Raw genomic sequence first — 55,646 nt, 5'->3', positions numbered from 1 at the left:
GCGCGGCGAAGCCGACGCTCGTGAACGTCGCTGCCCTGCTGCAGACGATCTGCGAGCAATTCTCCGATTGCGGTCACGTCGTGCGCTACCAGGGCCCGACCAGGGCTTCGCTCCTGATCCGCCCGAGCGAGATCAGCCGCACCGTGACCAATTTGGTGGAGAACGCCCTGCGCTTCGGTAGCGAAGTCGAGATCAAGCTGACCGCGTCAGCCGATCAGGCCATCATCGACGTCTCGGACGACGGTCCGGGGATTCCGGAGCATCGCCGGGCCGAAATGCTGAAGCCATTCGTCCGGGGCGACGAGGCCCGCACCATGGACGAGAAAAGCGGCTTCGGACTTGGCCTTTCGATCGCTCAGGCCATGGTGTGCGGGCATCGCGGCGAGCTGTCCCTTCACGACAACGCGCCGCACGGCCTTCTCGTCCGCATCAAATTGCCGGGGCCCGTGCACCTCGGATCGGATCGAAGCGGGGCGAGCGCGTCTCGCCCCCCAGTTCCTGAGTTCGTTGGCTAGGGAAGGTTCAGGATCAGGTTCAGAATCGCTTGCCCCTGCCGCCCGGCCGCTTTTGATCGGACCCGGACTGCTTCAGTTCGTCCGGCGTGACGCGGCAGTCACCGTTCTTGTCGAATTGCAGGATGAACTCGTTCGGCTTGTCGACGAACTCCCCGCGCGTGACCTTGCCGTCCCGCTTCTCGTCGAAATAGCCGAAATCCGCATCGGCGAGCGCGCTGCCGGCGCGGCGAACCGCTTCGAACTCGGCGGGCGTGAGTCGCCCGTCGTGATTGCGGTCGGCGCGATCGAACAGCCGGCCGAGATAGGCCTTCCATTCGTCGCAGGTGTAGACGCCGTCGTGATTGTCGTCCCAGATCTCGGCCGCGCTCGCCAGTGAGCGGTCTCCGCCGGATTGCGGATGCGGCCCTTGATCAGATGGAGCCGGCTGCGCCGCCGCGAATGGAAATGGCGCGGAAAGCCCGCTCATCACGGCAATCATCCCGCAGATGGACAGCAACTGTCTGCGCAAATCGATCTCTCCCCCGCGTCATCCCCAAGCGGCGCAGAGTTGTCGATCGCGCCGTGGCGAAAATGCGGAAGGGCGTGGCGCGGATACAGCGCGTTACAATTTGGCCCGCAGGATCAGCCCTTCTTCGGATCGGCGCGCGTGTTGCGCAGCAGATTGTCGCGCAGCCTCGCAACGGTCTTCTGCACGACGGGAAATTCGTCGCCGAGCCCGGTGGCTTCGACCAGGGACACATTGATATCCTTGTCGAGCAGGCGTCGGCCGGCCGGCGTCAGGCTCACGCGAACCTGCCGCTCATCGGCGGGATCGCGCACGCGGCTGATATAGCCACTCTGCTCCAGCTTCTTGAGGATCGGCGTCAGCGTGTTGGATTCCAGAAACAGCTTTTCGCCGAGCGCGCTGACGGTCTGCTCGTCCGCCTCCGACAGCGCCACCATGGCGATGTACTGGGTGTAGGTCAGGCCGACCGCGTCCAGGATCGGCTTGTAGGCGCGGCCGAAGGCCAGATTGGCCGAATAGACCGCAAAGCACAGAAAATTCGAGAGTTTTCGGCCCTTGGTCTCGGCCTTGGAGGAGCGGGTCACGGACGTCTCCGGAGTTTGTGATGTCGCGGTCCATATAAATCGTATCCGATTAAATCGGAAGTGCTTGACACGATCAAGCCCGGGGTCTATTTCGACGCGTACACGATTAGATCGGATACGATCTATATTCATCCCAAAGGAGCTCGCCATGACCGCCAATGCAAAGGTTCTCGTCACCGGAAAGACCCACGTCACCGCCGGCCCGAACGGCGCCGCCCGCTCGCGCGACGGCTTCCTCGACGTCAAGCTGCCGCAGCCGCACCCCGCCGCGGAAAACCTGTTCGCGGCCGCCTGGTCGGCCTGCTACATCGGCGCGATCCAGCTCGCCGCCGGTCAGCGCAAGGTCAAGCTCGCGAGCGAGCCCGAGGTCGACGCCGAGATCGATCTGAACCAGGCCGGCAGCGCCTTCTTCCTGAGCGCACGCCTCAACGTCCACGTCCCCGGCGTCGAGCGCGAGGTTGCGCAGGAGCTGATCGAAGCCGCGCACGGCATCTGCCCCTACTCCAAGGCGGTTCACGGCAACATCGATGTCACGACCACCCTGGCCTGAGACCAGCACATGACGATCTCCGACGCGGGCCGGCCGCTTGCCGGCTCGCGATCGGACAGGGACGCAAGCAAATCCTGGAGTTCAAGATGACCAGCAAGCTGATGAAGGCAACGCGCCTTCTCGCAAGGACGGCCTTGTTCACCGCCAGCCTCCTGACCATACCGAGCGCACAGGCGCAGCAAGCGGCGGGCTTCACGCGAACCGACCTGCAGCGCCACGACCTCAGCGCCTCCGGGCGTGAAGCCGTGCAGGTGCGGGTCGACATCGCACCGGGCAAGGCATTCGGCCGCCATACGCATCCGGGCGAAGAAATCATCTATGTGCTCGCCGGCACGCTCGAATACGACGTCGACGGCAGGCCGCCGGCGAGGCTGAAGGCCGGCGACGTGCTGTTCATTCCCACCGGCACGGTCCATGCCGCGAGGAATGTCGGCGACGTCACCGCCAGCGAGCTTGCGACCTATATTGTCGAGAAGGACAAGCCGCTGCTGACCCTCGTGAAGTGACCGATACCGCCTGCCCGCCCCTGCGTCTGGGCAGGCACGGCGACATCGTGTTCACTTCGTGCCGTGAGCCTCGGCCTGCCGCACCGGCCGCGCGTTGAAGATCAGGACGCTGAGCGCGGTCATGATCCACACCCCGATGCCGCCATAGAGCATCACCCAGCCGAAGCCGCTCGCCAGTGCCTGATGCACGACCGGGCCGGTCAGCTCCGGCGCGGATGCGATGTCGCCGGCGGCGATCCGCTCGGCGATTGCCCGAAGTTGCGCGCCGTCCAGCGCCGGCAGCACCGCCTTCAGATGCGCCAGCACGCCGCTCGCCAGGATAAAGCCCATCAGCGCGATGTTGACTGAAAGCGAAACCATTCGCGCGCTCATGTCGATGCCCGAGGCCATGCCGGCGCGGTCGCTTGAGACCGAGCCGGTCGTCGTGTTGGTGACCGGCGTGTTGGTGATGCCGAGACCGATGCCGGCGAGCAGGCAGCCCGGCAGCATCGTCAACCAGTCCGGCTGCGCGGCGGCGCTGCCCAACTTCATCAGCATGAATCCGGCGCCGATGGTGAACAGCCCCACCGGGATGATCAGGCCCGGCTGATAGCGCAGCGACAAGCGTTCGGCGAAGGGCGGCATCACCAGTGTCGGCAGCGTATAGGCAAGCAGCGCAAGACCCGCGGACACGCTGTCATAGCCGAGGCCGGCGTGAAACCAGATCGGCAAATAGATCATGAACGGCCAGTAGCTGAGGTTCATCGCCGCCGAGCCGACGATCGAACCGGAGAACGCAGGAATCCGGAACACCGAAAAGTCGAACATCGGCCGCCGGCTGATCTTCTCGGCAACCAGGAACGCGATGAAGCTCACGGCGGAGACGCCGAGAATCGCAAGCCCCTTCGGACTGACGAAGCCGAGATCCGGCCCCTGCGTGATGTAGAAGGCGAGGCAGAACACGGCGAGCGACATCGTCACGATACCGGCGACGTCGAGGCTGCTCGCCTTCGGATCCTTCGATTCATGCACGCCGCCGATCGTGAGCACGAACGCCACGGCTGCGAACAGCACGTGGACGAGGAACACCCACTCCCAGCTCAGCACCGCGACGACGGCGCCGCCGATGATCGGCCCGAAGCCGAGACCGATGCCGAAGATGACGCCCCACCAGCCCCAGGCAACGGCGCGCACCCGGCCGCCCTGGAATTCGTGCGAGAGCACGGCGATCTGGCAGATCAGGAGCGCGCCGCCGCTCAGGCCCTGCAGGAACCGGGCGACAATCAGCATTTCGACGCTCGAGGCGACGCCGCAGATCAGCGAGGTGATGCCGAACGCCGCGATCGCGACCAGGAAGATGCGCTTGCGACCGTAGCGGTCCGCCACCGTCCCGATCGCCATCAGCACCGTGGTGACCGCGATCGTGTAGGCGTTCATGATCCATTGCAGCGCCTTGAAGTCGGCATGCAGCACCCGCTCCAGCGTCGGCAGGATCGCGGGGATGCTGGAAATCTCCAATCCAAACATCAGGCAGGCAAGGCATACGGCGGACAGCACGACAGCGCCGCGGCGGCTCAGTTCAGTAGACATGATCAGGCCTTTTGTTGTGGCAAGCCAACGGCATACCGCACGCTGTTGCCAGGGTGCTGGCAGCAGCGTCGGTCGATCGACTCACGATGTATTGAGGCAGCAGCGGCAGGAATCGGGTGGCCGCAGCGCTTCACAGCGCAAAGCTAGTCACGGCTTGAGCATTGGTGAATTGGATGACTAGATATTTCAGAGACAACAAATCCGGATGACTGACATGACCACGCTCGACGTCGACGCCGTGAAGACATTCGTGACCATCGCCGATCTCAAGAGCTTTACGCGCGCCGCCGAAACGCTCGGCACCACGCAGGGCGCGATCAGCGTCAAGTTGAAGCGGCTGGAAGGCCAGCTCGGCCACAGGCTGATCGAACGGACACCGCGCCTGGTGCGCCTGTCGGCGCAGGGTGCGGCTTTCCTCGGCCCCGCGCAGGAATTGCTTGCCGCACATGATCGCGCTATCGCGGCGTTGTCGCCCGTGCGCCCGCGTCGCTTCTCGATCGGCGTCGCCACCCATGTCGGTGGCGCGGAGGTCCCGACCTTGCTGGCGCGGCTGCATGCGTACGACCCGACGCTCACCATCGAAGTCCGGCTGGAGGACTCCCGCGACCTGCTGAGCGCCTTCGATCGCGGCGAGATCGACGCCGCCATTATCCGCCGCGAGGACGACCGCCGCGACGGCGAGATGCTGGCGACGGATCACTATGGCTGGTTCGCCACGCCGGACTTCGTCCATCGTGCGGGCGAGCCGCTGCGGCTCGCCGCCTCCTCGCCGTCCTGCGGCGTGCTCAACATCGCGACGCGCGCGCTGGCGGCGGCGGGCATCCCGTGGACGGAAAGCTTCCTTGGCTGCGGATCCTTTGCCGTCGCCGACGCGGTCGCCGCAGGCCTCGCGACTTCGGTGTTCTCATGCCGGCTCGCCCCGGCCGGGACGATCGAGGTCAGCCGGCGGCTCGGCCTGCCTGCCCTTCCGCCGTCCGAGATCATGCTGCTGTCGGCGCTGTCAGATGCAAAATCCCGCGCGGTCCTGAAGACGATCGTTGGTGCCTTTCGCGAGCATCATCGGATGCCCGCGAACCGCGCGGCAGAGGAAATCCATACCGTCACGGAAGTTGTCGGCCCCTGAACGATCTGCGCGCCGGCCGACTAACGGCGCGCGCCTCCGGCGCGCTTTCCCTCGAACAGCGCACGCTCCGAGGCGAGCGCCCTGGCGAGAAAATCGAGCGTCGCGCGGATGCGCGCGGTGCGCTTGAGATCGTCATGGGTCAATAGCCACAGCGCCGAGCGCGGCTCTGCGAGTGCTTTCGGCGTCAGGCGGCGCAGCGTGGGCGCAAGATCGCCGACATAGCAGGGCAGCAGGGCAAGCCCCAGGCCCGCTGTCGCGGCATCGCGCAGCGCCGGAAGCGCGTCGACCCGACAGGTGGTCCGCGCCGAACGCAGGTTCTCGCGCATCCAGCCGGCGATGACGGTCCCCGCCAGCGCATCGTCGAGCCCGATCCAGTCGTGCACCGACAGATCCTTGTCACCGCGGCGGGCGAGATAGGCGCGCGATCCGTAGACCGCATGAGCAATATCGGCAACGCGTCGCCCGACCAGCAGCTCGGATGGTGCCGGCGTCGGCCGGATCGCGATCTCGGCCTCGCGGCGCGTCAGGTTCGCCATCGCATTCGAGATGATGATCTCCGGCTGGATCTCCGGATGCGCGGCGCGCATCGCCGGCAGATGCCGCATCAGCACCGCGCCGAGCGTGTCCGTCGTCGTGATCCGCACCGGCCCCGACGGCCTGAGGTCCCGTCCCGCCAGCTTGCGCTCGAGCGCAAGCACCTCGTCCTCGAGCCGGGCTGCCGACGCCGCCGCGATCTCGCCGGCCGGTGTCGGCGCGTAACCGTCGCGGAAACGCTCGAACAGGCGCGTTCCGATCGCTGCTTCGATCGTGCCGAGGCGGCGGAACACCGTCGAATGCGTGACGCCCAGTCTGCGCGCCGCCCCGGAGAGGCTGCCTTCCCGCGCAACCGCGAGGACAAGGCGAAGGTCATTCCAGTCAAGCGGGCTGTTCATTTTTGCAAACTCAATTAGCAGAGTTGGCGAATACCTTATCACGGACAAACAGGCCATCTTCCCGAAAAGTTCGGCCGACGGGCGCACCTCGTGTGCCGCGCCGGCAACGCAGAGGAGCGCTGGCAGGTGACAAGCGAGACCACCGAGACGTTGCAATTGCACGCCGCGCGGCCGGCGACGGTCGACCCGCGGCGATGGCTGGCGTTGCCGGTGCTGCTCACCGGCGCCTTCCTGCCGATCCTCGATTTCAATGTCGTCAACCTCGCGCTGCCGGCCATTCGCGACAATCTCGGCGCCAGCCCAAGCGAGGTGCAGTTCGTGATCTCGGCCTATGCCGCGACCTACGCCGTGTTCCTGATCACCGGCGGCCGGCTCGGTGACCTGCTCGGACGACGGCGCACGTTCCTGACCGGTGTCGCCGGCTTCACGATCGCATCCGTGCTGTGCGGCATCGCGTGGTCACCGGCCATGCTGGTCGCCGGACGGATCCTGCAGGGCCTCACCGCCAGCGTGATGGCCCCGCAGGTGCTCGCCTCGATCCGCGTGCTGTTTCCGGCGGCCGAACAGGGCCGCGCGCTCGGCTTCTATGGCGCGACCTTCGGACTTGCCAATATCTGCGGCCAGCTGCTGGGCGGCGTGCTCGTGTCGGCGCATCCGTTCGGACTGGCCTGGCAGGCCATCTTCCTGATCAACGTGCCGATTGGCCTCGCCGCCTTCGTCGGCGGCCTGCTGTACCTCGCCGACTCGCGCGCCGCGCACGCGCAGCGGCTCGACGTCGGCGGCGTCATCCTGCTGTCGCTCACGCTCGGCCTCCTGGTTTACCCGCTGATCGAGGGCCGGGAATCCGGCTGGCCTGTCTGGATCGTCGCGATGTTGCTGGCCTCGCCGCTGATGCTCGCCGGCTTCGTCCGCTTCGAGGCGCGGCTCGAAGCCCGTGGCGGCGACCCGCTGGTCGCGCTGCATCTGCTGCGCAACAGCGATTTCGTGATCGGATTGGTGATGGCGCTCGCCTTCTACATGCTGTCGTCGTTCTATTTGACCTTCGCGGTCTACCTGCAAAGTGGCCTGCACCAATCTCCGCTGGAAGCCGGCCTCGCCACCCTGCCCTTTGCCGCCGGCTTCTTCGTCAGCTCGCTGGTGTCGTCGCTGGTGATGCAGTGGCTCGGCCCGCGCACGCTGACACTGGGCTTTGCGCTCCAGGTCATCGGCTTCGGTGTCGTGATGTTGTCGGTCGGCGGCGCGCTGCCGCAAAGTCTGGAATTCGGCCTGATCTGCGGCGGGCTCGGCTTCGGCACCGTGATGCCGTCGGTGATCAAGGCCGTGATCGGCAGCATCGATCCGCGCCATGCCGGGTTGGCATCGGGGATGATGATCTCGACCTTCCAGATCGGCGCCGCACTCGGCGTCGCGGTGATCGGTGGTGTCTTCTATAGCCTGCTCGGGCCGCATCCGCGGGCCGACGATTACGCGCACGCCTTCACGATCGCGCTCGGCTGCAATGTCGCGCTGCTGGCGCTCGGCGGCTGGCTGTCGCTGTGGCTGCCGCGCGAGCCGGCAGCGGGTTGAGATCGACACCGCCGACACGGCTATTGCTTCGCGGCCGCGAGCGGTGGCGGAAACAGCAGCCTGAGCAGGATGGCGGCAAGCAGCGTCACCAGGGCGAGACCGGTGGAGAGATAGAGCGCGCTCGCATCGCCGAACCGGTCGATCACGATTGCATAGATCAGCGGCGCCGCCGCCGGCAGGATGAAGCTCGGGACAATGAGCCGGCCGACCAGCGTGCCATAGCTGCGATGATCGAACAGGATGAGCGGCAGCGTTCCCTTGGTGATGGTCAGAATGCCGTTGCAGGCGCCGTAGAGCAGCGCGAACGCGATCCCCATCTCCCGCGCTGATCCGCTGAACAGGCCGGCGATGAAGGAGAGCGGCATGATCAGGCAGGCCATCAGGTTGAGCCCGAGTGGATCGATCCGTCCGCCGAACAGGACTTCGCAGAGACGCGCGGCGGATTGCCCGATCCCCCGCAGCGTAGCGATCCACACCGCAATGGTGACGGTGAGTCCGAGGCCGGTGAGCACCGCGATCATGTGTGCGGACATGCCGGCGTTCAGGAAGTTCGCGCCGGTCATGATCACGGCATAGAGCCCGCTCGCCGCTGCAAGCTGCCGCCGCCCCACCGCGCGCGGTTGCCTCGATGCCACCGCGGAGCCCGGCACGCCGGCAAATCGCTGGTTCGGAATCAGCAGATGCAGCGGGATCGTCAATAGCGCAATGCCGGCATAGGCCAGCACCGCGATGCGCCAGCCGAAATGGTCCGAGAGCGTATGGCCGAGCGGCCAGAACACGGTGGCGGCCAAGCCACCAAGCAAGGTGATCCCGGACATCGCGCGGCGCGCCTCCGGCCCGCCGATCCGGGCCAGCGCAGCGAAGGCGGCATCGTACAGCGTCAGCCGCATGCCGAGGCCAAGAACGATCCAGGATGCGAAATGGCTACCGATCTGGTGCGAGACCGCGAGACCGGCGCAGCCGAGCGCATTGATCACGGCGCCCGCGACCATGACCTGCCGGCCACCGCTTCTGTCCACCCACCTCCCGGCAAGGGGAGACGTCACCCCCATCACCAACAGCGCCGCGGCAAATCCGCCGTAGACGATGTCGCGGCTCCAGCCCAGATCCGCGGGGATCTGCTCGCCGAATCCGCCGATCAGATAGTAGGTCGCGCCCCACGAGATCAGTTGAGCCAGCCCGAGGGCAATCACGACCCGGCGTGCGATCACCGGGCCGTTTCCCTGTCTGACGGCAGCGTGGCAGCGCCCGGCCCCAGCGGCCGCTGCATCAGCACGGTGTCGACCCATTGCCCGAGCTTGAAGCCCACCGACCTCAGCGTCCCGACCATCTCGAAGCCCATGCGTCGGTGCAGCGCGATCGATCCGGCGTTGCCGCTGTTGCCGATCACGGCGATCATTTGCCGCCAGGGTCCCGCCTCCGACCGTTCGATCAGCGCCCGCAGCAGCGCCGCGCCGACGCGGCGGCCACGCAGGGCTTCCGACACGTAGACCGAGTCTTCAATGGTGTTGCGATAGGCCGGCCGCGGCCGGTACGCTGTCGCGTAGGAGTAGCCGGCCACCCGTCCGTCGATATCGGCCACGAGATACGGCAGCCCCGCGGCCAGCACGGCGGCACGGCGCCCGAGCATCTCATCGAGTGCCGGCGGCACTTCCTCGAAGGTCGCCAGCCCGTTGAGCACGTGGTGCGCGTAGATGCGCTGCACCTCCGCCATGTCGACCTCTGTGGCGTCGCGGATCACGGTGTCTTCGTTGTCTGTCATCCTTGCCTCGTCTTGCGGCATCATCCCTGTGCTTCGACGGCGCGTCGGCGCACGCTGCAGGCGCCACGGGCACATCTCGACATCGCTGCGCGACAATCCGACATCCGCCAGCAGGCGATCGTCGAGCTCGCGCAGTGCCTGCCGGCGGCGGATGCGCGAATCTGGCGAGACCGCAAGATAGCGCCCCAGCTCGACGATGACACCGCCAATGGACTTGAGGCCGGACAATGCCTGCTCCAGGTCTGCCGAAGCCGTCGCTTGCCGGACTATGCGCCGCGGCGTTATATAAGTGAAGCTTTGACAGCTTATGCGCGGCATAAGAGATACTTTGATGAAGAACCTCAACCTCGATTATCTCGAAAGCTTCGCCGTCGTGATCGACTGCGGCAGCTTCTCGGCGGCGGCCGAGCGGTTGCAACTCACGCAGCCCGCGGTGAGCCTGCAGGTGCGCCAGCTCGAGCGCAGCCTGAATGCGACCTTGATCGAGCGGGTCGGACGCAAGGCCAGACCGACCGCCGCCGGGGTCGCGCTGCTTTCGCACGCGCATCAGATCAATGCGGCGGTGGCATCGGCGGTCGACGCCGTTGCACAGCAGACGACCGGAACGGCAGGCCGCGTGCGGCTCGGCACCGGTGCGACCGCCTGCATCTTCCTGCTGCCGCCGATCCTGAAGGAGCTGCGCGCCGCGCTGCCCTCGCTGGAGATCACGGTCACGACCGGCAACACCGCGGAGATCGCGCGGGCGGTCGAGGACAACACCATCGACATCGCGCTTGTCACGCTGCCGGTGTCGGGGCGCAGCTTCGAGATCACGCCGGTCGTGAACGACGAGTTCGTGCTGATCGCGCCCCGCGACATGCAACTGCCGGTGCGGATCACGCCGGAGGTGCTGGCGACCAGGCCGGTGCTGCTGTTCGAGCCGGGCGGCAACACCCGGCGCACCGCCGACGAGTGGCTGGCCCGCGGCGGCGTTTCGCTGAAGCCGCTGATGTCGCTCGGCAGTGTCGAGGCGATCAAGGAGATGGTGCGCGCCGGGCTAGGTTGTGCGGTGCTGCCCGGCATGGCCGTTCCCGCCAGCACCAAGCAGCGCGACCTGATCGTCCGGTCGCTGTCACCAAAGCTCTACCGCCGGCTCGCGGTGGTGATCCGCCGCGACAAGCGCCTCGATCGCGGGCTGCGGCAGACCTTGTCGGCGCTTAAGGCACTCTCGGCCGCAAAGAACGAGGGCCGCTAGGGAGGACGCCGTGCGTCCTCCCTGCTCTACCCCTTACGTCGCCTTGCGCTCCTGCTCCGCGATCTTGCGGAACGCGGCCTCGCCGGCATCGGTCACCGCCGCCCATTTTGCGTTCGGCGTGGCCTCGGCGTCGTAATTGTCATGCCAGTTCCACCATTTGTAGGTCGGGCCCTGCGGATAACCCTTCGGCGAGTCCTCCCAGAGTTCCTGGCGGCCGAGCGGCGTGATGTCGAGATAGCTCCACACCGTGCCCATCGCTTCGTCGCCGCGGCTGTTGACGAGATAGGTGCGGAAGATTCGTTCGCCGTCGCGGATGAACACGTTGTGGCCGTGCCACTCGGCGACGCCGAAGTCGGCGTCAAAACTGTCGGTGATGGTGTACCACGGCATGTCCCACTCCATCCGTGCCTTCAGCCGCGCGATGTCGGCCTGCGGCGCGCGCGAGGCGTAAGCGAGCGTGGTGTCGCGCTGGTTCAGATGGGAGAGATGACTGACCTGGTCGGCGCCGAGCGAACAGCCGCGGCAGCCGTGGTCCGGCCAGCCGAACACGCCGGGCTCGAAGAAGGCGCGGTAGATGATCAGCTGCCGGCGGCCCTCGAACAGGTCGAGCAGGCTCGCCTTGCCGTTCGGTCCTTCGAAGACATACGGCTTCTCGACCGCCATCCAGGGCATTCGCCGCCGCTCCGCCGCAAGCGCGTCGCGTGCCCGCAGCTGGGCCTTCTCCTTCACCAGCATCTCCAGGCGCGCCGCCTCCCACGCCTCCCGCGACACCACCGGCGGTGTCTGCATCGCCGCCAGTTCGCCGCGATCGTTTTCAGCTGATTTATTCATGATGGTCTCTCCATCTCCGATTTGGACGAACTCCGGGACCTCAGCGCGGTTCCATCGCCGCCCGCCGTTCGCCGTTGGTCATGCCCCAATCTGACGCCGCGGCAGCGGTGAGTGGGAGTGACAAGTGTGTCGGGATTTTCACGCATGCGATCCGGGTCGCAACCTGTCTTTGCGATATGCTTGCACTTTGCAACTATCTGTGCGAGCCTCTCACCCCATGAAACAGACTGCGCCTGCGTCCGACGATGGGCTGAAGCTCAGTGCCTGGCTGCCCTACCGCCTGTTCCTGGTCGCGGCGCAGGTCGCCCGACCGCTCGAGCGTTTCTACGGCGAGACGTTCGGATTGAGCCAGGCCGGCTGGCGCATCCTCGCCGTCATCGCCGAGCGCGACGCCGCCAACGCCTCCGAGATCGGCCGCGCCTGCGCCCTCGACCCGTTTGCGGTCAGTCGCGGCATTGGCCAGCTCGTCGAGCTCGGCTTCGCGGTGCGGCGGCCCGGCAAGACCGACCGGCGCTTCGCCGCCGTCAGCATCACCCGCAGCGGCCGAGCCGCGTTCAACCGGATCGCCGCACTCGGCAGCGCGATCGAGACGCGGCTGCTGGCGCGGCTGTCGGAGAGCGAGCGCGCCATGCTCGATTCCGCCCTCACCCGGCTTGAGGGAGAAAGCGCGCGGATCGATGCCGAGGGCTGGCGCGCACTGCGCGATGACGCCGGCGCGCCATGACGGCCCTGCTGTTCGCGCTGACCGCGCTGCTCTGGGGCGGCGGCGCGCTGGCAACGGCGATGCAGGCCGGCGTGACGCCCGCGCCGTGGTCGGTCGCACTGCGCATGATGCTCGCGGGCGTCATCCTGCTCGGCTACGGCCGGCTGCGCGGCGTGCCGCTCGCAATCCCGCGAAAGGATCGACCGGCGGTCGCATTGCAGGGCCTGCTGTTCTTCGCCATTGCCTTCATCGCCTTCTATGAGGCGACCGCACGGATGCCGAGCGGGCTTGCGGCACTCGTCCTGTCGACATCGTCGCTGTTCGCGGCCGTGATCGCGCGCGCCGCGCTCGGCGTTCCGATCTCCTCCGGCTTCGTATCGGGCGCGCTGTGCGGCATCCTTGGCCTCGCGATCATCTTCCTGCCCGGCGCGGCCGCGCACGGAGCCGCGCCGCTTGCGGGTTTCGCCTGGGCGCTCACCGCGGCCATCGCAACCGGCGCCGGGACAACGGTCGGTGCGCGCAACCAGCGCGCCGGACTGCCCGTCGTCTCCGTGCTCGGCTGCGGCGCGTTCGTCGGAGCCACAGCGAGCGCGCTGTGGGCCGTCGCGACCGGCACGCCGTTTGCCGCCGACATCTCGCTCTCCTACGTGGCGAGCTTCCTCTATCTTGCGATTGCCGCGTCCTGCATCACTTTCATGCTCTATTTCGATCTGGTGCGCCGGCTCGGTCCCGGCCGCGCCGCCTACACGCTCGCATTGGTGCCGCTCGTCGCGCTCGTGCTGTCGGCGCTGTTCGAGCACCTTACGCTGGGCTGGCCGGTGCTCGCCGGCGCCGCCGCGATCCTTGCCGGCAACGTGCTGGTGCTGGCGCGCGCCTAGAACATTCCCGGTCGGCGCGCAGCTTGCGGGTTCAAACGGCTGGCCGACGGCGCCATGCCGCAGCCGCCGGGATCATCGCGAGCAGGCTGGTGCTCGCGAGGACGAGGAAGACCGCGGCGTAGCCGACGGTCGCAGCGATCAAGCCTGCCAGCGGCGGCGTGATCAGCGTCGCAACATCGTAGGCGGCATCGAACAGCCCGATGCCGGACGCAATCTGCGTTGCGGGAACGGCGCGCACCACCGGAAGCGCCAGCAGCGGATACGTCATCGACATGCCGCAGCCCGCGACGATCGCACCCGCAATGGCGGTCTGCTCGTCGGGTGCAAGCCCCAGGATCAGCATGCCGCCGGCCAGCGCCGCGAGCGCAAACAGCACCGGACGCGGACCCGTGGCGCGATCGCACACGCCGCTGAACACGGGCCGGGCCAGCGCAAACGCCGCCAGGAAAGCGAACAGCGCGGCCGAGCCGCCGTGCCAGCCGCGATGCAGGAACGCGAGCACGACAAAGCTGGTCGTGCCGATGTAGCTCATCACGGCGAGGCCGAAGCCCAGCGTCGGCCGCCAGATCGCCCTGAGGATTGCCGTCAGCGGCACGGCCACCGCACCATGCGGCGATGGCGCACTCCGTTGCGCGATCAGCACGAGCGGAAGACCGCCGAGCGGCACGAACATCGTGATGGCGGCCGCGACCAAGAAGCTGTCCGGAGCAAGCTGCGGCGGCAACAGCGCGGTGAGGAGATGCGCGATGTCTCCCGCAAGCCCTCCCAGCAGCGCACCCGCCGAAATGCCGGCGAAGAACAACAGCCCGACCCATGACATCGCCCTGCCCTGATGCGCCGGTCCAGCGAGGATCACCGCCCAGGCGGTGCCGCCGGAAAACAGGAAACCCTGGCCGATGCCCATCGCGACGCGGCCTGTCACCATCAACCCAAGCGCCGTGAACGCCGACACCGGCAGCAGCCCTGCGAGCAGATAGAACGCACCGGAGGCCACCGCGCCGAAAAGCCCGAGCATCGTCGCGTCGCGTGCGCCCCGGCGGTCGGCAAAGCGGCCGACCAGCGGGCGCGTTAACAAGGTCGCGAGGCCCTCGGCAGCCAGCACGGCGCCAGCAACGAGCGGACCGAAGCCGAGATCGGCATCGACGCGCACCGGCAGCACCGCGAGCGGCGCACCGAGACTGGCCAGGCCGAACATCGCAACCAGTCCCGGCAGGAGCACGGCGCGCCTGAGGCTGGTCGGTGGAGTGCGGTCGACGGATGGATGATGGAGGTATTGCTGCATGGTTCGGCTCGACGTGAACAAGGAGCCGCGGAATAGACATTGACGCTTCCAGCATTAGAATGCGCCGCCATGGCACTTCAGAACGGACAAAATTTCCGCAATTATGAGACCCTGGCCGGCGTCGCGGCGTTCGTTCACGCCGCCGAGCAAGGCGGATTTGCCTCCGCGGGCCGGATTCTCGGCCTCTCCGGCTCCGCGGTCGGCAAGGCCGTCGGCCGCCTCGAAGCGCGGCTTGGCGTGCGCCTGCTCAACCGTACCACCCGCAAGGTGACGTTGACCGGTCCCGGTGCCGAGTTCTTCCGGCGCGCCCGCAACATCCTGGCTGAGCTCGACGAGGCCGAACAGGTGCTCGCCGAGCAACAAGGCGCGCCGCGCGGACGGCTCAAGGTCTCGTTGCCGCACAACATCGGCCAGTTGCTGGTCCCGCGGCTCGCCGAATTCGCGCGGCGCTTTCCCGACGTCGCGCTCGATGTTCAACTCGAGGACCGCCTCGTCGACATGGTCGGCGAAGCCATCGATGTCGCCCTGCGAACCGGCGAGCTTACCGATTCGTCGCTGATCGCGAGCCGGATCGGACCGCAGCATTTCGTGATCTGCGGCACGCCGGATTATTTTCGGCGGATGCCGCAGCCCGAGACGCCGAACGATCTGGCGGTCCATCGCGGTGTCAGCTTCCGCGTACCGACTACGGGCCAAATCTACCCGTGGAGCTTCTGCGGCGAATTCGCCGGCGCAATGGCAACGGACTCCGTAACCTTCAACAACTCCGATGGCGTGCTCGCAGCGATCCGCTCGGGCATCGGGATCGGACAACTGCCGGTGATCCTTGCGCGTTCCTGCATCGCGCGCGGCGATCTGGTTGCCGTGCTGACCGACTACATGGTGCCGCGCGGCAGCGTGTGGATCGCCTGGCCGAGCAACCGGTACCGGTCGCTGGCGCAGCGCGCCTTCGTCGACTTCATCAGGCAGCAATTGCCCGATACGGTGTTCGAGCCGATCGGCAAGCCATGACCGCGATCGCGCCGGCCAATTGACGCGGCGACGATATCTGAATGCTGGTGCTGGCGCGCGCTTGACCGGCTCGTCGGCGCACAGCAAGAGGCATGCGGCAAGTTGTCCCCGCCGGCGGTCGCCGGCCGATCAACCTCATGTTTCCCGATCGCATTAATCGGATGTTGTCCGGCTCGCGCATAATGAAGCACCTCGGGACACGGGGCGGCTTCGCAGGGTTACCCGATCGTGAATTCCATCCGCAGAATCGGCAACACCGAGTACTTCGCAATCCAGGTCGACGGCCAGGATGACTGGATCATGCGTCCTGCCCTCGGCGAGCGGCCCGCGCGGAATGCCGGGCTGCTGCCGGACGGCATCGCGTGGTTCTTCAACACCGACGCGGGATTCGTCTTCTATGATCTCGCGCGTCGCCAACTCGTCGATCGGCTGCAAACGCCCTGGGCGCGCGGACACGACGGAAAGGACGCGCGCGACGACTATCTGAGCTACGGATTTCTTCAGAGCAAGGATGGCCGGTTCGTCTATCTCCTGCTTTATCACGCCGCGCGCGCGACGGACCTGCATGTCATCGACCTCGAGCGCAGGGCAATCGTCCGCTCGGTTCAGGGCATGCCGAGCGGCAACTCGCTGTGCCCTCCGGTTCTGGACCAGGATGGCCGAATTCTGGTTTCGGCGTTCCGGCACGACAATGGAATCGTTGCACTGCTGCTGCGCATCGATCCGCAGACGAGCCATCACGAGGTGTCGAGCTGTGAGGAATCGCGGGCGAGGTCGTTTCTGATCCGCTCGAGCCCGTGCGGCCGCTATTGGCTGCGCGGAGACAATTCCCGGCTCCCCATGATCACCGAGGAGAGTTCGCTCGTCTCCCGGTTGCTGGGGAGAGACACCGCGGCGCAGCGAGAGTATTTCAGCGTTGCCGTCGAGATCTGGCAGGCGTTTCCGCTGCGGCGGCTGCACTCCGTCGCGCCGATGTGGATGCAGGCCGAAGGGTTGCCCGACACGACCCAGCTCGACCTCGACAGGCGGAAGCAGGGATTGCCGCCACGACGCGGCGAGATCTACCGCAAGGTGTCGCAGTTGCTCGATCGCGAGGCCACGCTGACGACCAACGAGATCAACGCGAAGTCGCATCCCGATCTGTGGCCGGATCCGAACGGCCACTACGCCAATGTCAGCAGCAATCTCCGCGACTTCGAACTCTCCGAGCGCGACGTGATCGGCTGGCAACCCGATAGTCAGGCTTTCTGGTTGAAGCGGCATGAGTTCGTCGCCTGCGTCGGTGTGGACGGGACGGTTTCGCCCAAGATCATGCTGGAGCGGTTCGGGATGGACGACCGTCCTTGGCTGGCGCGCGCCCGCGGCTGGTCGAAGGCGACACCCCTGCCCGACCGGCGCCTCGATATGCGGTTCGCGGAGGGGATGGTGACAGTCTCAGGCGCGCCGGGCCACCCGATACACCGCGTCCGGGTCGTGCCCGTAACGGAGGATCATTTCAGGCCCGCGCCACCCGAGTCGCAAGAAGAGGACAAGGATGCCGCGCTGGCCAAGAAGGCCGAGACGCTCGCCAAGCGGTTCAGCACCTACACCGTCGATCTCGCCTCGATGAGCGAGCCCGACTGTATCGCGGCCATCGATGCGCTGACGGCGCAGATCGGTCCCGATATCAACGAGCGGCCGCACGACAACCACCTGCAGGCGGTGTTCCGTTGCGACGGCAAGCGGCTCAACGAGAAGAAGTTCTTCACCCATGTCGCCAGGCATTGCCCCGGCGCCGCGCCTGCGATCCGAAGGCTGATCGATACGGTGTGCGCACACATCGGACCGCACACCAACGCCTGGTACGACCCTTACGGAGACGAGATTCCGACCGCGCTGTTCGGCTACGCCGCGTGGTGCCTCGCGCGTCTCGACAAGTCGAGCAACGAGGTTCTGCTGCGCTAGTACGGGTTGGTCGATACCGATCACGAGAACTTCTTCTTCGAGAAGATCGCTCCGTTGATGCTGGAGAACGCTGGCAGCGCGAGCGCTCGCCTGGAGCTCGCGGAAGGGTTCTATTTCGGCGATCTCGGCAATGCCATCGACCACTCGGGTCTCTGGCGCATGGCGAAGATGGCCGAGCACGCGGCGAGCCTGATGACGGCGCAGCAGTATGCCGCGCGATTGCTGGCGCGTGCAGCCGCGACGTCCGCCGCCCGATCGAAGTCGGAGTTCGGATATTATTGTTTCGACAATCTCGCGCGGTTCCTGACGGATCCTTCGCAATGGGAAACAGAGCTGCTGCAAGAACTCCGGCAAGCGGCGAGCGATCTCGCGCCCCAGTAGCGCCGCGGCAGATGAAAATATCGCGTCGGCATGTCACATTCGCCGTTCCTCGTTCGTCATGATGTCGTCAACCAAACCAGGGAAACCGACCATGACTGTCAGACTTGATCCGCTCGCCGCCGCCCCCAAGATCATGAAGATCTGGTTCGACGCGTCACTTGCGATCACCTCCACCCTCGAGCCGAAGCTCGCCGAGCTCGTGAAGATCCGCGCCTCGGAGATCAACGGCTGCGCCAATTGCATCAATCTGCACACGACGTTCGCCCGCGATGAGGGTGAGACCGAGCAGCGCATCTACCTGCTGTCGGCCTGGCGCGAAGCGCCCTGCTACACCGACCGCGAGCGCGCCGCGCTCGGCTGGACCGAAGCCCTGACGCGGATCTGCGAGCAGCATACCCATGTCGCGGCCTACGAGACGCTGAAGGCGCATTTCACGCCGGAGGAGCAGGTCAAGGTGACCTTGCTGATCAACATCATCAACGGCTGGAACCGGATCGCGGTCGGCTTTGGCGGCTTCGTCGATCCGCAAGTGATCAAGGCCAAGATGGCCGCGGCGTGACCGCCGAAACGACACGAGACGACGCAGCGGCGACTTCGTTCCGCTGCGTCCCAGGCTAATGCGCGTCGGCTATCGCAGCACTTAGGCGCTAAGGCTTCATTCGGTCCGGATCGCCGGCCAATTGACGTGGCGACGATATCTGACTAAAGTCAGATATATGCTCGACCCCGTTTCCCGCGTCCGCCGCTTCAACCGTGCCGTGACCTCCGCCGTCGGCGCGCTCGACACCTCGTTCCTCGGGCGCGGCCGGCCGCTCGGCGCGGCGCGCGTGCTGAACGCGATCGGGCACGGCCGCGCCGATGTCGGCGAGATCAGGGATTATCTCGGCCTCGATTCCGGCCTGATGAGCCGCCTGCTGCGCAGCCTCGAGGACGAGGAACTGATCGAGACCACGGCGGATGGCGACGATGCGCGCCGCCGCATCGCACGGCTGACGGCGGCGGGTAAGCGCGAGTTCAGCGCTTATGAGGCGATCTCCAACCGGCAGGCCAAGGACTTTCTCGCCCACCACAGCCAGCGCGAGGCGCTGCTGGCGGCGATGGACCTGATCGCCTCGGCGCTCGGCCGCGACGGCACCGCCCTCGATGAGATGGATCCGCGCAGCGACGAGGCGCGCTACTGCCTCGGCGAATATTACGCCGAGCTCGCACGACGGTTCGAGAAAGGCTTTGACGTCAGGCTGTCGCGCGACCCCGAGGCCAAGGACATGGTGCGCCCGCGCGGCAGCTTCATCGTGGCGATGTCGGACGGGCTGCCGATCGGCTGCGTCGGGCTGAAGGGCAGCAGCAGCGAGTTCGCGGAGATCAAGCGGCTCTGGGTCGCACCTGGCGCGCGCGGCCTCGGCCTTGGCCGCCGGCTGATGGACGCAGCCGAGCAGGCCGCACGCGAGCTCGGCATCGCGGTGTTGCGGCTCGACACCAACAGCGCGCTGCCGGAAGCCGGCCAGCTCTATCGCAGGACGGGCTGGACCGAGATCCCGCGCTTCAATGACGACCCCTACCCCGATCTGTTCTTCGAAAAGCATCTCTGAACAGCGCGCCGCACGCGGTGCCCGGCATCAGCATGTTGTCCGGCGCGATGCGCTGGCCTAAGACACGGGCATGACCATTCGCCCCATCGTGCGCTATCCCGATCCGCGCCTTGCGCTGCCGGCCGAGCCGGTGACCATGTTCGACGACGCGCTGCGCGAACTGGCGCAGGACCTGCTCGAGACCATGCATGCGGCGCCAGGCATCGGCATCACCGCGCCGCATATCGGCGTGTCCCTGCGCGTCGTGGTGCTCGAGCTCGATGCCCGCGAGGGGCCGCGGACCTATGTCAATCCGGAGATCATCCGGACCTCGCCCGAGATGATCCTGCACAAGGAGGGCAGCGTCTCGATGCCCGGGGTCAATGACGAGGTCGAGCGCCACGCCCGGGTCCGCATCCGCTATCAGGATCTCGACGGCAACATGCAGACCGAAGAGTCCGACGGCCTGCGGGCGGTGTGCCATCAGCACGAGATCGATCAGCTCGACGGCGTGTTCTGGATCAGGCGGTTGTCCCGCATCAAGCGGGAACGGCTGATCAAGCGATACGACAAAATCTCGCGGACGTGATCGTAGCCCGCATGAGCAAAGCGACATGCGGGACAAGCCGCGATCAGCAGACGGAAAAGCCCCGGATATCGCTGCGCTCATCCGGGCTACGCGTCTTGCGCGAGCGAACCAACCTGCCTTCGTCCTACCCTCCCGCCATCAGATCCTTGGCCAGCGCCATGTAGGCCGGCAGCGTCACGGGATCGTTCGCGGCATTCCCGGCGGCCGGGTGCGAGGCGTAGCGCGCGATCACCATGTCGGCCTTCGGATCGATATAGAGGCCCTGGCCATAAACACCGCGCGCCATGAAGGCGCCGTGCGCATTGTGCGTCACCCACCATTGATTGCGGTAGGACGCCCCTGGCAGCGTGGTGTAGCCGGCCGGCTTGAATTTCTCGGGATCGCCGCCGCGCGCGATATCCTCGACCACTTGAGACGGTACGATCTGGCGGCCGTTGAAGCGGCCGTGGTTGCGGATCGTCTCGCCGAACCGGGCAAGATCGCGCAGCGTCGTCGACAATCCGCCGCCGCCGCTTTCGGTGCCGATGCGATCGACGTGATAATGCGCATCCTCCTCGGCGCCCATCGGGGCCCATATCCGCTCGGAGAGCAGGTCCGACAGCGTCATGCTGCTGGCACGGCGGCAGATCCAGGCCAGCACGTCGGTGTTGACGGTCTTGTAGGCGAATGCCTTGCCGTGCTCGCCCTGCTTCTGCTGCGCGCAGAGGAAATCAAAGATATTGGTCGCGCCCTCATAGCCCGGCTCGATCGGCGCCATGCCGTTGGCCCGTCGCAGCCCCCACACGTCGGAATTCTTGTCGGTATAGACCTCGGTGTATTTGAGGCCGGTGGTCATATCCATCGCCTCGTGCACGCGGGCATCGCCGAATGCGCTTGCCCTCAACTCCGGCACGTAATCGGTGATCGGCGCCTGCGGATCGATCTTGCCCTCGGCGATCAGGATGCCGGCGAGCGTGCCGGTGAACGATTTGGTCACCGACATCGCGATGTGCGGCTTGTGCGGCTTCAACGCGCCGAAATAGCGCTCGTAGATCAGCTTGCCCCGGTGCAGCACGGCGATGCCGTCGGCATAGGTCTCCTCGAGCATGCGCGCGAAGGTCATCGGGCGGCCGTCCATCGTCACCGATGCCGACGCGCCGATATCATGGTCTTCGCGCGGCAGCACCGACGCCGGCCCTGCCCCGCGCCAGACATTCACGGTCGGCACCAGCTGGCGGATGTTGCTCCAGGCCCAGCGCAATTCGGGGAAGCTGCGGAACGAGCCGTTCTGGAAGGTGATGGTCCTGTCCTGCGGCGGCGGAAAGCCCTGCATCCAGCCAAGCGTTTGCGGATCGGATTCGGCGGCGGTGAGATTTTGCTGTTGATTGGCGGCGGCGGCTGCGACGGACATCAGGGCTGGCTCCAGAGCTGCGAATGCGAATTTCGTATCACGCGACAGCACCAGGCACATCCCGCGTTTGCGCCGGGGTGACCGTCGCGGCGAGCGCACGCCGCAACGCGAATGGCCGCGCGCCGCAGATACCAGCTCGATCGGACACTTGACTATCGAGCCCGGGCCAGATCATTCCGGCACGCGGATTACCCCGCCGCCGCGCGCTCGATCGCGGCGATGTCGATGTTCTTCATCGTCATCATCGCCTCCATCGCGCGCTTGCCGGCGGCGCGGTCGGCGCTGTTGACGAGCTCGAGCAGCCGCCGCGGCGTGATCTGCCAGGCAAAACCCCAGCGATCCCGGCACCAGCCGCACGGCAATTCCTTGCCGCCATTGGACGTGACCGCATTCCAGTAGCGGTCGGTCTCCTCCTGGCTGTCGGTGAGCACCATGAAACTGACCGCCTCGTTCGGCGTGTAGTTGGAGCCTCCGTTCAGCCCCACGAAGCGCCGGCCGAGCACGGTGAACTCGACCGTCAGCTCCTCGCCCTGCCCGATGCCCGGTATCGGAGATGGATGGCCCGCGCCGACATGGCTGTCGGGAAACGTCGCGGCATAAAACTCCGCCGCTTCGCGCGCCCGGCCCTGATCGAACCAGAGGCATGTGACGAGATCGGTCATGGCAGTCTCCTTGCAGGGATGATCGAGCGGGATGGAGCGGTCATAATGCGTGATTATGGTCCTGGTTCGACGCGGCGCAGGTTATCGTTCCACAACGTGTTCCGCCATCGCGGATCATGTTTCGCCACTTCGGCCCACGCGCATGATCAGAAGCGGCACGATGACGATCACTCCCGCCATCAGCATCACTCCGGATAGATCCGAGTGATTCAGCATCCGGGCGCCAAGAATGGCTCCGACGCCGATCGCCGAATTGATGACGGCCGAGTGGATCGCGGCCGCGGACATTGCCATGGAACCGGCCGCACGCAAGATCCAGGTCTGAAGGCCCGCGAACAGCGCCGCGACGGCGGCGCCCCAGACGACGAGCAAGGTAACGGCCGTGCCGGTCCCCAGTTGCGGGCCAAACCATCCAAGCCCGACGAGCGCGCCCGCGAGGGCAAGCAGTCCCCACGTGATGACGGATGTCATGAAGCGATCGATCAGAACACCGGTCAGGATGTTGCCGACGAATCCTGCTCCGCCAAAACCGAACAGCATCACACCGATCATGAAGGGCGGCACATCCGCGATCTCGCTGAGGAAAGGTTCGATGAAGGTGTAGGCTGCGAAATTCGCCGCCGCCATGAACGCCGTCACGGAATAGATTCTGCGCAGATCCTGTCGGCGAACCACCGCGGCCAGCGCTTGCCATCCCGCCGGCGATCCGGCTCGGAGCCGCGGAAGAACCCCGACCATCAGGACCGACGTGCACAATCCGACGCCGCCGATCACGCCGAATGCCGCGCGCCATCCGCTGTTCTGTCCGATGAGGTTGACCAGCGGCACGCCGATGACGGTTGCCATCGAGATTCCGCCGAACACGATCGCTGTCGCAACACCCATGCGATGAGACGGCGCGATCTGCGTTGCGATCGCGGCCGCCATCGCCCAGAAGAAGCCGTGAACGACGGCACCGACCGCCCGCGCCAGCAGCAACCCCGTGAAACTGTCGGAAAGCATCGCAGCAAGATTGCTCGCGGACAGCACCAGCATCAGAACAACGAGCAGCGGCTTGCGGGGAAAACGTTGCAGCAGAACCGCGGACAACAGGCCGCTGGCAGCGCCGATCCAGGCATAGAGCGTGACCGTGAGCCCGACCGCGGCCTGGTCTCGACCAAGATCGAGGGCGATCTGGGACAACAGCCCGACCGGCGCGAACTCGGTCGTGACCATCGTGAACGAAGCAACGCCGAGCACGATGACGGCGAGCCAGACGCGGAGCCCGGGACTGTCAGTCGTCATGCAGGTGACCGGTGTGGATGGGCCGCCTGATCTCCCTGATGACGCGCCGATAGGCCTGACGCCGCGCTTCATCCATGAACGCAGCCTTGAGGCTGTTGTCGGCGAGGCTCAATTGTTCCTCGGCAGTCAGGCCTAACGCCGCTGCCGCGCGGACGAAGTTCTCGTTGACGTGACCTCCGAAATACGCCGGGTCGTCGGAGTTGACCGTGACGCAGAGGCCGGCGTGGAGCAGCCGGCGCAGATTGTGACGTTGGAGATCGGGGAAGATCCGCAGCGCCACATTCGACAGCGGGCATACCGTGAGCGGCGTCCCCTCGTCGGCAAGGCGCCGCATCAGTGCCGGATCGGCCTCGCATTGGACGCCGTGATCGATGCGGTCGACGCGCAGCCTGTCGATCGCTTCGGTCACATAGTGCGGCGGCCCTTCCTCACCGGCATGCGCGGTCGTCTTCCAGCCAAGCGCGCGGGCGCGGGCGAAGACCTCGTCGAAGGGCCCGGGCGGGTAGCCTTTTTCCGGTCCACCGAGTCCGAGGGCCAGCACGCCGTCGCGCCAGCGGCGCGCCGCCTCGATCGCGGCGAAAGCCTCTTCAACAGGCTTATGCCGGCGAACGCACAGGATCATGCCTCCGGTGATATCGCGTCGCGCGTCTGCATAAGCGGCGCTGATGCCGTCCATGACAGCATCGAACGGCACGCCGCGCTCGGTATGGTCGGCCGGGGTGACGTAGATTTCCGCATGAACGACATTGTCTTCCTGCGCACGGGTCAGGTACGCGCGCGTCAGCTCATAGAAGTCGCGCTCCGTCCGAAGCACGGTCAGGCCGGCCCAGTAGATCTCCAGAAATGACTGGAGATCGGAGAAGCGATACGCCGAGAGGACGTCGCTCATCGAGCGGTACGGGATCGCCACATCGTTCCGGCGGGCAAAATCGAGCAGCATGCCCGGCTCCAGCGTTCCCTCGACATGCACGTGAAGCTCGGCCTTCGGAACGGCCTTGATGTCAAACAACGGAACGGAATTCATTGAACGCGATTTCTGGCCTCGGGCGTGTTCCGCTTCAGGGCTTATTCCGGCGCATCCAAACGGATGCGCGGGCCAAAGCTCATCTGCCGTACGAGCCCGACCTAGCAGCCTTTGTCGAAAGGTCGCCACGCATAAAATATGCGAGTGTTATCCGGCTGAGGCAGCCTCCCCGTGCATCAGGCAATGGTGGTGACCAGCCGTGCGGGGGCACCGTCGGCGAGCATGAGGCGCTCCCACAGCATGCGCCCCGGAAGGATCACGAGGTCCGCATCAGAGTTCGGACCCGTATTGACCTCGAGCGAGCTGAGCTGCCCATCATACCAGCCGAGATCATTGAGCGCGGTGTCGGCCGCGAGGATTTCCGGAGAGGCATAGACACGCAGCGATTTGCCCAGGAATTCGGACAAGCCGGTTCGCCATTCGGCCTGCCTGGGCGCCGATGCGGCAAGCAGCCGATGCGTCAGGTCGCACACCAGATGGACCTTGCGCGTCGAGGATTCGACGAGACGCTTCAGGGCGGCATCCTGGGCCGGCTCGAACGGACCCATGAGCAATCGGCGCGCCGAGATCCACTGGCTTTCAGACAGATCGAGAATGCCGCGCTCCCAGCGCGACACGGTCGCCTGATCCACACCCATCAATTCAGCGAGGTGGCTTTGCTTCATCTGACGAAGCAATCGCATTCGTCGCAACCCGCGGCCTTGATCACCCATCAACATTCACCCGACTTTGTTCTGCAACTCGTGGCGCGGGTCAGCGAGGACATGCTCCGCGGACACCGCTACCAGGAACGGCTGCGGCGTACACTCCGCAGCCGCGCGCCTGGCGCTGGTCGAACCACAGGCATCTCACGAGCCCGGTCACGGCAGTCTTCCTTTTTTTGCATAGGGTGGTTGGCGAAACCGCACACCGCCATCACGATGAAGATGCCTGTCCGGTCCGGCCGCGCGATGCGGTGGCCGCAACCATTCCGCAAGCACGCCGTCGTCCCTGCGAAAGCAGGGACCCATACGCCGCGGCCGCGGTTGGGAACAGGACTCGTCGTTCTGGCATCGCTCAACAATGACCATCGGTGGTTATGGGTCCCTGCTTTCGCAGGGACGACACTGAGTGCGTTACGCGAGCCGCTGATTTGCCCGTCGCAGGCAGCGCGAGAGGAATTGAATTGCGTCGGGGAAACTCGACTGCGTGACACGCATGCGCGAGCCTGTAGCCCGGATGGAGCGCGGCGAAATCCGGGGTTCTCGCCTTTGGCAGAACCGGTCCCGGATTTCGCCGCGCTCCATCCGGGCTACGCTTGGCCAAAAGATTCCGGAATCGGCTGTCGGGGCGCGCGCCGCCCGCTCGTCCTCGGAACGCAAAGACATGGAGAGAAGCGATGACGCCCATCATTACCGCCTTCGAACGGTCGCCCGATGGCGGCAAGGGACTGGCGCGCGATACCCGCGTTCGCTGGGCGCTGGAAGAAGCGGGCCAGCCTTACGAGGTTCGCCTGGTTTCGTTCCAGGCAATGAAGGAACCCGTGCATCTGGCGCTGCATCCCTTCGGCCAGATTCCGACCTATCAGGAAGGTGATCTCGCGCTGTTCGAGACAGGCTCGATCGTGCTGCATATCGCCGAACGTCATGCCGGCCTGCTGCCGGGCGATGCCAATGCCCGCGCCCGCGCAATCACCTGGATGTTTGCCGCGGTCAACACGGTGGAACCGCCGATCCTCGAACTCATGACCGCCAGGATTCTGGAGAGCGACAAGCCCTGGACCAAAGAGCGCCTGCCTCTGGTCATGGATCGCATCCGCGAGCGGCTGAAACAACTCTCCCCCCGCCTCGGCGACGCCGACTGGCTCGACGGCGCGTTCAGTGCGGGCGACCTGATGATGGTGTCGGTGCTGCTCAGGCTGAGAGCATCGGGCATTCTCAACGAATATCCGAGCCTGTCCGCCTATGTCGCCCGCGGCGAAGCCCGGCCGGCTTACCGCCGGGCTTTCGAGGCTCAGCTGGCGGTCAACACGGGTAAGCGACCCACCGGCTGAGGTTGGCGACATCAGGGACAGGCCTTCGCGCAGACGGCAAAGCCGCCGGACATCGCTGCGCCAGTCCGGGCCAGTTTGCTAGTCGAACGGATCGTGCTCTGGTAACGGTTCGGTCAGCTCGAATCCTGGATGGAGCTGCGAAATAATCTCCAGTGCGGTGCGGCCGGGTCCGATCCCCGCGGGATGCACGCCCGACGCATCGAAATACTGGTTGCTCAGCACCGCGACACCGCATTGCAATTCCGGCACGACGATCACGATCGCTTCGAATCCGCCCCTGCTCGTCGCGCCGTTCTTTGTGAAAACGGTATGGCCCTGCGTGTCCGTGGTGATCTGCCAGGCGAGGCCCATGGTGACGCTGGTCTTCTCCCCGCAAACGGGGAATGTCCCCTGGTTCTGCTGCGTGAGCGCGATTTGCGACCCGAGCACCCCGTTCGGGGCCGCGATCTGCGCCGCGAGAAACCTGACCATATCGTCGCCGGTGGTTTTCAGATCAAAGGCTGTGCCGCCGGTCGGCGTGTTGCGGTCGAAAACGATCTGGTATGGCGGCTCAGAGCTCTTGCTCCAATGCCCGATACATCCCTGCGCGATCTTCCACGACGAGTTGAGCACGGCTCCCGTTTGCTTCATGCCGAGCGGACCGGTGACGTATTCGGCCAGGATCTCGTTGTAGTTATGGCCCTTGTCTTTCGCAAACATCTGCGTGACCGCAAAGCCCAGGGTCACGAAGCCGATATTGGAATACTGCCAGCAGCCCTGCGGCGGCGTATCATATTGATTCCACCAGTTGATGAGTTCACTGGAGGGCGGCTCGTCCGCAAACAGCTGCTCGCTGTAGCCGGTCAAGCCGTCCCCCGGCTGCTCCGGCATGCCGGAGGTATGGGTGGCGAATTGCACGAGCTGGATGGCGTCCAGCACCGGCGTTCCCACCACGTTCGCGCTGAAGAGGTTCAGATAAGGGCCGATGGTGTCGTCAAGAGAGGGACCACCCGCCTTGACCGCCACCGCCAGCAATGTGCTGGTGAACACCTTGGTCACCGATCCGATCTCGAACACCGTGTCGGTCGTGACACTGAATGGCGCGGGCGAAGAGCCGGCCACGCCTGACAGTCCCTTGGGGTAGACGTAGCCCTTGGTGCCGAACGACTTTTCGTCATAGACCGCGATGCAGCAGCCAGGTGCGTTGCTGATGCCCAGATATTTTTTGGCCGCCTGTTGAACGATCTGTGCCGAACTTGTCGTCGCGTCGATCATCTGGTCGCTCATTTCGCCCTCCTGCCGGTGACAATGCACGATGTTGACCTTTGGTTGTATCATCTCATATAACGCCGTCCAGCGCGAGTGAAATCACCGTGACTGTTGTTTCAAGTTGGGGCGGTGGAACGTTCGTGCGGAAAGCAGCGTCATCAGACACGGGCTTACGCCGACGTCCCGGCAGTCGCGAAAAGTCTGGCTGATATCGCAGGGCGGGTTAGCGACACGCAACCCGCCACCTCGCGCGTGGCTTCAAGATGTGATGGATCACGCTTCGCCAGTCCTGCTGCGCGCTCGGCTGGATTATGCTTGCTGCCAGAGCATCGGAAATGACATGGTCGATTTCACACCGATGATGCAGGCGGAGCGCAGGACTTATTCGTGAGCACGAATCAAGCGATCAAACTTGCGGTGATCGGACGTGGCCTGATCGGGTCGGCGGCTGCGCGGCATCTGAGCAAGATGGGCCATGATGTTGCGCTGATTGGGCCCGATGAGCCGGCGGATTTTTCGCGCCATGGCGGCGTGTTCGGCAGCCACTATGACGAGGGCCGCATCACGCGCAGTTACGATCCGGGGCCGTTCTGGCGGCAAGCGAACCGCGCGGCGATTTCGCGCTACGGCGAGATTTCAGCGGAGAGCGGCGTGGAGTTCTACCGGGAATCCGGTGCGCTTCACATTGGCCACAGCGAAACCACTGATGTTGCTTCGATCGGCAGGATCTGTGCCGAAGACGGGATCCGGTGTGAAGCCTATCATGATGCGGAGCTCGCGGAACGCTTTCCGTTTCTGAAATCGACAGCGGGAATGCAGGGTTACTTCGAGCCGCGCAATGCCGGATACATCAGCCCGCGCCGCCTGGTCCGCGCGCAGACGATCGCGGCGGAGCGCGCCGGCGCCCGGATCATCGACGAACCCGCGCTGGGGATTTCGGAAAGCGGCTCCGGCGTGACGATCCGGACGCGATCGGGCAGCGTCGAGGCCGAGCGCGTTCTGGTTGCGGCTGGCGGGCACACCCAATCGCTGCTCGGCCGCTCCCTGGGTTTTACGGTCTATGGGCGGACCGCGGCGCTGTTCCGGCTTGGTGCGGCGGAGGTTCAACGCCTGGCCGGAATGCCGTCGATGCGTTGTCTCGGGCCCAAGGGCGACAATCCCTACATCCTGCCGCCGATCCCCTATCCAGACGGCCAGACCTGGCTGAAGCTCGGCGGCGATCCGGTCGATCTTCCACTCGACAGCGACGCTGATATCAAGGACTGGTTCCGCTCGGGCGGATCGATTGAAGTCGCCGATCGGCTTCAAGGACAGATATTAGACCGCATTCGCGACCTCGCTTTCGAGGAACGCCGCGTCGTGCCTTGCATGACCACCTTCGGCGACAGCGGCCTGCCCTGCATTGGACCGCTTTCGGAGCGCGTCACGGTCGCCTTCTGCTGCTACGGCAAGAGCGCAAAATGTTCGGACGAACTCGGCCGGCTCGGCGGCATGGCGCTGCTCGGCGAGGTCAGACCCGAGCTCGCGCCGTGACGGAGTTTTGTGCGGCGTTTGCGTCCGAAAGTTCCTAGGCACGCAGGACGGGTTCGCCGGCGGGTAGCCCGCATGAGCCAACGGGGCGCGCGTTCGCGCGACCCGTTGGCTCATCCGGGCTACGCTTGCTGAACCCGTCGGAGTGCCAACGCGGACGTAACGCGCCCTCACGATCATCACGCGAAGACGTGATGGATTACGTTTCGTTCATCCGGCCTGTCGGTGTTGGCCTGCATCGCGCAACACAACGGCGAGGACATCATTGCTCACGCAGCGTTGAGCCGGCGTGAGTGATGATTGCATTTAAGTCCGCCGTTGCTGCACACAAATATTCGACGAGGCCAGCCTCCTTGGCCCCATAAACAAAACGGAGAAACTCCATGACGAACGTCAAACTCCTGTCGGCTGCTTTGATCGCGGTTGCCATGATCGCGTCGCCGGCAATGGCGCGTGAAGCCCACGCCGTGTCCCGCCACGTCGCGGAGGCGAGCGCCGCCGCGCCGACCGAGCCCGTCTATGTCGACGGTCGGGCCTGCATTCCGGCGCCGCGCGTCGGCTCATTCGCCACTGCGCCCTGGACCGGCAACAATGTCCCCTGCGAGCCCGGTCCATATTGATCGCTCCGCGCGCATCGATCGGTCGGGCTGCCCGCTAGCCGCTTGACCGGCGCGATGCGCCATCGCGACGCTGAAACAGCGCGTAGCCCGCATGAGCGCAGCGATATGCGGGACGCCACGCGACACGCGGATAGGCAATGTCCCGGATATCGCTTCGCTCATCCGGGCTACGCCTGCTCGATCGTGCTCATCGCGCCCAATGAGTTGATTTGTCGTTGCAGAACGTTTCTTCGTCTTGACTCCCGCCGCGCGTCAGCCGCGCGATACGGACAGCCCGGCGAGAAGCGGCGCGTACGCGGCGAGCCTGCGGGATACGAACTCGGTGAAGAGCCGCACGCGCTTCGTCTTGCGTGTCTCCCCCTGTGTGAGAAGCCAGAGCGTCCCGTACATGTGCAGGTCGGTGCCCGGCACCCTCACCAGCAGGGGGTCGGCATCTCCGACGAAGCACGGCAGCGTCGTCATCCCGAGCCCCTGCCGCACCGCGACGATCTGCGCCTCGGCATCCGTGGCCCTGAACGGAACCTCGGCGGTGCGAACCTCGCCCTCGTGGGCCCAGTCCGGGATTCCGTGAATGCTGATGACGATCCACCTAACGGGATCGGGCGCGCCCGCACGCCACGCGGCCAGTCGATCGCGGGATATGTAGATGCCTCCGAACAGCTCCGGTCCCTTCAGGCCGTGAAGATTGAGCGGCAGGGTTTTGCAGTCGTAGACGACGCGGATCGCGACGTCGGCGTCCCGGTTGGTCAGATTTGCCAGCTCGCCGGACGACAGGATTTCCATCTCGATGTCCGGATGCAGACGCGCGAAATCGGCGAAGTCCGGCATGAGCAGGTGCGTCGCGAGGGGCGGTGCCAGCGTCACCCGCAGACGCCCGCGCACGCCCTGGTCGCGGCCGAAGACGCGCGTCTCCAGCTGGTGCGACGACGCTTCCATCTGTTCCGCGAGCTCGAGGACCTCCTCCCCCGCAGCCGTCAGGCGGTAGCCCGAAGGCAGCTTTTCGAACATCTGCGCCCCGAGCCGTTCCTCCAGTTGGGCGACGCGTCGCAGCACGGTCGAGTGGTTCACCCCGAGGCGCTCGGCGGCAGCCCGCACCGACCCTCCGCGCGCGACGGCAAGAAAGTAGCGAACGTCATCCCAGTCGATCATGGTGCAATCCGGCACCGCTGGGGTGCGCCTTCCAAAGCCCGTGTCCAATACATCGGACAGCATCTCGTGTGTGGGTAGCACGGGCGATCATCATAGCCCAAGCCGGATAGCCATGCCGACAAGCGCAGCCCAATACCGAACGGCGGACACCGATCGTCGCGGCTGACGTCAGTCGTCCAGCCGGATCGATTTCGCACCACCGATGTGCACGCTTCCGCACTCAACGCCTGACGCCGGCGGAGCTACGTCGAGGTTCTCGGGGGCCATCTCGCAAATGGGACCAGAGACGCTGTCCGACACGACGAAAGGAGAAGTCATGGGAAAGCTTGAGGGTAAGGTTGCAGTCATCACGGGTGGATCGAGCGGCATGGCGCTGGCGAGCGCCCGGCGGTTCGTTGAAGAAGGCGCCTATGTTTTCATCACGGGCCGAAGGCAGGAAGCGCTCGACGAGGCCGTCAGGCTGATCGGCCGCAACGTGACCGGCGTGCGCGGCGACGCGGCCAATCTCGACGACCTCGACCGCCTGTTCGATACGGTCAAGCGGCAAAAGGGCAAGATCGACGTCCTGTACGCAAGCGCCGGCATCGGCGAAGCCGTCCCACTCGGCGAGATTACCGAGCGGCATTTCGATGCGACCTTCGACCTGAATACGCGCGGCACGCTGTTTACGGTTCAGAAGGCGTTGCCGCTGTTCAACGATGGCGGCTCGATCTTCATGACCGGGTCGGTTGCGTCGGTGAAAGGCTTTCCTGGTTACGGCGTGTATGCGGCGAGCAAGGCGGCGTTGCGCTCATTCGCACGCACCTGGCTCAACGAACTGAAGGGCAGGAATATCCGGGTGAACGTGCTGAGCCCGGGGCCGATCGCCACACCGATGCAGGACCAGGTCCTCACCGAGGAGGCGAAGCGGATGTTCGAATCCCTGATCCCGCGGGGAAAGATGGGTCGTCCCGAGGAAATTGCGGCGGCCGCGCTGTTTCTTGCTTCAGACGATTCGAGCTTCGTGAACGGGGTGGAGCTGTCTGTCGACGGCGGCTTCTCGGCCATCTGAAAGGCCGGGAAATCAGTATCAACACGGATCGGAGAAGTATCATGAGCTATGCGATTGTAGGATTCGGTAAGGTAGGCCAGGCCCTCGCCCACGCCTTCGCCCGTAAGAACATCGAGGTGGCCGTCGCAAGCCGCCGGCCGCCCGAGGCGTTGGCGCCGCAGGCTCGGGCGATTGGACCCGCGGTCGTCGTCAAGTCGTTGCGGGAAGCACTCGAGGCCGACACAATCATCCTGGCGGTCCCGTTCGGGGAGCATCGCGAGGTTGCGAAGGCCCTGCCGAGCTGGAAAGGCAAGACGGTCATCGACGCGATGAATGCGTTTCCAGTCCCTGAAGAGCTGGACGGCCTCCCGTCCTCCGCCTTCGTCGCGAAGGCGTTCACCGGCGCCAAGCTCGTCAAAGGGTTCAATCACCTGGTTGCGGCCAAGCTGGCTGCCGATCCGATCGTCGAGGGCGGCCACCGGGTGGTCTTTCTGGCTGGTGACGACGAGGACGCGATCGCGCCTGTGGCCGCCTTGGCGAAGCAACTCGGGTTCGCACCCGTCAGGCTGGGAAAGCTCAACGAGGGTGGCGCGCTGGTGCACGCACGCGGCCGCATTTGGGGCCCGCTCATCTTCCAGGATTTGTTCAAGAAGGAGCAGTAACGGATTTCCGATCCGTAGCCCGCATGAGCGGAGCGACATGCGGGGCACCCGCGACGCGCGGATAGAAAATGCCCCGGATGTCGCTGCGCTCATCCGGGCTACGCTTGCGGTCCTGGCGATCCGCTCTCGCGTAAGTCTCACGAGAGCGGTGTTCGCAAACGACGATCTCGATCAAGATGCCTCGATCGGCTCGGACGTCGTTATCCGGTTCTTGACGCTGGGACGCTCCTGCATCGCTGCATACCATGCCAAAAGAGCCTCGCACTCCATCGGCACCGGCACCTTCACCAGTCCCGCGAAGATCAAGCCGCCTATGAGGGTGATATCGGCCATCGTGAATGCGTCGCCGGCAACGAACGGCTGTGCTTTCAGAATGCCGTCAAAGTAGTGCATCCCCTTGAGGGCCTTGTCGCGCTGACGGAATCCCCATTCGGGGTTCTGATAGATCTCGACATGAGGCCCAAGACCCGGCGTGGCGTGGTGGAAATAGACGCTGATGGCATCGAGCAGTTCCAGTTCGGCGCGCTTGCTCATCATGTGGATCACGCCCTTTTCGCGCGGCGTCCTGCCGGTCAGCGTCGGCGCGCCATCGAGCGCGTCAAGGTACTCGGTGATGGCCGTGCACTCGCCAATGAAGGTCCCGTCGTCGAGTTCGAGCACCGGCAGGGTGCCGGAGTAGTTCTTGGCGATGAATTCGGGCTTCTTGTGCTCGCCCTTGTAGAGATCGACCAGTACGAACTCCACTTGCGACCGCAGGTTCTTCTCGGCCAAGGCGATGCGAACGCGGGCCGGATATGGGCCAGTTGGCCAATCGTAAATCTTCATCATGACTCCTGTCTACCTGTCACTTGGTAGGGTCAAACTAGCCTTCAAATCCGGCCGGTCAACGCCTATCTGTCACTTGGTAGATAACGAAGCAGTGAGGCGATGAAGTGAGTTCAAGCTCTCGGGAGGCCATCCTGGCGGCGGCAAAGCGGACCGCGCAGGCGCGCGGCTATGGCGGCTTGAATTTCCGCGATCTCGCCGACGAAGTCGGGATCAAGGCCGCCAGCATCTATCACCATTTTCCGAGCAAGGCCGATCTCGGCGTGGCCGTCGCGCGGCGCTACTGGGAGGACACCGCCGTCCAACTCGAGTCGATGCTGGCAGAAACGGCCGATCCTGTCCGCTGCCTGCGTCGATATCCCGACGTGTTTCGCAAAGCGCTCGAGAGCAACAATCGCATGTGCCTCTGCAGCTTCATGTCCGCGGAAGTCGACCACCTGCCGGACGCAGTGAAGAAGGAGGTCCAGACCTTTGCCGACGTCAACGTGGCGTGGCTCAGCAAGCTGTTGGTGGCTGCGGGCCTGGTCAATTCGAGAAAGAGCGAACAGCGGGCCCGCGCCATCTTCGCCGCCGTCGCCGGCGCGCAACTCGTCGCCAGAAGCCGCTCCGATATTTCGCTCTACGACTCGATGATCGACAGCTATCGCGCCGCGGGTCTTCTGCCGGCATAGATGGCCCGAATGTCAGATCGAGATGAGGCGGCGACGCCCTACTCCCACTCGATCGTTCCAAGCCATGGTAGCGAGTAGCCCGCATGAGCGAAGCGATATGCGGGACACCACGCGACACGCTGACAGGAAGTGCCCCGGATATCGCGGAGCCCGTCATCGGGCGCGCGTTCGCGCGACCCCTTGGCTCATCCGGGCTACGCTCGCTGGTGCACGCACGCGGCCGCGTTTGGGGCCGGCTCATCTTCCAGGATTTGTTTGGGAAGGAGCAGTGATCGGCGCATGGGCGCCGTTCGCACAGTGGGGGGACACCCTGGCCGCGCCGGATGAACAGCGCACAGTTCGGTTCAACGGTGTCAAACAGCGTCAGATATGACAACGCGTTCTCGCGACGACAATCGTCCGAGCCTTGCTGTTGGTTTCACCCTCTTCGATCAGAGGGCGCAGGGAAGACCGGGTGCCGATCGCACCCATGGGCCCCGAGCAATGGGTAGAGAGCTCGGGGGTAGGACCACAGGTGTAACCGGAAACATCCGGCCTTCCCTGCGCGATGGTTGTGCGGCTTACTTCGTGCTCTCCCCGGCGAGACTGGGCTTTTTTGTCACCGTTTCGCGAAGATGCTTCGCATCTCGCGGAAGACACCTACCACAAGGGCGTCAGGACCACACGACTTCACCGTCCACTTCATGCGCACTCGTCAGTCGCGCACGCAGCGTCCACCGCATCCCACACCACGTTCGTGACGACCGCGAAGCGCCCCTCGTGTCGGGTGGGATGCGCATATTGAACATCTGAGTTGGGTCAAACGCCAAGCGGAATATTTTCTTAGTCGCGGATTGACAGGTTTTGGTGAGTTGCCCGTCGGGGTGATTTGTCGCGGGTGATGGAGCGAGATTTGAGTTTCGCCGGAGACAAAGCCAGTTTGACCGCGCTTCAGCGACTTACCGGCGACGCGGGAGAGACTAAAGGCGATACGCGCAATAAAGCGCGGAGCAACTCTACCGCGGTCGCTCGTTCGGGCGACGCTCGCCGACGAGAAAAAAGCGAGCAAGTGACCGCGAGGACCTATTGCGCGCTGAGCGATGCAATTATAACGTGTACGTCAACTCCTTTTTTTTTCATAGCTCAAAGTCTGAGACCGGTGTGATTAGCTTCAACAATTTTCATTCGCTCAACCCTGATTCAATCGAAGTAGCACAGCATTTGATTGAGAACGCATCGCGCCAGCGATCCGCCTTCATGTCTTTCGTCAGCATGTGGATGGCATTTAACGGCTGGATGGCATCGGTCACGGAAGAGAGAACAGACTCAGCGATGATAGACGAGCGAACTGTCCACTCCAAGCTGCATGAGTTGAAACAGTATCTGCTGGCGACGCTCGGCAGGGATGATGATCTTGCCTATGGCTTGTACTTCGTCACCGCTATGGGTTCCCTCTCCCGTCTCGGAAATCTTCAACTTGCGCTGGTCAAGTGGGATGAAAGCCTCGGCGCCGCCGAACGCGTGCAGCGTGAAGGCGCTCTTTTGAGCTCGGATCCGGTCATCGACCACAGGTGGAAACACCAACGTGATCTTGCGCCGCCAAGGGAGGTCGACGTTACGGGTACCGCTGTTCAGCCGGTTCAGTGGATTGAGATAAAACAGCGCACAGTTCTTCTCCGGATTCCCACCATGCACAGCGAAATAAAGCGCGATGAACGGATCTAGCGTCCAGTCAAGAAGCTGGGTCGGCACGCCATAGTGTTGGGCGATGATCCGGTCAATGAGCGAGCCACGCGGAAAATTTGGAAGCAGCATCGCGCCTCGGTCAAAGAAAGCTTCGAGCATTTGCTGCTCGGCGACCAAATACAGCTCATCAGTAGTTTGGGAGTCGCTAAAGATATTTACATTGCGCCTGTAGAGCCCAGGCAATAGACTCCAATCTGCATCGCTCTGACCTCGGAAGAGATTGTTCGAACTGACAGCACCAACCTTCGTGAGATGGGCCACCAGGTCCCAGAGCTGCCAACCCTCCTTCCACTCTGAGACCTCCATAGTATCCCTCGGCGATGCCACCTAATTGGAGCGTTATGCGCGCTTACATGTCGAAAGCGGTCGCACGGCAAGCAATCTCAAAAAGTCGGCTTTCGGACCCAATTTGTTTTCCTACAGTTCGCGCAAAGCCGCCACGCAGGGGACGCTGGCATACTATGCCGCCCCCTCACTCCCACTCAATCGTCCCCGGCGGCTTGCTCGTCACGTCGTACACCACCCGGTTCACGCCCTTCACCTCGTTGATGATGCGCGTTGCGGTCTCGCCGAGGAACTTCATGTCGAACTGGTAGAAGTCCGCAGTCATGCCGTCGGTCGAGGTGACGGCGCGCAGGCCGACGACGTATTCGTAGGTGCGGCCGTCGCCCATCACGCCGACGGTCTTCACCGGCAGCAGCACGGCGAAGGCCTGCCAGATCGCGTCATAGAGGCCGTGCTTGCGGATCTGGTCGATATAGACCGCGTCTGCGTTGCGCAGGATGTCGAGCTTTTCCCTGGTGATGTCGCCGGGGCAGCGGATGGCGAGGCCGGGGCCCGGGAACGGGTGGCGGCCGACGAACACTTCGGGCAGGCCGAGCTCGCGGCCGAGCACGCGCACCTCATCCTTGAACAGTTCGCGCAGCGGCTCGACCAGCTTCATGTTCATGCGCGCCGGGAGGCCGCCGACATTATGGTGCGACTTGATGGTCACCGACGGGCCGCCGGTGAAGGAGACGCTCTCGATCACATCAGGGTAGAGCGTGCCCTGCGCCAGGAACGCGGCGCCGCCGATCTTCTTGGCTTCCGCCTCGAACACGTCGATGAACAGCCGCCCGATGGTCTTGCGCTTCACCTCGGGGTCGGTGACGCCCTCGAGCTCGCCCAGAAACTCCTTCGACGCGTCCACATGGACGAGCGGGATGTTGTAGTGGTTGCGGAACAGGTCGACGACGGTCTTGGCCTCGTCAAGCCGCAGCAGGCCATGATCGACGAACACGCAGGTGAGCTGGTCGCCGATCGCCTCGTGGATCAGGACCGCTGCCACGGCGGAATCGACGCCGCCGGACAGGCCGCAGATCACCTTGCCCTTGCCGACCTGCGCGCGGATCTTCTCGATCGCCTCTTCGCGGAACGCGCGCATGGTCCAGTCGCCGGTGAGCCCTGCGACCTTGCGCACGAAGTTGCGCAACAGTTTTGCGCCATCCGGCGTGTGCACCACTTCGGGATGGAACATCAGGCCGTAATATTTGCGCGTCTCGTCCTGGATGATCGCGAACGGCGCGTTCGGCGAGGTGCCGGCCACCGAAAAGCCCGGCGGCATTTTTGTGATGCGGTCGCCATGGCTCATCCACACCTGGTGCTTCTCGCCGTGGCCCCAGATGCCGTCGAACAGCTGGCTGTCGGTCTTCACCTCGACATCGGCGCGGCCGAATTCGCGGTGGTGCCCGCCCTCGACCTCGCCGCCGAGCTGGGCCGCGAGCGTCATCTGGCCGTAGCAGATGCCGAGCACGGGAACACCGGACTCGAAGATCAGCTGCGGCGCGCGCGGCGAGCCGGTCTCGTGCACCGATTCCGGACCGCCGGAGAGGATCACCGCCTTCGGCTTCATCTCCTTGAAGGCGGCCTCCGCCTTCTGGAACGGCACGATCTCGGAATAGACGCCCATCTCGCGGACGCGGCGGGCGATCAGTTGCGTCACCTGGCTGCCGAAATCGACAATCAGAATCTTGTCATGCGCCGAGGCCACGGAGGGCGTCGACGGTTCGCGGGCTGTGTGCTGGGCTGTCATGGCAAGCAGATACGCGACGGCGCCCGCCCCCGCAACCGCGCTCGAAGGGGCGCCCACATTCTTCTTTGGGCATGGACAAATCGATATAGGTCAGTATTATTGACCTAATTTGGCCATGAGCCACATGGAGGAAACCAATGCCGGATTTTCACGACCCGTCGCGCCTCACCGCGCTCGGCCGCGACTGGGTAGCCGCCTGGAACGCGCGCGACCTCGAGCGGGTGCTTTCGATGTATGCCGAGGATGCCGAGATGACCTCGGACCGGATCCCGCCGCTCGGCTTCGGCGCATCAGGCACGGTGCGCGGCAAGGCGAGCTTGCGGGCCTATTGGAGCGCGGCGCTGGCGAAATTGCCCGAGCTGCATTTCGCGCTGATCGACCTCTATGTCTCGCCCGACAGCGTCGTCGTGTTCTACCAGAACGAACGCGGCAAGAAGATCTGCGAGTATTTGCGGCTGGATGCCGAGGGGAAGATCAAGCAGGGCTCGGCGAACCATCTGGTGGGGTGAGTTTGTCGTGGCATCGACCAACCCGGTCCGTCACCCTGAGGAGCTCGCGAAGCGACCGTCTCGAAGGGCGACGGCCCGGCTCCATCCCATCCTTCGAGGCTCGCCGAGCGCTGCTTGCGCACCGCTCGACGCGCACCTCCAGCGACAACGGCTTCGCCGTTGCGCGGGGATGACGCCGGTGTATGGGATGCAGAAGCGGAAGACGCGACATCAGGATCCAGCCCATGAAAATCCCACCCCTGCCCTTCACCGTCACCGACTGGAGCAATGTCTCGCCCACCGTGCATCCCGGCGAGACCGGACAGGCGCTGTGGCGCACGCTCAACATCGGCGATCTGCGGGTGCGGATGGTCGAGTATTCGCCTGATTATCTCGCCGATCACTGGTGCGATCGCGGCCACGTGCTTTACGTCGTCACGGGCGAGCTCGACACCGAGCTGCGCGACGGCCGAAAATTCACGCTAAAGCCGGGCATGAGCTACCAGGTCTCCGACTTCGGCGACGCCGCGCACCGTTCGTCGACGAAGACGGGTGCGACGCTGTTTATTGTGGATTGACGCGGGACCTCCCCTCTCTCCCGTCACCCCCGCGCAAAGGCTTGCAGCGTGATCTCTCCCCTCGTCGTCCCGGCAAAAGCCGGGACCCATAACCACAGGGTTGAGTTGTTAGAACGCTGTGGCCCCAGCGTCGTGCAATAACGACCTTCGGTGGTTATGGGTCCCGGCTTTCGCCGGGACGACATCGTGGATGTTGCGTCGTCGAGAGACGTTGCTTAGACACTCACCGCCTCCGCGCCGCGACCTTCCTCACGTTGGTATCCGCCCAGCCCAGCGGCCGCCCGCTCTTCGACGGCAGCACGAGCTGCCCGACCGCCTGCCCGGCCTGGTCGAGCAGCACCGAATGCGGCTCGCCGCGCGCGTAGAGATGCGCCTCGCCCCATTGCCTGAGGCCAACCACGATCGGGAACAGGTCGTGGCCTCGCTTGGTCAGCACATATTCCTGATAGGCGCTGCCGTCGGAGGCCGCGACCTGCTCGAGCACGCCTGTTGCAACCAGCGTGCGCAGCCGCGTCGTCAGCATGCCCTTGGCGATGCCGAGATTCTTCTGGAAGTCGCCGAACCGGCGCAAGCCGTCGAACGCGTCGCGCACGATCAACAGCGACCACCAGTCGCCGATTGCATCCAGCGCGCGCGCCACCGGGCATTCCGCTTTCGCAAATGCGGTCCGTTTCATCGCGCTCCGCCTCCCTCGATCACGATTCCGAACTGGTCTTAAAATAGGACTAGACAGCGTCCGGCGCAACTGGTCTCATGATGAGACCAGATTGCGAATTGCAGCGGAGGCAAGATGACGAACCAGACCATGGCTGAGGCCCGGCCGGCCGAGGACCATCACAAGACAAACGACAAGCCCGGCGACACCATGGCTCGCGCTCTGTCGCCCGCCGTCGTGCTGCTGTTCGCCGTCGCCTGCGGCCTCAGCGTCGCCAACATCTATTTCGCGCAGCCGCTGCTCGACACCATGGCGCAGGATCTCTCCATCACGCCGGCGGTGATCGGCGGCGTCGTGACGCTGACCCAGGTCGGCTACGCCTTCGGCCTGATGCTGATCGTGCCGCTCGGCGATCTCTGGGACCGCCGCAGGCTGATTGTCGGCCAGACCGTGCTGTCGGCGATCGCGCTGACCATCGTCGGCACCGCGCCGAACGCCGCGGTGCTGCTTGTCGGCATGGTGCTGGTCGGGCTGCTCGCCGTCGTGATCCAGGTGCTGGTCGCCTACGCCGCGACGCTGGCAGCACCGGCCGACCGCGGCCGCACCATCGGCACCGTCACCAGCGGCGTGGTGTCGGGCATCCTGCTGGCACGTTTTGCCGCCGGCGCGCTGGCCGATCTCGGCGGCTGGCGCGTGGTCTACCTCACCTCGGCCGCGCTGACGCTGGTGCTGGCGGCGCTATTGGCACGCGCACTGCCGCGGCATGCTCCGCAGCCGATGGCCGGATCGTCCTACGCAAAGCTGCTGCGCTCGACGGTCGCGCTGTTCGTCGAGGAGCAGGTCTTGCGCGAACGCGCGGTGTTCGCGCTTTTGATCTTCGCAAGCTTCAGCGTGTTCTGGAGCTCGGTCGTGCTGCCGCTCGCGGCACCCCCGCTCTCGTTGTCGCACACCACGATCGGGATGCTCGGGATCGCGGGCCTCGCCGGCGCGCTGGCGGCGCGCAATTCCGGCCAGCTCGCCGACCGCGGCTGGGGGCAGCGCACCACCGGCTTGTCGCTGCTGCTGATGCTCGCCGGCTGGGTGCCGATCGCCTGCCTCGACACCTCGCTATGGCTGGTCGTGGCCGGCGTTCTGATGATCGACTTCGCGGTGCAGGCGATCCATGTCACCAACCAGAGCCTGATCGTCGCCGCGCGGCCCGACGCGGCGAGCCGGCTGGTCGGCGGCTATATGGTGTTCTATTCGATCGGTACTGGATTTGGCGCGATCACCTCGACGATGGCCTATGCGGCCGCCGGCTGGCCCGGCGTCTGCGTGCTGGGTGCCGCGATCAGCGCCTCTGCGCTGCTGTACTGGGTTATCGTCGTGAGCAAGACGCCGGTGCCGGTCGGCGTGTGCTCCGAGGCGTAGCGGGGTCATCCGTCATTGCGAGCGAAGCGAAGCAATCCATCGTGCGACACGTGCGGAGCCATGGATTGCTTCGTCGCTACGCTCCTCGCAATGACGCCGAAGGAAGCGTCATTCGCTCACGCCTTCTTCAACACCGAGACGAAGAACCCATCGGTGCCGGTGCGGCGTGGCGTCATCAGCAAGCCCTCCGGCGACAGCAATGCGGCCTCCGCAAATTGCTCAGCCTTGTCCCACAGCACCGCTGCAGTCTGCTCCGGCGGCTGCACGGAGAACTCCGGATGCCGCGCGATGAAGGCCCTGACCTGCTCGCCGTTCTCCTCCGAGAGCACGGAGCAGGTGATGTAGGCGATCCGGCCGCCGCCCTTCACCAGCGGGGCGGCGCGCTCCAGTACCTCGGCCTGATCCTTCAGCCGCACCTCCAGCGCGCCGGGGCGCATGCGCCATTTGGCGTCGGGATTGCGGCGCCAGGTGCCGGTGCCGGTGCACGGCGCGTCGATCAGCACGAGGTCGGCGGACGCCTTGATGTCCGACAGCACCTCCTCCTCGCCGCGCGGCGTGCGCACATCGCAATTGTGCACGCCGGCGCGCGACAGCCGCTCATGGATCGGCACGAGCTGCCGCTTGTCGCTGTCGGTCGCGATCAGCCGGCCCTTGCCTTGCATCATCGCCGCCACCGCCAGCGTCTTGCCGCCGGCGCCGGCGCAGAGGTCGATCACCTGCTCGCCCGGCTTGGCCGCCGCGAACAGCGCGGCGAGCTGCGAGCCCTCGTCCTGGACCTCGATGGCGCCCTTGATGAAATCCTCCTCGGCATGGATGCCGGGATTGCGCGCGTCGGCGCCGAGCTCGATGCGCAGGCCGAGCGGCGACCACGGCGTTTCCTTCGCGCCGAGATGCGACAGCCGCGGCAGCACCTTCTCGCGCTTGCCGCGCAGCGTGTTGACGCGCAGATCGAGCGGCGCGCGGCTCGCCATCGCGGTCGCTTCCGCCGCGCGGTCGTCGCCGAACACCTTTGCCAGATGCGGATCGAGCCAGTCCGGATAGTCGCCCGCGACATGCGCCGGCGCATCCTCGAGCGAGCGCGAGGCCAATGCGGCCTCCTCGGTCGTGGTCAGCGGATCCGGCGCGAACCGGCCGCCGTCGCACAGCGCCTGGATCGTGGCGATGTCCATGCCGCGTTCGAGCTTGAGCATGCCGAGCAGGCGCGACCGGGCGCTGGCGTCGTCCATCAAATAGGCCGCGGAGGATTGCCGGCGCAGCACGTCCCAGATCAGGCCGGAGATCGCGGCGCGATCGCCGGAGCCGGCATAACGGTGCGCGGTGCCCCATTCCTTCAGCGCTTTCGCCGCGGGAATGCGCTGTGCGTCGATGGTGGCGATCAGCTCGATCGCGGCGGAAAGCCGGGCAGCGGGGGTCATTGATCTCTTTCGGTTGGGCGCATCAGATCAGCAGCAGCAGTCTGAGCGCGAAATACAGCCACATGACCGCCAGCACCAGCGCGCCGGCGAACCAGGCGAGCGAGCGCGGCCGCACGTCGTTGGAGGTCACGAACACGCTGGCATGGGCAAACCGCGTCACCACGAACACCCAGGACATCAGCACGATGAACAGATCGGCACGGCGCAGCGGCAGCGCAATAGCGATCAGGACATAGAACAGGATCGGCAGCTCGAACTGGTTGGCGAAGCAGTTGCCGAACTTGGTGGCCTGGGCCGGCCAGTTCGGCTCACGCAGCGCGATGTCTCCGATCTTGGTCTCGCCGCTCGTCAGCGCCCTTGTACGCGTCGTCGCCATCGAGAACAACAGCGCGAAGGTGAGCCCGATCTGGATGAAGACCGGTAACAGAACCATTTGAACCGACATCAAAAATCTCCCTCAGCCGCGGGCGCCCGGCCGCCCTCTTAGCCGCCACTCGCCCCCAACACAATGAAGCGTGCGCGGTAACCCGTTGAAACATCACCCGAGCCCGGATGACCAACTCCCAGGACCAATGGCGGTTTCAGCCCCTCATGTGTGACGCGATCAGCATCATCACCCCGATCCTCCACAGCGCGGCCCGGGCAGCGGCGTGCCCGGCATGGTGACGGCGGGGCTCCGGCGTCGGTGCGGCAACTGGCGATCCAGCGACCGCCAAGGTGCAAGACCAAACAACACATCAAACAGGGCTTCAAACGAGGCATCGAACAAGACGGCAAAATCGTCATCGTTCCGACTTCGCGCCGACCTATGCTCCGGCCGAAAGGAGCGATGCATGCCCCAATTTCGCCTGACACAAATCTCCGACACCCATCTCGCGCGCCGCTTCAAGCCGCTCATCGACAACTTTCATCGCGTCAGCGAGCACGTCGACGCGACGCGTCCCGATCTCGTGCTCAACTCCGGCGACGTCTCGTTCGACGGGCCGACCAGCCGCGACGACCTCGGGTTCGCCAAGGAGCTGCACAACGCGCTGCCGGTCGATTGCCTCTATCTGCCGGGCAATCACGACATCGGTGACAATCCGACCGCGGTCGGCGCGCCGCCGACGCAACTGCCGACCGAGGAGACGCGCGGCGCCTTCACCTCGGTGCTCGGCGAGGACCGCTGGCATTTCGACGCTGCCGGCTGGTGCTTCATCGGGCTGAATTCGCTGATCATGAACACCGGCCTCGACAGCGAGGCCGAGCAGTTCGACTGGCTCGCAGGCGCGCTCGACAAGGCCGTCGGCAGGCCGGTCGCGCTGTTCCTGCACAAGCCGCTCTATCTCGATCTGCCCTACGATGCCGAGCGCGCCGAGACCGCGATCCGCTTCGTGCCGCAGCCGGCGCGCCGCCGCCTGATCGAGATGTTCGGCAAGGTCGATTGGCGTCTGGTCGGCAGCGGCCACGTGCACCAGCGCCGCGACTACACGTTCGAGCATGTCAGACACATCTGGGCGCCCTCGGCCGGCTTCGTCATCTCCGACGCGCGGCAGGAGGTGATCGGCATCAAGGAAGTCGGTCTCGTCGAGTACCGCTTCCAGCCCGACAGTTTCGAGGTCCGCCACGTCAGGGCGAAGGGCCAGGTCGATGTCGACCTGGAGATGCTGCTCGGCAAGGAGCCGGCGGCCTGAGCCGCGTCAGCTCCGCGCCGCGTCGTGCAGGTCCTGCTTGATCACGGTGAGCAGCGCCTGCAGCGAGTCCTTGTCGGGCGGTGGTGCCGCCGGCGCGGGCCGCACGCGAGGTACGTGCGGCATGATGCGGACCGGTGTCGTGTCCGGCTGCTCCTCGACGAATCTTCCATGCAAGACGTCGTCGCGGCGGCCCATGACGAACATCGTCGCCCAATAGCCGACGGCGAGGAGAATGACTCCGAAAACAATAAGTTCAAAAATCATGGCTACACCTGAAATATAGCCATACTGAATCAACTGCTGCGGGTCTCCGTCAAGCAAATGGGGGCCAAAAGGCCCCCAAATCCCCGCCATTGTGGCGCTTTTGATACTTTGTTGCGCGGAATGGGAGTTTCCGGGGCCTGTAACTCAGGCCTTGTCCGGCCCGACCCGGACCAGCTGCTTGCCGAAATTGGCGCCCTTGAGCAGGCCCATGAAGGCATCCGGCGCGCTGTCCAGGCCCTCGGTCACGAACTCCTTGTACTTGACCTTGCCCTCACGCACCCACTGCGACATGTCGCGGAGGAAGTCGCCATGCATGGCGGCAAAGTCGCTGACGATGAAGCCGCGGAAGGTCAGCCGCTTGGTCAGAATGTTGCGCATCATCGCGCCGGCCCATTTCGGGGCGTGCGCTTCGGTGTCGTTGTAATGCGCGATCAGGCCGCAGACCGGGATGCGCGCGAACGCATTGAGCAGCGGAAACACCGCGTCGAACACCGCTCCGCCGACATTCTCGAAATAGACGTCGATGCCTTTCGGGCAGGCTTCCTTCAGCTTGGCCGCGAGATTGGGATCGCGATGGTCGAGGCACTCGTCGAAGCCGAGCTCGTTCTTGACGTAGGCGCACTTGTCCTTGCCGCCGGCAATGCCGATCGCCCGCGCGCCCTTGATCTTGGCGATCTGGCCGACCGCCGAGCCGACCGCGCCGGACGCGGCCGCGACCACCACCGTCTCGCCCGCCCGCGGCTTGCCGATTTCGAGCAGTCCCGTATAGGCGGTCATGCCGGGCATGCCGAGCACACCGACCGCGGTCGAGATCGGCGCGATTTTCGGATCGATCTTGGCGAGGCCCTTGCCGTCGGACAGCACGTGCGTCTGCCAGCCCGCGCGCGACAGCACGATATCGCCCTTGGCAAAGCCGGGATTGTTGGAGGCGATCACCTCGCTCACCGTGCCGCCTTCCATCACGCCGCCGACCGGCACTGGTGCGGCATAGGACGGACCGTCCGCCATGCGGCCGCGCATATAGGGATCGAGCGACAGCCAGATGGTGCGCAGCAGCACCTCGCCCGCACCCGGTGTCGGCGGCGCGTAGTCCTCGAGCCTGAAATTAGCCGGCGTGGGCTCGCCGTGCGGGCGCGAAGCCAGAACGATGCGCTTTCCTTGGGACATGTTGATTTCCTCTTGGGGTGATTGGTTCGTGGCGCACACGTAGTCATGCAATCCAGCTCCCCGCAAGAGAGATGGATTTGCTCTTTCGCGCAGCACTGTTTGAAATGTTGTTTGAAATGACGGCTGTCATGCCAGGCACATCGGCGCCAACGCGATACCGTCATGTCGCGGCGGTTCGCAGGGCCCCCTGATGGCGGCAGTTTGTCTCGGCGCGCCACCGGCAAACGAAGCGGCCATGGTCAAGTCGCTGATCCGACCTCGCCGTCCGGCGCGGCGGAGCCAAAGGGTCAGGCGGCCCTCTGTGGGTCGCAACGAGGGCGGCCGCGCAGCAAATCGGCAAACGGTTTCCGGTCGCCCTCGACACCTGAGTGGCGCAGGACTTCGGGTCAGCTTCGCGGCACCGCCCGACGGACGTGAGGCCTTCCGAAGCATTGGAGTTACCTCTTGCGAGCCGATCAGCGTCTTCGCGCCGCAATGTCCGTCAGGTGGCGGCCGGATTCGCCTTCGGCGAATTGGCAGCCGGTAGACCTATCTCTGCCGCGCGCGCCCGCGGCAAAAACGCGACCTGTCAATCTGGCACTTGTCGGACTTGCGATTCGCTGTAATCTCGGACCATGCGGCACTCGCATGTCTGCTACCCAAAAATGGAGCAGGCATCACCATAACAGGAGCGAACCAACGCTTCGGTTTTTGGATCGAGACCGACATGGCCGGCGGCGGATCGTATGACACGTTTCCCAAATTGCTGCTGCGAAACACGGCACAATTTGGCACGCGGCCAGCGTTCCGGCACAAGGATCTTGGTATCTGGCAGAGCTGGACCTGGGCTGAGGTTGCCGAAATCATACGTAGCTACGCTGCCGGCTTGCATCGGCTTGGCTTGCGACCAGGCGAGACAATCGCGGTAGTCGGCTCCAATCGGCCCAAGCTTTACTGGACCATGATGGCGGCGCAGACCCTGCGCGCAATCCCCGTTCCAGTCTACTCCGATGCAGTGGCTGATGAGCTTGCTTTTGTTCTCGCTCACGCCGAGGCGACGGTGGTCGCAGCGCAGGACCAGGAGCAGGTCGACAAGGTCCTGTCGGTGTCCGACCGACTGCCGCAACTCAACAGGATTATCTACGACGAACCGCGCGGAATCGACGGCTACGACCACGGTCGACTGATCGCAATCGGCGATATCATCAATGACGGCCGCGCCGCGCTTGCAGCCGATCCCGCGCTTGGCGAACGGATCGATGATTCCATTCGGGCCGGCAACGGTTCGGACATCGCGGTCATCCTCTATACCTCGGGAACGACCGGCGCGCCCAAGGGCGTCATGCTGTCGGCGCGAGGCTGCATCGATGCTGCAACCGACACGACGCGGTTCGACAAGTTGACCGACAAGGACGTGGTGCTGGCCTATCTGCCGCTGGCTTGGGCGGGCGATCATTACGTCAGCTATGCCCAAGGCATGGTGGCCGGATTCTGCATGGCGTGCCCGGAGAGCAGCAACACAATCGAGCAGGATCGTCATGAGATAGGACCAACCTTCTACCTGGCCCCGCCACGCGGTTTCGAGGCCATGCTGACGCGGCTGATGGTCCGGATGGAGGACGCAGCGCCGATCAAGCGGCGATTGTTCAGCTACTTTCTGGACGTCGCGCGGCGGTATGGCGAGCAAGTCTTGACGGGACGTCCGGTGCCGCTGTCAGGCCGATTGCTCTATGCGCTCGGGCGCTGGCTGGTCTACGAGCCTCTCAAGAACGTTCTTGGCCTGTCTCAGGTACGCGTTGCATACACCGGAGGTGAAGCTATCGGTCCGGATCTGTTCGCGTTCTACCGCGCGATCGGACTGAACCTGAAACAGCTCTACGGCCAAACCGAAGCGTTCCTCTATGTAACGTGTCAGCCCGATGGCGAGATCTATTCGGATACGGTTGGTCCGCCGGCGCCCAACGTCGACATCCGTATCGCGGAATCGGGTGAAGTGCAGTTTCGCTCGCCCGGCATGTTCCTCGGATATTTCAAGGATCAGGCAAAGACCGCGGAAGCGATGACGTCCGATGGATATGTCAGGACCGGCGATGCCGGCTTTTTCGACGAGAAGACCGGGCATCTGAAGATCATCGATCGTGCGAAGGACGTCGGTCGATTGGCTGACGGCACGATGTTTGCTCCCAAGTACCTTGAGAACAAGCTGAAGTTCTATCCCAATATCAAGGAAGCGATCACGTTCGGCGACTCGAGAGAGTTCGTATGCGCCATGCTCAACATCGACCCGGTCGCGGTCGCGAATTGGGCGGAACGCAACAACGTCGCCTACGGGTCCTATCAGGAGCTTGCCGGGCATCCGCTGGTCTACGACATGGTCGCCAAGGACGTTGCCGCGGTGAACCGCTCCCTGGCCGGGGAAACGGTGCTCGCGGGCGCCCAGATTCGCCGCTTCCTCATTCTGCACAAGGAGCTCGACGCGGATGACGGCGAGCTGACCCGCACGCAGAAAGTGCGCCGTCGCTTCATTGCCGAACGCTATGCGTCGTTGGTCACGGCACTCTACAACGGAGCGCATGACGCCGACATTTCCACGGAAGTGACGTTTGAGGATGGCCGGAAGGGCACGATCGCGGCACGAGTCAAGATTCGCGACATGCAGATCATCGGTCCGGCAGAATCGCTGGGAAGAGCAGCATGAGAGCGCCAAACGCCAACGAAATCCTGCTGCAGGTCGAGGGCGTGGCACTGGCCTTCGGCGGCGTCAAGGCGCTGCGGGACGTCTCGTTCAACGTCAGAAAAGGCGAAATTCGCGCCATCATCGGCCCCAACGGCGCCGGCAAAACCTCAATGCTGAACGTCGTCAACGGTTTCTATCATCCCAACCATGGCAGCATCACCTTCAAGGGAAGCACCCGGTCCAAAATGCAACCCTTCGAGGCGGCGCGCGGCGGCATCGCGCGCACCTTTCAGAATGTCGCCTTGTTCAAGGGCATGAGCGCGCTCGACAACATCATGGCAGGCCGCACCTTGAAGGTGCGCCGGGGGCTGTTGTGGCAGCTGCTGCGTTATGGCCCTGCCCTCACAGAGGAGATTGAGCATCGGCGCAAGGTCGAGGAGATCATCGACTTCCTGGAGATCGAGACAATCCGCAAGGTACCGGTCGGGCGTCTGCCATACGGCTTGCAGAAGCGTGTCGAACTCGGTCGCGCTCTGGCGATGGAGCCCGACCTGCTGCTCCTCGACGAGCCGATGGCAGGCATGAACCTCGAGGAGAAGGAGGACATGTCGCGGTTCATCATTGATGTGAACAACCATTACGGCACGACCATTGCCCTGATCGAGCACGACATGGCCGTGGTCATGGATCTGTCGGACCGCGTAGCGGTGCTTGATCACGGCGTGAAGATCGCCGACGGCACGCCTGATGAAGTGAAGAGAAGTCAAGCCGTCATCGACGCATATCTTGGCGTCGCGCATTGAGGTGCGTCCATGATCGCACTGGGTCAGTTTCTCGAGGTCCTTATCGGCGGATTGATGTCCGGCGTGCTCTATTCGCTGGTCGCGCTCGGCTTCGTGCTGATCTTCAAGGCATCCGGCGTATTCAACTACGCGCAGGGAGCAATGGTGTTGCTCGCGGGATTGGCGCTGGTTCGCGCCCTCGACCTCCTGGTCGCCAACGGCCTTCCGCTTTGGGTCGCGGTCATCCTCGCTATCGGCTTTGCCGCCGTGATCATGGCGGCAACCGCCTGGCTGATCGAGCGGTTCGTGATCGGACCTCTGGTCAATCAGGACGGCTTGACGCTGTTCATGTCGACGATCGGCGTGACATTCGTCATCGAGGGCGCCGCGGAGATGATCTTCGGATCGGATGTCTACCCGTTGCGGCTGTTTCCGACCGACGCCTGGTTCTTGTTTGACGGCCTGTTCCCGGGCGGGATTCTGGTCAACAAGCTGGATGTCTGGGGCGCATTGATCGCGGGCGTCCTGGTCGCCGGCCTCGCGGTCTTCTTTCAGCGTACCAAGACCGGTCGCGCGCTCAGAGCCGTGGCCGACGACCATTTAGCCGCGCACTCGATCGGGATTCCAATCAGTTGGATTTGGTTCGTGGTCTGGCTCGTTGCCGGCCTCGTTGCGCTCGTCGCGGCGACCGTGTGGGGGACCAAGCTTGGCGTGCAGTTCTCCATCACGTTTCTCGCGCTGAAGGCTTTGCCGGTCCTGATCATCGGCGGCCTCACCTCGATTCCCGGAGCGATCGTCGGCGGGCTCATTGTCGGGGCGGGTGAGAAGCTCGCAGAGGTATACCTCGGGCCATCCATCGGCGGCGGCATCGAATATTGGTTTGCCTACGTGCTGGCGTTGGCGGTGCTGCTCTTGCGGCCGCAGGGCCTGTTCGGCGAACGCATCATCGAACGCGTCTGAGGCAAGGAGGTCATCGTGCTCTATCGCGAAGCCGGCCAGTTCAAGGCGACCTATGCGGAGGATATGGCGATCTTCCCGATCCGGCAGGATCGTATTGCCCTCGCTGTCTTGCTCGGAATTGCTTTCATTGGCGTGCCGCTGCTGGCCACCTTCCGGATCTGGCCGTTCGGCACCGACTATCTGTTGTGGGCCATCCTGCTTCCCTTCCTCATCCTGGCGCTCGCCGCCATCGGGACAAACATTCTCGTCGGCTATTGCGGCCAGATCTCGCTCGGCAGCGGCGCGTTCATGGCCATCGGCGCCTATTCCGCCTACAAGCTGGCGACCGGCGTTCATATCCCGCTTGCCTGGCTTGGCTTCGCGATCGCGATCCCACCGTTGCCCGTGCTGGCATCCATTCTGCTTGGCGGGTTCATGGCGGCGGGTGCCGGAATCCTGTTCGGCATTCCCAGTCTGCGGATCAAGGGTCTCTACCTGGCGGTCGCAACGCTCGCCGCGCAATTCTTCTTCGATTGGGCGTTCCTGCGGATCCCGTGGTTCACCAACTACGCCCCGTCGGGATCAGTGAATGCGCCGGAACTGGATTTCTTCGGTATGGTCGTTCGCTCGCCGGTCGAGCGTTACCTGCTGTGCCTGCTCTTCGTGACCGTGATGGCGGTGTTGGCGAAAAATCTCGTGCGCGGCAATCTCGGCAGGCAGTGGATGGCGATCCGCGACATGGATATCGCCGCCGAGCTGATCGGCATCAGGCCGCTCTATGCAAAACTAACGGCTTTCGCGGTCTCTTCGTTCATCATCGGGGTGGCGGGTGCGCTCTGGGCGTTCGTCTACCTCGGTTCATGGGAGCCGCTTGCGTTCTCGATCGACCGCTCGCTTGAGCTTCTGTTCATGGTCATCATCGGCGGGCTCGGCTCGATCATGGGTTCGTTCATCGGAGCAGCTTTCATCCTCATCGTGCCGATCATGCTGAATGTGATTCCGACCAAGCTCGGCCTGCCACTGTCGACGCAAACGATCACTCATCTCCAGTTCATCATCTTCGGGTCCTTGATCTGCTATCTGCTCATCAAGGAACCCCATGGCTTCGCCCGGCTGATCTCGATCGGCAAGGAGAAGCTCAGACTTTGGCCGTTTCCGTATTGAGGGAGCGATCGTGCCTTGATCGCAATGCGGATGGCGGCCGCCGACAACGAAGAGGAAGGAAGTACCGCGGACGGGAAACAGCGCTTTATGAAGGAGGACATCAATATGGCAAGTATTGCACGCAGGTTACTGATACTCGCGACCGCCTTGGCCGGCGCGGCGCTTAGCGCACCGGCCGCAGCGCAAAACGAACAGTTCATCCCAATTCTGTCCTACCGGACCGGACCGTACGCTGTGAACGGCGCGCCCTACGCAAACGGCGTTGTAGACTACTACAACCTGATCAATGAACGTGACGGCGGCATCAACGGCGTCAGGATTCTGATCGAGGAATGCGAGACGGGTTACGCGACCGACAAGGGAGTGGAGTGTTACGAGCGTCTCAAGAGCAAAGGACCAACCGGCGCGGCCTTCATCAATCCGCTGTCGACCGGGATCACCTTCGCACTCACTGAAAAAACCGCGGCCGACAAGATCCCGATCATTACGATGGGGTATGGCCGTGCCGATTCGAAGAACGGCGCGGTGTTCGCATATAATTTTCCATTGCTTGGCACTTATTGGTCTGCGGCCGATATCGCCATCCAGCACGTCGCCAAGGAACTCGGCGGCTTCGACAAGCTGAAGGGCAAGAAGATTTCGCTGCTGTACCATGACAGCCCCTATGGCAAAGAACCAATTCCGATGCTGCAGGTGCTGGCGCAGAAGTACGGCTTTGAGTTCACGCCGATTCCCGTCACGCATCCCGGCGTCGAGCAGAAGTCGCAATGGCTGGCGATCCGCCAGCACCGGCCGGACTATGTCCTGGTCTGGGGCTGGGGCGTCATGAACAGCACGGCAATCAAGGAAGCGGCCGCCGTCGCTTATCCGCGCGACAAGATGATCGGTGTCTGGTGGTCAGGCGCGGAGCCGGATGTGACGCCGGCCGGCGACCAAGCCAGCGGTTACAAATCGTTGATGCTTCAGCATGGTGCAGGAAAATTCCCCGCGCACGCCGACATAGAGAAGTACGTCTACGCCAAGGGAAAGGGTTCGACAGAACCTGGCAAGATCGGCGAAGTTCTCTACAACCGCGGCATCACGAATGCCATGCTCGGCGTAGAGGCGATCCGCAAGGCGCAAGAAAAATTCGGCAAGCAACCGCTGACGGGCGAGCAGGTCCGTTGGGGCCTTGAGAACCTCGTACTCACCGATGCACGAATCAAGGAGCTCGGCTTTGAGGGAATGTTGAAGCCGGTCAGCATTTCCTGCTCCGACCACGAAGGCGCGCGCTACGGGCGCGTCCAGCAATGGGATGGCAAGGGTTGGAAAGTGATCTCCGACTGGTACACGGCTGACGAATCGCTCATCGAACCGCTCGTCGCCGATGTGTCCGCGAAGTATGCCGCGGAGAAGAAGATCAAGCCGCGCGACTGCGCGAAAGAAACCTGACCCCGTGCGAGTGATCCGGGAGGCAGGATTGCCTGCGCCCGGATCGCAGCCCCTGCTCGGTTTGGAGGCCTGCGCATGTCAATCGCCAAGGTCGTCACCGCTGCGACGGAAGCGACAGCACTGATTTTATCGGTCAACAATATCGAGGTTGTCTACGATCACGTCATCCTCGTGCTGAAGGGCGTCTCGCTGGAGGTCCCGCGAGGCGGCATTGTTGCGCTTCTCGGCGCCAACGGCGCCGGCAAGACGACGACGCTGAAGGCGGTCTCCAATCTGCTGCACGCAGAGCGCGGCGAGGTCACCAAGGGCTCGATCCTGTTCAACGGCGTCGAGGTGAAGTCCCTGTCGCCAAACGAGGTGGTGCGACGCGGCTGCATCCAGGTGATGGAGGGTCGGCGTGCCTTCCCTCATCTGACGGTCGAGGAGAACATCCTGACCGGCGCCTTTACGCGGACGGACGGCAAGCTCGCGATCGCCCAGGACCTTGAACGTGTTTACGCTTATTTCCCCCGCCTCAAGGAGCGACGCAATTCCACCGCCGGCTATACGTCGGGCGGCGAACAGCAGATGTGCGTGATTGGCCGCGCGCTGATGTCGCGCCCGAAGTTGATCCTGCTCGACGAACCATCGATGGGGCTCGCGCCGCAGATCGTCGAAGAGATCTTCGAGATCGTGAAGGATCTCCACGCCAGGGAGGGCGTATCGTTTCTTCTCGCCGAGCAGAACACCAATATGGCGCTCAGATATGCGAGCCACGGCTACATCCTCGAAAACGGCCGCGTGGTGATGGACGGCGAAGCGCACGCGCTCGCCGCAAACGAGGACGTCAAGGAGTTCTATCTTGGCGTCGCCGGAGAGAAGCGAAAATCATACCGCGATGTGAAGCACTACAAGCGACGCAAGCGGTGGCTCGCCTAGCAGATGATGGCACCCCGCAATCCCGGGACTCCGGGTTCGGTCCTTCGGACCGCCCCGGAATGACGGTGCTTGGGCTTACACCCCGCCCGGATAGTTCGGGGCTTCGCGCGTGATGGTCACGTCGTGGACGTGGCTCTCGCGCAGGCCGGCGCCCGTGATGCGGACGAATTCGGCCTTGTCGTGGAAATCCTTGATGTCCTTGGCACCGACATAACCCATCGCCGCTCTGAGACCGCCGGCGAGCTGGTGCATCACATTGCCGACCGGACCCTTGTACGGCACCTGGCCCTCGATGCCTTCAGGGACGAGCTTCAGCGTGTCCTTGATGTCCTGCTGGAAGTAGCGGTCCGCCGAGCCGCGCGCCATCGCGCCGACCGAGCCCATGCCGCGATAGGCCTTGTAGGAGCGGCCCTGCCACAGGAAGACTTCGCCCGGCGTCTCGTCGGTGCCGGCGAGCAGCGAGCCGACCATGGCGATGTCGGCACCGGCGGCGAGCGCCTTGGCGAGGTCGCCGGAATATTTGATGCCGCCGTCGGCGATCACGGGCACGTCGGCCTTCTTCGCCGCGGCCACCGCGTCCATGATCGCGGTGAGCTGCGGCACGCCGACGCCGGCGACGATGCGCGTGGTGCAGATCGAGCCCGGGCCGATGCCGACCTTGATGCAGTCGGCGCCGGCATCGATCAGCGCCTGCGCGCCGCCCTCGGTCGCGACGTTGCCGGCCACCACCTGCACGGCGTTGGAGAGCCGCTTGATGCGGTTGACGGCGTTGAGCACGTGGCGCGAATGGCCGTGCGCGGTATCGACCACGACGACGTCGACACCGGCATCGATCAGCCGCTCGGTGCGTTCATAGCCGGTCTCGCCGACCGTGGTGGCGGCGGCGACGCGCAGGCGGCCGTGCTCGTCCTTGCAGGCGAGCGGATGGGCGACCGCCTTCTCGATGTCCTTGACGGTGATCAGGCCGACGCAGCGATATTGATCGTCGACGACGAGCAGCTTCTCGATGCGATGCTTGTGCAGCATCCGCTTCGCCTCGTCCTGGCCGACGCCCTCGCGCACCGTGACAAGGTTCTCGTGCGTCATCAGCTCCGAGACTTTCTGCCGGGGATCGCTGGCGAAGCGGACGTCGCGGTTGGTCAGGATGCCGACCAGCTTGCCTGGCACGTTCTTGGCGGCACCGGTGACGACCGGAATGCCCGAGATGCCGTTCTCCTTCATCAGGGTCAGCGCGTCGGCCAGCGTGGCGTCGGGGCCGATGGTCAGCGGATTGACCACCATGCCGGACTCGAACTTCTTGACCTGCCGCACCTGCGCGGCCTGGCCTTCCGGATCGAAGTTGCGGTGGATGACGCCGAGACCGCCGGCCTGCGCCATCGCGATCGCCATGCGCGCCTCGGTGACGGTGTCCATCGCGGACGCCATGATCGGGATGTTGAGCGAGATTGCGCGGGTGACGCGCGAGCGAATATCGACTTCCGAGGGAAGCACGTCGGACAAACCGGGCTTCAGCAGCACATCGTCGAACGTGAAGGCTTCGCGGATAGCCGGAAATCCCGTGGCCATTGCCAACTCCTTTATCTGCGGCCCAGCCGCGATGGTCTTACGGATGAACGCCGCCTGCGGCGACGCTCGCTGCGTCACCGTCGAATCGGCGCCCATCGGTGGGGTTGACGCTGGTCGATAGCATGGCGGGATGACGAATCAAAGTGTTTGCCAGCCATGCACAGGCCTTTTTAGGGGCCGGTTCAGGGCGCCCGGTAACCCGGCGGCGGCCCATGGCGGCGGATCGCCTCGACCATTTCGCGATGGCGCCGGTCCTCGCGCTTCATGTGGACCGCGATCACGGCATGGGCCGACGGCACCAGCAGCAACACGTGGAAAAACAGCCCGAAAACCGCGCAAAACACGATCAGGACCAGATTAAAGATGGCCGAAAACGGCTGTCCGTTCAGGAGCAGTCCGATCGGCGGCAAGAGAGCGGCAAGGACGTAGATCACGGCGAACCTTTGGACACGGGCGGATGCATACCAGCGTCACGCAGGATTTAGGGCGTTTGGCCGGTTCCGCAATAGCGTGGCCGAGGGCAGGATGATATGGCCCGCTCGCCCGCCTTTTCAGCACAGCTGTCCTATTTTGATGAACAAGCA

Annotated in this window: 56 protein-coding genes (2 of these 56 cut by a window edge); 31 read left to right on the top strand and 25 right to left on the bottom strand. The window is 64.5% G+C overall.

Annotated features, from left to right (window positions below; translation table 11 throughout):
* Positions 1-515 carry the end of an ATP-binding protein gene (locus ACVWYP_RS22430; RefSeq protein ID WP_304499898.1) on the top strand. Its footprint begins 826 nt before the window's first position, so only the last 515 of its 1,341 coding nucleotides appear in the window; the start codon falls outside the window, past its left edge; it ends in the stop codon at positions 513-515.
* Positions 516-534: 19 nt separating this feature from the next.
* Here the strand turns inward: ACVWYP_RS22430 and ACVWYP_RS22425 are convergent, their stop codons facing one another.
* Positions 535-981 (bottom strand): EF-hand domain-containing protein, encoded by a 447-nt coding sequence (locus ACVWYP_RS22425; protein WP_304499897.1) that lies wholly within the window; start codon positions 979-981, stop codon positions 535-537.
* A gap of 155 nt (positions 982-1,136) precedes the next feature.
* On the bottom strand, positions 1,137-1,604 hold the full coding sequence (locus ACVWYP_RS22420; protein WP_304499896.1) for a MarR family winged helix-turn-helix transcriptional regulator: 468 nt from the start codon (positions 1,602-1,604) through the stop codon (positions 1,137-1,139).
* Between the two features lie 148 nt (positions 1,605-1,752).
* On the opposite strand from ACVWYP_RS22420, the gene ACVWYP_RS22415 reads away from it, so the two are divergent.
* Positions 1,753-2,154: an Ohr family peroxiredoxin gene (locus ACVWYP_RS22415; RefSeq protein WP_304499895.1), complete on the top strand. Its 402-nt coding sequence runs from the start codon at positions 1,753-1,755 to the stop codon at positions 2,152-2,154.
* A gap of 101 nt (positions 2,155-2,255) precedes the next feature.
* Positions 2,256-2,660, top strand: coding sequence for a cupin domain-containing protein (locus tag ACVWYP_RS22410; RefSeq protein WP_304500283.1), 405 nt, complete (start codon positions 2,256-2,258; stop codon positions 2,658-2,660).
* 51 nt (positions 2,661-2,711) lie between these two features.
* Here the strand turns inward: ACVWYP_RS22410 and ACVWYP_RS22405 are convergent, their stop codons facing one another.
* Positions 2,712-4,229, bottom strand: coding sequence for an MFS transporter (locus ACVWYP_RS22405; protein WP_304499894.1), 1,518 nt, complete (start codon positions 4,227-4,229; stop codon positions 2,712-2,714).
* Positions 4,230-4,434: 205 nt separating this feature from the next.
* On the opposite strand from ACVWYP_RS22405, the gene ACVWYP_RS22400 reads away from it, so the two are divergent.
* Positions 4,435-5,352, top strand: a complete 918-nt coding sequence (locus ACVWYP_RS22400) for a LysR family transcriptional regulator (RefSeq protein ID WP_304499893.1) — start codon at positions 4,435-4,437, stop codon at positions 5,350-5,352.
* A gap of 20 nt (positions 5,353-5,372) precedes the next feature.
* Here the strand turns inward: ACVWYP_RS22400 and ACVWYP_RS22395 are convergent, their stop codons facing one another.
* Positions 5,373-6,284, bottom strand: a complete 912-nt coding sequence (locus ACVWYP_RS22395; RefSeq protein ID WP_304499892.1) for a LysR family transcriptional regulator — start codon at positions 6,282-6,284, stop codon at positions 5,373-5,375.
* Between the two features lie 126 nt (positions 6,285-6,410).
* On the opposite strand from ACVWYP_RS22395, the gene ACVWYP_RS22390 reads away from it, so the two are divergent.
* The gene (locus ACVWYP_RS22390; protein ID WP_304499891.1) at positions 6,411-7,850 is read left to right on the top strand and encodes an MFS transporter; all 1,440 of its coding nucleotides are present in this window, start codon (positions 6,411-6,413) and stop codon (positions 7,848-7,850) included.
* 20 nt (positions 7,851-7,870) lie between these two features.
* Here the strand turns inward: ACVWYP_RS22390 and ACVWYP_RS22385 are convergent, their stop codons facing one another.
* Together ACVWYP_RS22385 and ACVWYP_RS22380 are read right to left on the bottom strand one after the other, a co-directional pair.
* Positions 7,871-9,061 (bottom strand): MFS transporter, encoded by a 1,191-nt coding sequence (locus tag ACVWYP_RS22385; protein WP_304499890.1) that lies wholly within the window; start codon positions 9,059-9,061, stop codon positions 7,871-7,873.
* Positions 9,058-9,957 carry a GNAT family N-acetyltransferase gene (locus ACVWYP_RS22380; protein WP_304499889.1) on the bottom strand — a complete coding sequence of 300 codons (900 nt, stop codon included), beginning with the start codon at positions 9,955-9,957 and terminating at the stop codon, positions 9,058-9,060. Before ACVWYP_RS22380 ends, ACVWYP_RS22385 begins: the two co-directional genes overlap by 4 nt.
* On the opposite strand from ACVWYP_RS22380, the gene ACVWYP_RS22375 reads away from it, so the two are divergent.
* Entirely contained in the window at positions 9,944-10,846 is a 903-nt protein-coding gene (locus tag ACVWYP_RS22375) for a LysR family transcriptional regulator (RefSeq protein ID WP_304499888.1), read from the top strand. The genes ACVWYP_RS22380 and ACVWYP_RS22375 overlap by 14 nt on opposite strands.
* 33 nt (positions 10,847-10,879) lie before the next feature.
* Here the strand turns inward: ACVWYP_RS22375 and ACVWYP_RS22370 are convergent, their stop codons facing one another.
* Positions 10,880-11,677 (bottom strand): DUF899 domain-containing protein, encoded by a 798-nt coding sequence (locus tag ACVWYP_RS22370; protein ID WP_304499887.1) that lies wholly within the window; start codon positions 11,675-11,677, stop codon positions 10,880-10,882.
* A 217-nt stretch (positions 11,678-11,894) separates the two neighbouring features.
* Between ACVWYP_RS22370 and ACVWYP_RS22365 the strand changes: the two genes are divergently transcribed.
* Positions 11,895-12,401, top strand: a complete 507-nt coding sequence (locus ACVWYP_RS22365; protein ID WP_304499886.1) for a MarR family winged helix-turn-helix transcriptional regulator — start codon at positions 11,895-11,897, stop codon at positions 12,399-12,401.
* On the top strand, positions 12,398-13,258 hold the full coding sequence (locus ACVWYP_RS22360) for a DMT family transporter (RefSeq protein ID WP_304499885.1): 861 nt from the start codon (positions 12,398-12,400) through the stop codon (positions 13,256-13,258). The genes ACVWYP_RS22365 and ACVWYP_RS22360 overlap by 4 nt, the downstream gene beginning before the upstream one ends.
* Positions 13,259-13,289: 31 nt before the next feature.
* Here ACVWYP_RS22360 and ACVWYP_RS22355 read toward each other — a convergent pair whose 3' ends face one another.
* A complete protein-coding gene (locus ACVWYP_RS22355) occupies positions 13,290-14,540 on the bottom strand; it encodes an MFS transporter (protein WP_304499884.1) in 1,251 nt (416 codons plus the stop codon).
* A gap of 69 nt (positions 14,541-14,609) precedes the next feature.
* On the opposite strand from ACVWYP_RS22355, the gene ACVWYP_RS22350 reads away from it, so the two are divergent.
* The 6 genes from ACVWYP_RS22350 (at position 14,610) to ACVWYP_RS22325 (ending at position 20,033) form a co-directional block, all read left to right on the top strand.
* On the top strand, positions 14,610-15,551 hold the full coding sequence (locus ACVWYP_RS22350) for a LysR family transcriptional regulator (RefSeq protein ID WP_304499883.1): 942 nt from the start codon (positions 14,610-14,612) through the stop codon (positions 15,549-15,551).
* Between the two features lie 228 nt (positions 15,552-15,779).
* The gene (locus ACVWYP_RS22345) at positions 15,780-17,495 is read left to right on the top strand and encodes a YncE family protein (protein ID WP_304499882.1); all 1,716 of its coding nucleotides are present in this window, start codon (positions 15,780-15,782) and stop codon (positions 17,493-17,495) included.
* A 6-nt stretch (positions 17,496-17,501) separates the two neighbouring features.
* Positions 17,502-17,876, top strand: coding sequence for a hypothetical protein (locus tag ACVWYP_RS22340; protein ID WP_304499881.1), 375 nt, complete (start codon positions 17,502-17,504; stop codon positions 17,874-17,876).
* Between the two features lie 91 nt (positions 17,877-17,967).
* The gene (locus tag ACVWYP_RS22335) at positions 17,968-18,435 is read left to right on the top strand and encodes a carboxymuconolactone decarboxylase family protein (RefSeq protein WP_304499880.1); all 468 of its coding nucleotides are present in this window, start codon (positions 17,968-17,970) and stop codon (positions 18,433-18,435) included.
* 157 nt (positions 18,436-18,592) lie between these two features.
* Entirely contained in the window at positions 18,593-19,465 is an 873-nt protein-coding gene (locus tag ACVWYP_RS22330; RefSeq protein ID WP_304499879.1) for a bifunctional helix-turn-helix transcriptional regulator/GNAT family N-acetyltransferase, read from the top strand.
* Positions 19,466-19,535: 70 nt separating this feature from the next.
* Positions 19,536-20,033: a peptide deformylase gene (locus ACVWYP_RS22325; RefSeq protein WP_304499878.1), complete on the top strand. Its 498-nt coding sequence runs from the start codon at positions 19,536-19,538 to the stop codon at positions 20,031-20,033.
* 124 nt (positions 20,034-20,157) lie between these two features.
* Here ACVWYP_RS22325 and ACVWYP_RS22320 read toward each other — a convergent pair whose 3' ends face one another.
* The 5 genes from ACVWYP_RS22320 to ACVWYP_RS22300 form a co-directional block, all read right to left on the bottom strand.
* Positions 20,158-21,423, bottom strand: a complete 1,266-nt coding sequence (locus tag ACVWYP_RS22320; protein WP_304499877.1) for a serine hydrolase domain-containing protein — start codon at positions 21,421-21,423, stop codon at positions 20,158-20,160.
* Between the two features lie 188 nt (positions 21,424-21,611).
* Positions 21,612-22,085, bottom strand: coding sequence for a VOC family protein (locus ACVWYP_RS22315; protein WP_304499876.1), 474 nt, complete (start codon positions 22,083-22,085; stop codon positions 21,612-21,614).
* A 114-nt stretch (positions 22,086-22,199) separates the two neighbouring features.
* On the bottom strand, positions 22,200-23,369 hold the full coding sequence (locus tag ACVWYP_RS22310; RefSeq protein WP_456684138.1) for an MFS transporter: 1,170 nt from the start codon (positions 23,367-23,369) through the stop codon (positions 22,200-22,202).
* The gene (locus ACVWYP_RS22305; protein ID WP_453946048.1) at positions 23,359-24,393 is read right to left on the bottom strand and encodes an adenosine deaminase; all 1,035 of its coding nucleotides are present in this window, start codon (positions 24,391-24,393) and stop codon (positions 23,359-23,361) included. Before ACVWYP_RS22305 ends, ACVWYP_RS22310 begins: the two co-directional genes overlap by 11 nt.
* Positions 24,394-24,569: 176 nt before the next feature.
* Complete coding sequence (locus ACVWYP_RS22300) at positions 24,570-25,106, bottom strand: helix-turn-helix domain-containing protein (RefSeq protein ID WP_038383612.1); 537 nt, start codon at positions 25,104-25,106, stop codon at positions 24,570-24,572.
* Positions 25,107-25,771: 665 nt separating this feature from the next.
* Here ACVWYP_RS22300 and ACVWYP_RS22295 point away from each other — a divergent pair.
* On the top strand, positions 25,772-26,425 hold the full coding sequence (locus ACVWYP_RS22295) for a glutathione S-transferase family protein (protein WP_304499874.1): 654 nt from the start codon (positions 25,772-25,774) through the stop codon (positions 26,423-26,425).
* A 78-nt stretch (positions 26,426-26,503) separates the two neighbouring features.
* Here the strand turns inward: ACVWYP_RS22295 and ACVWYP_RS22290 are convergent, their stop codons facing one another.
* Positions 26,504-27,691: a serine hydrolase domain-containing protein gene (locus ACVWYP_RS22290; protein WP_453946050.1), complete on the bottom strand. Its 1,188-nt coding sequence runs from the start codon at positions 27,689-27,691 to the stop codon at positions 26,504-26,506.
* A 369-nt stretch (positions 27,692-28,060) separates the two neighbouring features.
* On the opposite strand from ACVWYP_RS22290, the gene ACVWYP_RS22285 reads away from it, so the two are divergent.
* Together ACVWYP_RS22285 and ACVWYP_RS22280 are read left to right on the top strand one after the other, a co-directional pair.
* A complete protein-coding gene (locus tag ACVWYP_RS22285; RefSeq protein WP_304499871.1) occupies positions 28,061-29,206 on the top strand; it encodes an NAD(P)/FAD-dependent oxidoreductase in 1,146 nt (381 codons plus the stop codon).
* 380 nt (positions 29,207-29,586) lie between these two features.
* A complete protein-coding gene (locus ACVWYP_RS22280) occupies positions 29,587-29,823 on the top strand; it encodes a hypothetical protein (protein ID WP_304499870.1) in 237 nt (78 codons plus the stop codon).
* A gap of 252 nt (positions 29,824-30,075) precedes the next feature.
* Here ACVWYP_RS22280 and ACVWYP_RS22275 read toward each other — a convergent pair whose 3' ends face one another.
* Positions 30,076-30,972 (bottom strand): LysR family transcriptional regulator, encoded by an 897-nt coding sequence (locus ACVWYP_RS22275; protein WP_304499869.1) that lies wholly within the window; start codon positions 30,970-30,972, stop codon positions 30,076-30,078.
* 316 nt (positions 30,973-31,288) lie between these two features.
* Here ACVWYP_RS22275 and ACVWYP_RS22270 point away from each other — a divergent pair, with 316 nt between their 5' ends.
* Together ACVWYP_RS22270 and ACVWYP_RS22265 are read left to right on the top strand one after the other, a co-directional pair.
* On the top strand, positions 31,289-32,023 hold the full coding sequence (locus ACVWYP_RS22270; RefSeq protein WP_304500281.1) for an SDR family NAD(P)-dependent oxidoreductase: 735 nt from the start codon (positions 31,289-31,291) through the stop codon (positions 32,021-32,023).
* A 41-nt stretch (positions 32,024-32,064) separates the two neighbouring features.
* A complete protein-coding gene (locus tag ACVWYP_RS22265) occupies positions 32,065-32,664 on the top strand; it encodes an NADPH-dependent F420 reductase (RefSeq protein WP_304499868.1) in 600 nt (199 codons plus the stop codon).
* Positions 32,665-32,835: 171 nt separating this feature from the next.
* Here the strand turns inward: ACVWYP_RS22265 and ACVWYP_RS22260 are convergent, their stop codons facing one another.
* On the bottom strand, positions 32,836-33,489 hold the full coding sequence (locus tag ACVWYP_RS22260; protein WP_304500280.1) for a glutathione S-transferase: 654 nt from the start codon (positions 33,487-33,489) through the stop codon (positions 32,836-32,838).
* 107 nt (positions 33,490-33,596) lie between these two features.
* On the opposite strand from ACVWYP_RS22260, the gene ACVWYP_RS22255 reads away from it, so the two are divergent.
* Positions 33,597-34,160, top strand: coding sequence for a TetR/AcrR family transcriptional regulator (locus ACVWYP_RS22255; protein ID WP_304499867.1), 564 nt, complete (start codon positions 33,597-33,599; stop codon positions 34,158-34,160).
* Between the two features lie 1,305 nt (positions 34,161-35,465).
* Here ACVWYP_RS22255 and ACVWYP_RS22250 read toward each other — a convergent pair.
* Together ACVWYP_RS22250 and guaA are read right to left on the bottom strand one after the other, a co-directional pair.
* On the bottom strand, positions 35,466-36,191 hold the full coding sequence (locus tag ACVWYP_RS22250) for an FRG domain-containing protein (protein WP_304499866.1): 726 nt from the start codon (positions 36,189-36,191) through the stop codon (positions 35,466-35,468).
* A gap of 166 nt (positions 36,192-36,357) precedes the next feature.
* Positions 36,358-37,956, bottom strand: coding sequence for a glutamine-hydrolyzing GMP synthase (guaA, locus tag ACVWYP_RS22245; protein WP_304499814.1), 1,599 nt, complete (start codon positions 37,954-37,956; stop codon positions 36,358-36,360).
* A 137-nt stretch (positions 37,957-38,093) separates the two neighbouring features.
* Between guaA and ACVWYP_RS22240 the strand changes: the two genes are divergently transcribed.
* Together ACVWYP_RS22240 and ACVWYP_RS22235 are read left to right on the top strand one after the other, a co-directional pair.
* Positions 38,094-38,465, top strand: coding sequence for a nuclear transport factor 2 family protein (locus ACVWYP_RS22240; RefSeq protein WP_304499813.1), 372 nt, complete (start codon positions 38,094-38,096; stop codon positions 38,463-38,465).
* Positions 38,466-38,689: 224 nt separating this feature from the next.
* A complete protein-coding gene (locus tag ACVWYP_RS22235) occupies positions 38,690-39,022 on the top strand; it encodes a DHCW motif cupin fold protein (protein WP_304499812.1) in 333 nt (110 codons plus the stop codon).
* 223 nt (positions 39,023-39,245) lie between these two features.
* Here the strand turns inward: ACVWYP_RS22235 and ACVWYP_RS22230 are convergent, their stop codons facing one another.
* Positions 39,246-39,698 carry a winged helix-turn-helix transcriptional regulator gene (locus tag ACVWYP_RS22230; protein WP_304499811.1) on the bottom strand — a complete coding sequence of 151 codons (453 nt, stop codon included), beginning with the start codon at positions 39,696-39,698 and terminating at the stop codon, positions 39,246-39,248.
* Positions 39,699-39,812: 114 nt separating this feature from the next.
* Here ACVWYP_RS22230 and ACVWYP_RS22225 point away from each other — a divergent pair, with 114 nt between their 5' ends.
* Positions 39,813-41,087 (top strand): MFS transporter, encoded by a 1,275-nt coding sequence (locus ACVWYP_RS22225; RefSeq protein WP_304499810.1) that lies wholly within the window; start codon positions 39,813-39,815, stop codon positions 41,085-41,087.
* A gap of 116 nt (positions 41,088-41,203) precedes the next feature.
* On the opposite strand, the gene ACVWYP_RS22220 is transcribed toward ACVWYP_RS22225, so the two are convergent.
* Together ACVWYP_RS22220 and ACVWYP_RS22215 are read right to left on the bottom strand one after the other, a co-directional pair.
* Positions 41,204-42,502, bottom strand: coding sequence for an RsmB/NOP family class I SAM-dependent RNA methyltransferase (locus tag ACVWYP_RS22220; protein ID WP_304499809.1), 1,299 nt, complete (start codon positions 42,500-42,502; stop codon positions 41,204-41,206).
* A 22-nt stretch (positions 42,503-42,524) separates the two neighbouring features.
* Complete coding sequence (locus ACVWYP_RS22215; RefSeq protein WP_304499808.1) at positions 42,525-42,947, bottom strand: MAPEG family protein; 423 nt, start codon at positions 42,945-42,947, stop codon at positions 42,525-42,527.
* A gap of 388 nt (positions 42,948-43,335) precedes the next feature.
* Here ACVWYP_RS22215 and ACVWYP_RS22210 point away from each other — a divergent pair, with 388 nt between their 5' ends.
* On the top strand, positions 43,336-44,175 hold the full coding sequence (locus ACVWYP_RS22210; protein ID WP_304499807.1) for a metallophosphoesterase family protein: 840 nt from the start codon (positions 43,336-43,338) through the stop codon (positions 44,173-44,175).
* A gap of 6 nt (positions 44,176-44,181) precedes the next feature.
* On the opposite strand, the gene ACVWYP_RS22205 is transcribed toward ACVWYP_RS22210, so the two are convergent.
* Together ACVWYP_RS22205 and ACVWYP_RS22200 are read right to left on the bottom strand one after the other, a co-directional pair.
* On the bottom strand, positions 44,182-44,439 hold the full coding sequence (locus ACVWYP_RS22205; protein ID WP_304500275.1) for a hypothetical protein: 258 nt from the start codon (positions 44,437-44,439) through the stop codon (positions 44,182-44,184).
* Between the two features lie 144 nt (positions 44,440-44,583).
* Positions 44,584-45,606, bottom strand: a complete 1,023-nt coding sequence (locus ACVWYP_RS22200) for an NADP-dependent oxidoreductase (protein ID WP_304499806.1) — start codon at positions 45,604-45,606, stop codon at positions 44,584-44,586.
* A 706-nt stretch (positions 45,607-46,312) separates the two neighbouring features.
* Between ACVWYP_RS22200 and ACVWYP_RS22195 the strand changes: the two genes are divergently transcribed.
* From ACVWYP_RS22195 to ACVWYP_RS22170, 6 genes are all read left to right on the top strand, one after another.
* Entirely contained in the window at positions 46,313-48,283 is a 1,971-nt protein-coding gene (locus ACVWYP_RS22195) for an AMP-binding protein (protein WP_304499805.1), read from the top strand.
* On the top strand, positions 48,280-49,065 hold the full coding sequence (locus tag ACVWYP_RS22190; protein WP_028344682.1) for an ABC transporter ATP-binding protein: 786 nt from the start codon (positions 48,280-48,282) through the stop codon (positions 49,063-49,065). Before ACVWYP_RS22195 ends, ACVWYP_RS22190 begins: the two co-directional genes overlap by 4 nt.
* 9 nt (positions 49,066-49,074) lie before the next feature.
* Positions 49,075-50,004 (top strand): branched-chain amino acid ABC transporter permease, encoded by a 930-nt coding sequence (locus ACVWYP_RS22185; protein WP_080687025.1) that lies wholly within the window; start codon positions 49,075-49,077, stop codon positions 50,002-50,004.
* 15 nt (positions 50,005-50,019) lie between these two features.
* Complete coding sequence (locus ACVWYP_RS22180; protein ID WP_028344680.1) at positions 50,020-51,147, top strand: branched-chain amino acid ABC transporter permease; 1,128 nt, start codon at positions 50,020-50,022, stop codon at positions 51,145-51,147.
* Positions 51,148-51,252: 105 nt separating this feature from the next.
* Entirely contained in the window at positions 51,253-52,578 is a 1,326-nt protein-coding gene (locus ACVWYP_RS22175; protein WP_453946218.1) for an ABC transporter substrate-binding protein, read from the top strand.
* Positions 52,579-52,653: 75 nt separating this feature from the next.
* Entirely contained in the window at positions 52,654-53,496 is an 843-nt protein-coding gene (locus ACVWYP_RS22170; RefSeq protein ID WP_304499804.1) for an ABC transporter ATP-binding protein, read from the top strand.
* A 75-nt stretch (positions 53,497-53,571) separates the two neighbouring features.
* On the opposite strand, the gene guaB is transcribed toward ACVWYP_RS22170, so the two are convergent.
* Together guaB and ACVWYP_RS22160 are read right to left on the bottom strand one after the other, a co-directional pair.
* Positions 53,572-55,062, bottom strand: coding sequence for an IMP dehydrogenase (gene guaB, locus ACVWYP_RS22165; protein WP_028344677.1), 1,491 nt, complete (start codon positions 55,060-55,062; stop codon positions 53,572-53,574).
* 182 nt (positions 55,063-55,244) lie between these two features.
* Entirely contained in the window at positions 55,245-55,496 is a 252-nt protein-coding gene (locus ACVWYP_RS22160; RefSeq protein ID WP_018271177.1) for a hypothetical protein, read from the bottom strand.
* A gap of 139 nt (positions 55,497-55,635) precedes the next feature.
* On the opposite strand from ACVWYP_RS22160, the gene ACVWYP_RS22155 reads away from it, so the two are divergent.
* On the top strand, positions 55,636-55,646 hold the 5' portion of the coding sequence (locus ACVWYP_RS22155) for a DHA2 family efflux MFS transporter permease subunit (protein WP_304499803.1). It continues 1,477 nt past the right edge of the window; the window shows 11 of its 1,488 coding nt (coding positions 1-11); the start codon lies at positions 55,636-55,638; its stop codon lies off the right edge, out of view.

This window comes from Bradyrhizobium sp. USDA 3262 (assembly GCF_054060035.1).
Note: the sequence above shows the minus strand (reverse complement) of the source record. Positions and strands in the feature narration are given on the sequence as shown.

Coding starts and splice junctions, on each gene's coding strand:
- ACVWYP_RS22425 (WP_304499897.1), bottom strand. CDS start 981: ATGAGCGGGCTTTCCGCGCCATTTCCATTCGCGGCGGCGCAGCCGGCT.
- ACVWYP_RS22415 (WP_304499895.1), top strand. CDS start 1,753: ATGACCGCCAATGCAAAGGTTCTCGTCACCGGAAAGACCCACGTCACC.
- ACVWYP_RS22410 (WP_304500283.1), top strand. CDS start 2,256: ATGAAGGCAACGCGCCTTCTCGCAAGGACGGCCTTGTTCACCGCCAGC.
- ACVWYP_RS22405 (WP_304499894.1), bottom strand. CDS start 4,229: ATGTCTACTGAACTGAGCCGCCGCGGCGCTGTCGTGCTGTCCGCCGTA.
- ACVWYP_RS22400 (WP_304499893.1), top strand. CDS start 4,435: ATGACTGACATGACCACGCTCGACGTCGACGCCGTGAAGACATTCGTG.
- ACVWYP_RS22395 (WP_304499892.1), bottom strand. CDS start 6,284: ATGAACAGCCCGCTTGACTGGAATGACCTTCGCCTTGTCCTCGCGGTT.
- ACVWYP_RS22375 (WP_304499888.1), top strand. CDS start 9,944: ATGAAGAACCTCAACCTCGATTATCTCGAAAGCTTCGCCGTCGTGATC.
- ACVWYP_RS22370 (WP_304499887.1), bottom strand. CDS start 11,677: ATGAATAAATCAGCTGAAAACGATCGCGGCGAACTGGCGGCGATGCAG.
- ACVWYP_RS22365 (WP_304499886.1), top strand. CDS start 11,895: ATGAAACAGACTGCGCCTGCGTCCGACGATGGGCTGAAGCTCAGTGCC.
- ACVWYP_RS22360 (WP_304499885.1), top strand. CDS start 12,398: ATGACGGCCCTGCTGTTCGCGCTGACCGCGCTGCTCTGGGGCGGCGGC.
- ACVWYP_RS22355 (WP_304499884.1), bottom strand. CDS start 14,540: ATGCAGCAATACCTCCATCATCCATCCGTCGACCGCACTCCACCGACC.
- ACVWYP_RS22350 (WP_304499883.1), top strand. CDS start 14,610: ATGGCACTTCAGAACGGACAAAATTTCCGCAATTATGAGACCCTGGCC.
- ACVWYP_RS22335 (WP_304499880.1), top strand. CDS start 17,968: ATGACTGTCAGACTTGATCCGCTCGCCGCCGCCCCCAAGATCATGAAG.
- ACVWYP_RS22330 (WP_304499879.1), top strand. CDS start 18,593: ATGCTCGACCCCGTTTCCCGCGTCCGCCGCTTCAACCGTGCCGTGACC.
- ACVWYP_RS22325 (WP_304499878.1), top strand. CDS start 19,536: ATGACCATTCGCCCCATCGTGCGCTATCCCGATCCGCGCCTTGCGCTG.
- ACVWYP_RS22320 (WP_304499877.1), bottom strand. CDS start 21,423: ATGTCCGTCGCAGCCGCCGCCGCCAATCAACAGCAAAATCTCACCGCC.
- ACVWYP_RS22315 (WP_304499876.1), bottom strand. CDS start 22,085: ATGACCGATCTCGTCACATGCCTCTGGTTCGATCAGGGCCGGGCGCGC.
- ACVWYP_RS22310 (WP_456684138.1), bottom strand. CDS start 23,369: ATGACGACTGACAGTCCCGGGCTCCGCGTCTGGCTCGCCGTCATCGTG.
- ACVWYP_RS22305 (WP_453946048.1), bottom strand. CDS start 24,393: ATGAATTCCGTTCCGTTGTTTGACATCAAGGCCGTTCCGAAGGCCGAG.
- ACVWYP_RS22300 (WP_038383612.1), bottom strand. CDS start 25,106: ATGGGTGATCAAGGCCGCGGGTTGCGACGAATGCGATTGCTTCGTCAG.
- ACVWYP_RS22295 (WP_304499874.1), top strand. CDS start 25,772: ATGACGCCCATCATTACCGCCTTCGAACGGTCGCCCGATGGCGGCAAG.
- ACVWYP_RS22290 (WP_453946050.1), bottom strand. CDS start 27,691: ATGAGCGACCAGATGATCGACGCGACGACAAGTTCGGCACAGATCGTT.
- ACVWYP_RS22280 (WP_304499870.1), top strand. CDS start 29,587: ATGACGAACGTCAAACTCCTGTCGGCTGCTTTGATCGCGGTTGCCATG.
- ACVWYP_RS22275 (WP_304499869.1), bottom strand. CDS start 30,972: ATGATCGACTGGGATGACGTTCGCTACTTTCTTGCCGTCGCGCGCGGA.
- ACVWYP_RS22270 (WP_304500281.1), top strand. CDS start 31,289: ATGGGAAAGCTTGAGGGTAAGGTTGCAGTCATCACGGGTGGATCGAGC.
- ACVWYP_RS22265 (WP_304499868.1), top strand. CDS start 32,065: ATGAGCTATGCGATTGTAGGATTCGGTAAGGTAGGCCAGGCCCTCGCC.
- ACVWYP_RS22260 (WP_304500280.1), bottom strand. CDS start 33,489: ATGAAGATTTACGATTGGCCAACTGGCCCATATCCGGCCCGCGTTCGC.
- ACVWYP_RS22250 (WP_304499866.1), bottom strand. CDS start 36,191: ATGGAGGTCTCAGAGTGGAAGGAGGGTTGGCAGCTCTGGGACCTGGTG.
- guaA (WP_304499814.1), bottom strand. CDS start 37,956: ATGACAGCCCAGCACACAGCCCGCGAACCGTCGACGCCCTCCGTGGCC.
- ACVWYP_RS22240 (WP_304499813.1), top strand. CDS start 38,094: ATGCCGGATTTTCACGACCCGTCGCGCCTCACCGCGCTCGGCCGCGAC.
- ACVWYP_RS22235 (WP_304499812.1), top strand. CDS start 38,690: ATGAAAATCCCACCCCTGCCCTTCACCGTCACCGACTGGAGCAATGTC.
- ACVWYP_RS22230 (WP_304499811.1), bottom strand. CDS start 39,698: ATGAAACGGACCGCATTTGCGAAAGCGGAATGCCCGGTGGCGCGCGCG.
- ACVWYP_RS22225 (WP_304499810.1), top strand. CDS start 39,813: ATGACGAACCAGACCATGGCTGAGGCCCGGCCGGCCGAGGACCATCAC.
- ACVWYP_RS22220 (WP_304499809.1), bottom strand. CDS start 42,502: ATGACCCCCGCTGCCCGGCTTTCCGCCGCGATCGAGCTGATCGCCACC.
- ACVWYP_RS22215 (WP_304499808.1), bottom strand. CDS start 42,947: ATGTCGGTTCAAATGGTTCTGTTACCGGTCTTCATCCAGATCGGGCTC.
- ACVWYP_RS22210 (WP_304499807.1), top strand. CDS start 43,336: ATGCCCCAATTTCGCCTGACACAAATCTCCGACACCCATCTCGCGCGC.
- ACVWYP_RS22205 (WP_304500275.1), bottom strand. CDS start 44,439: ATGATTTTTGAACTTATTGTTTTCGGAGTCATTCTCCTCGCCGTCGGC.
- ACVWYP_RS22200 (WP_304499806.1), bottom strand. CDS start 45,606: ATGTCCCAAGGAAAGCGCATCGTTCTGGCTTCGCGCCCGCACGGCGAG.
- ACVWYP_RS22195 (WP_304499805.1), top strand. CDS start 46,313: ATGGCCGGCGGCGGATCGTATGACACGTTTCCCAAATTGCTGCTGCGA.
- ACVWYP_RS22190 (WP_028344682.1), top strand. CDS start 48,280: ATGAGAGCGCCAAACGCCAACGAAATCCTGCTGCAGGTCGAGGGCGTG.
- ACVWYP_RS22185 (WP_080687025.1), top strand. CDS start 49,075: ATGATCGCACTGGGTCAGTTTCTCGAGGTCCTTATCGGCGGATTGATG.
- ACVWYP_RS22175 (WP_453946218.1), top strand. CDS start 51,253: ATGGCAAGTATTGCACGCAGGTTACTGATACTCGCGACCGCCTTGGCC.
- ACVWYP_RS22170 (WP_304499804.1), top strand. CDS start 52,654: ATGTCAATCGCCAAGGTCGTCACCGCTGCGACGGAAGCGACAGCACTG.
- guaB (WP_028344677.1), bottom strand. CDS start 55,062: ATGGCCACGGGATTTCCGGCTATCCGCGAAGCCTTCACGTTCGACGAT.